The 55,797-nt window shown below is 72.6% G+C and carries 41 protein-coding genes and 1 pseudogene (1 of these 42 only partly in view); 19 read left to right on the plus strand and 23 right to left on the minus strand.

The annotated features are described in order from the left end of the window. The 4 genes from ACLQ2R_RS23330 to purN form a co-directional block, all read right to left on the minus strand. On the minus strand, nucleotides 1–438 hold the 5' portion of the coding sequence (locus ACLQ2R_RS23330; RefSeq protein WP_425962552.1) for a bifunctional methylenetetrahydrofolate dehydrogenase/methenyltetrahydrofolate cyclohydrolase. The gene continues 423 nt to the left of window position 1, outside the view; 438 of the gene's 861 nt are visible here — the first part of the coding sequence; its start codon is at nucleotides 436–438; its stop codon lies off the left edge, out of view. Between the two features lie 134 nt (nucleotides 439–572). Further along, nucleotides 573–746 (minus strand): hypothetical protein, encoded by a 174-nt coding sequence (locus tag ACLQ2R_RS23335; protein WP_425962553.1) that lies wholly within the window; start codon nucleotides 744–746, stop codon nucleotides 573–575. A 427-nt stretch (nucleotides 747–1,173) separates the two neighbouring features. Beyond that, nucleotides 1,174–2,718 (minus strand): bifunctional phosphoribosylaminoimidazolecarboxamide formyltransferase/IMP cyclohydrolase, encoded by a 1,545-nt coding sequence (purH, locus tag ACLQ2R_RS23340; protein WP_425962554.1) that lies wholly within the window; start codon nucleotides 2,716–2,718, stop codon nucleotides 1,174–1,176. Nucleotides 2,719–2,764: 46 nt separating this feature from the next. Then, nucleotides 2,765–3,385: a phosphoribosylglycinamide formyltransferase gene (gene purN / locus ACLQ2R_RS23345; RefSeq protein ID WP_425962555.1), complete on the minus strand. Its 621-nt coding sequence runs from the start codon at nucleotides 3,383–3,385 to the stop codon at nucleotides 2,765–2,767. A gap of 79 nt (nucleotides 3,386–3,464) precedes the next feature. Between purN and ACLQ2R_RS23350 the strand changes: the two genes are divergently transcribed. Further along, nucleotides 3,465–3,875 (plus strand): hypothetical protein, encoded by a 411-nt coding sequence (locus tag ACLQ2R_RS23350; protein ID WP_425962556.1) that lies wholly within the window; start codon nucleotides 3,465–3,467, stop codon nucleotides 3,873–3,875. Between the two features lie 207 nt (nucleotides 3,876–4,082). On the opposite strand, the gene ACLQ2R_RS23355 is transcribed toward ACLQ2R_RS23350, so the two are convergent. The 4 genes from ACLQ2R_RS23355 to ACLQ2R_RS23370 form a co-directional block, all read right to left on the minus strand. Continuing rightward, the gene (locus ACLQ2R_RS23355; RefSeq protein WP_425962558.1) at nucleotides 4,083–5,741 is read right to left on the minus strand and encodes a DUF6350 family protein; all 1,659 of its coding nucleotides are present in this window, start codon (nucleotides 5,739–5,741) and stop codon (nucleotides 4,083–4,085) included. A 292-nt stretch (nucleotides 5,742–6,033) separates the two neighbouring features. Then, nucleotides 6,034–6,909: a succinate--CoA ligase subunit alpha gene (gene sucD, locus ACLQ2R_RS23360; RefSeq protein WP_386236328.1), complete on the minus strand. Its 876-nt coding sequence runs from the start codon at nucleotides 6,907–6,909 to the stop codon at nucleotides 6,034–6,036. After that, entirely contained in the window at nucleotides 6,909–8,090 is a 1,182-nt protein-coding gene (gene sucC / locus ACLQ2R_RS23365; protein ID WP_425962560.1) for an ADP-forming succinate--CoA ligase subunit beta, read from the minus strand. The genes sucD and sucC overlap by 1 nt, the downstream gene beginning before the upstream one ends. A 265-nt stretch (nucleotides 8,091–8,355) precedes the next feature. Beyond that, nucleotides 8,356–8,763: a cobalamin B12-binding domain-containing protein gene (locus tag ACLQ2R_RS23370; protein WP_362797981.1), complete on the minus strand. Its 408-nt coding sequence runs from the start codon at nucleotides 8,761–8,763 to the stop codon at nucleotides 8,356–8,358. Between the two features lie 316 nt (nucleotides 8,764–9,079). Here ACLQ2R_RS23370 and ACLQ2R_RS23375 point away from each other — a divergent pair, with 316 nt between their 5' ends. The 3 genes from ACLQ2R_RS23375 (at nucleotide 9,080) to ACLQ2R_RS23385 (ending at nucleotide 12,640) form a co-directional block, all read left to right on the plus strand. Then, the gene (locus ACLQ2R_RS23375) at nucleotides 9,080–10,078 is read left to right on the plus strand and encodes a hypothetical protein (protein ID WP_425962561.1); all 999 of its coding nucleotides are present in this window, start codon (nucleotides 9,080–9,082) and stop codon (nucleotides 10,076–10,078) included. A 218-nt stretch (nucleotides 10,079–10,296) separates the two neighbouring features. Beyond that, the gene (locus ACLQ2R_RS23380) at nucleotides 10,297–11,268 is read left to right on the plus strand and encodes a hypothetical protein (protein WP_425962562.1); all 972 of its coding nucleotides are present in this window, start codon (nucleotides 10,297–10,299) and stop codon (nucleotides 11,266–11,268) included. 430 nt (nucleotides 11,269–11,698) lie between these two features. Then, nucleotides 11,699–12,640, plus strand: coding sequence for a hypothetical protein (locus tag ACLQ2R_RS23385; RefSeq protein WP_425962564.1), 942 nt, complete (start codon nucleotides 11,699–11,701; stop codon nucleotides 12,638–12,640). Nucleotides 12,641–12,866: 226 nt separating this feature from the next. On the opposite strand, the gene pcrA is transcribed toward ACLQ2R_RS23385, so the two are convergent. Continuing rightward, nucleotides 12,867–15,128, minus strand: coding sequence for a DNA helicase PcrA (gene pcrA, locus ACLQ2R_RS23390; RefSeq protein WP_425962565.1), 2,262 nt, complete (start codon nucleotides 15,126–15,128; stop codon nucleotides 12,867–12,869). Nucleotides 15,129–15,246: 118 nt separating this feature from the next. On the opposite strand from pcrA, the gene ACLQ2R_RS23395 reads away from it, so the two are divergent. Then, complete coding sequence (locus ACLQ2R_RS23395; protein WP_425962567.1) at nucleotides 15,247–15,966, plus strand: PIG-L deacetylase family protein; 720 nt, start codon at nucleotides 15,247–15,249, stop codon at nucleotides 15,964–15,966. 124 nt (nucleotides 15,967–16,090) lie between these two features. On the opposite strand, the gene ACLQ2R_RS23400 is transcribed toward ACLQ2R_RS23395, so the two are convergent. From ACLQ2R_RS23400 to ACLQ2R_RS23425, 6 genes are all read right to left on the minus strand, one after another. Beyond that, the gene (locus ACLQ2R_RS23400) at nucleotides 16,091–16,969 is read right to left on the minus strand and encodes a CPBP family intramembrane glutamic endopeptidase (RefSeq protein WP_425962568.1); all 879 of its coding nucleotides are present in this window, start codon (nucleotides 16,967–16,969) and stop codon (nucleotides 16,091–16,093) included. A 126-nt stretch (nucleotides 16,970–17,095) separates the two neighbouring features. Beyond that, on the minus strand, nucleotides 17,096–17,347 hold the full coding sequence (locus ACLQ2R_RS23405; RefSeq protein WP_425962570.1) for a WhiB family transcriptional regulator: 252 nt from the start codon (nucleotides 17,345–17,347) through the stop codon (nucleotides 17,096–17,098). A 113-nt stretch (nucleotides 17,348–17,460) separates the two neighbouring features. Continuing rightward, complete coding sequence (locus tag ACLQ2R_RS23410) at nucleotides 17,461–18,312, minus strand: neutral zinc metallopeptidase (RefSeq protein WP_425962773.1); 852 nt, start codon at nucleotides 18,310–18,312, stop codon at nucleotides 17,461–17,463. A gap of 27 nt (nucleotides 18,313–18,339) precedes the next feature. After that, nucleotides 18,340–19,809, minus strand: coding sequence for a glutamate-cysteine ligase family protein (locus tag ACLQ2R_RS23415; protein WP_425962572.1), 1,470 nt, complete (start codon nucleotides 19,807–19,809; stop codon nucleotides 18,340–18,342). A gap of 68 nt (nucleotides 19,810–19,877) precedes the next feature. Next, on the minus strand, nucleotides 19,878–20,516 hold the full coding sequence (locus ACLQ2R_RS23420) for a response regulator (protein ID WP_425962574.1): 639 nt from the start codon (nucleotides 20,514–20,516) through the stop codon (nucleotides 19,878–19,880). A gap of 37 nt (nucleotides 20,517–20,553) precedes the next feature. Further along, the gene (locus ACLQ2R_RS23425) at nucleotides 20,554–21,771 is read right to left on the minus strand and encodes a PspC domain-containing protein (protein ID WP_425962576.1); all 1,218 of its coding nucleotides are present in this window, start codon (nucleotides 21,769–21,771) and stop codon (nucleotides 20,554–20,556) included. Nucleotides 21,772–21,912: 141 nt separating this feature from the next. On the opposite strand from ACLQ2R_RS23425, the gene ACLQ2R_RS23430 reads away from it, so the two are divergent. The 9 genes and pseudogenes from ACLQ2R_RS23430 to ACLQ2R_RS23470 all read left to right on the plus strand — a co-directional run bounded on the left by ACLQ2R_RS23430 (nucleotide 21,913) and on the right by ACLQ2R_RS23470 (nucleotide 34,652). Then, on the plus strand, nucleotides 21,913–23,739 hold the full coding sequence (locus tag ACLQ2R_RS23430; protein ID WP_425962578.1) for a PspC domain-containing protein: 1,827 nt from the start codon (nucleotides 21,913–21,915) through the stop codon (nucleotides 23,737–23,739). Further along, nucleotides 23,729–23,935 (plus strand): hypothetical protein, encoded by a 207-nt coding sequence (locus tag ACLQ2R_RS23435; RefSeq protein WP_425962580.1) that lies wholly within the window; start codon nucleotides 23,729–23,731, stop codon nucleotides 23,933–23,935. The genes ACLQ2R_RS23430 and ACLQ2R_RS23435 overlap by 11 nt, the downstream gene beginning before the upstream one ends. A gap of 124 nt (nucleotides 23,936–24,059) precedes the next feature. After that, nucleotides 24,060–24,524: pseudogene (locus ACLQ2R_RS23440) on the plus strand ((2Fe-2S)-binding protein); the annotation flags it as partial. A 137-nt stretch (nucleotides 24,525–24,661) separates the two neighbouring features. Continuing rightward, nucleotides 24,662–27,076 carry a xanthine dehydrogenase family protein molybdopterin-binding subunit gene (locus ACLQ2R_RS23445; protein ID WP_425962582.1) on the plus strand — a complete coding sequence of 805 codons (2,415 nt, stop codon included), beginning with the start codon at nucleotides 24,662–24,664 and terminating at the stop codon, nucleotides 27,074–27,076. Continuing rightward, a complete protein-coding gene (locus tag ACLQ2R_RS23450) occupies nucleotides 27,073–28,017 on the plus strand; it encodes an FAD binding domain-containing protein (RefSeq protein WP_425962584.1) in 945 nt (314 codons plus the stop codon). Before ACLQ2R_RS23445 ends, ACLQ2R_RS23450 begins: the two co-directional genes overlap by 4 nt. Nucleotides 28,018–28,370: 353 nt before the next feature. Beyond that, nucleotides 28,371–29,729, plus strand: a complete 1,359-nt coding sequence (locus ACLQ2R_RS23455; RefSeq protein WP_425962586.1) for an SRPBCC domain-containing protein — start codon at nucleotides 28,371–28,373, stop codon at nucleotides 29,727–29,729. 95 nt (nucleotides 29,730–29,824) lie between these two features. Then, entirely contained in the window at nucleotides 29,825–30,352 is a 528-nt protein-coding gene (locus tag ACLQ2R_RS23460; RefSeq protein WP_425962588.1) for an NUDIX domain-containing protein, read from the plus strand. A gap of 287 nt (nucleotides 30,353–30,639) precedes the next feature. Next, on the plus strand, nucleotides 30,640–33,534 hold the full coding sequence (locus ACLQ2R_RS23465; protein WP_425962590.1) for a bifunctional glycosyltransferase/CDP-glycerol:glycerophosphate glycerophosphotransferase: 2,895 nt from the start codon (nucleotides 30,640–30,642) through the stop codon (nucleotides 33,532–33,534). Then, nucleotides 33,531–34,652: a glycosyltransferase gene (locus ACLQ2R_RS23470; RefSeq protein WP_425962592.1), complete on the plus strand. Its 1,122-nt coding sequence runs from the start codon at nucleotides 33,531–33,533 to the stop codon at nucleotides 34,650–34,652. The genes ACLQ2R_RS23465 and ACLQ2R_RS23470 overlap by 4 nt, the downstream gene beginning before the upstream one ends. A gap of 60 nt (nucleotides 34,653–34,712) precedes the next feature. Here ACLQ2R_RS23470 and ACLQ2R_RS23475 read toward each other — a convergent pair whose 3' ends face one another. The 4 genes from ACLQ2R_RS23475 to ACLQ2R_RS23490 all read right to left on the minus strand — a co-directional run bounded on the left by ACLQ2R_RS23475 (nucleotide 34,713) and on the right by ACLQ2R_RS23490 (nucleotide 41,511). Next, complete coding sequence (locus ACLQ2R_RS23475) at nucleotides 34,713–35,756, minus strand: sulfotransferase family protein (RefSeq protein ID WP_425962594.1); 1,044 nt, start codon at nucleotides 35,754–35,756, stop codon at nucleotides 34,713–34,715. 2 nt (nucleotides 35,757–35,758) lie between these two features. Beyond that, complete coding sequence (locus tag ACLQ2R_RS23480; RefSeq protein WP_425962596.1) at nucleotides 35,759–36,769, minus strand: sulfotransferase family protein; 1,011 nt, start codon at nucleotides 36,767–36,769, stop codon at nucleotides 35,759–35,761. 26 nt (nucleotides 36,770–36,795) lie between these two features. Further along, nucleotides 36,796–37,776: a CDP-alcohol phosphatidyltransferase family protein gene (locus ACLQ2R_RS23485; RefSeq protein WP_425962598.1), complete on the minus strand. Its 981-nt coding sequence runs from the start codon at nucleotides 37,774–37,776 to the stop codon at nucleotides 36,796–36,798. Nucleotides 37,777–37,935: 159 nt separating this feature from the next. Then, nucleotides 37,936–41,511, minus strand: coding sequence for a CDP-glycerol glycerophosphotransferase family protein (locus ACLQ2R_RS23490; protein ID WP_425962600.1), 3,576 nt, complete (start codon nucleotides 41,509–41,511; stop codon nucleotides 37,936–37,938). Between the two features lie 488 nt (nucleotides 41,512–41,999). On the opposite strand from ACLQ2R_RS23490, the gene ACLQ2R_RS23495 reads away from it, so the two are divergent. The 3 genes from ACLQ2R_RS23495 (at nucleotide 42,000) to ACLQ2R_RS23505 (ending at nucleotide 47,888) form a co-directional block, all read left to right on the plus strand. Further along, on the plus strand, nucleotides 42,000–43,655 hold the full coding sequence (locus ACLQ2R_RS23495; RefSeq protein ID WP_425962602.1) for an NAD(P)/FAD-dependent oxidoreductase: 1,656 nt from the start codon (nucleotides 42,000–42,002) through the stop codon (nucleotides 43,653–43,655). Nucleotides 43,656–43,902: 247 nt separating this feature from the next. Beyond that, nucleotides 43,903–46,764: a CDP-glycerol:glycerophosphate glycerophosphotransferase gene (locus ACLQ2R_RS23500; protein ID WP_425962604.1), complete on the plus strand. Its 2,862-nt coding sequence runs from the start codon at nucleotides 43,903–43,905 to the stop codon at nucleotides 46,762–46,764. After that, the gene (locus tag ACLQ2R_RS23505; protein WP_425962606.1) at nucleotides 46,761–47,888 is read left to right on the plus strand and encodes a glycosyltransferase; all 1,128 of its coding nucleotides are present in this window, start codon (nucleotides 46,761–46,763) and stop codon (nucleotides 47,886–47,888) included. Before ACLQ2R_RS23500 ends, ACLQ2R_RS23505 begins: the two co-directional genes overlap by 4 nt. 46 nt (nucleotides 47,889–47,934) lie before the next feature. On the opposite strand, the gene ACLQ2R_RS23510 is transcribed toward ACLQ2R_RS23505, so the two are convergent. Further along, nucleotides 47,935–49,563, minus strand: coding sequence for a hypothetical protein (locus ACLQ2R_RS23510; RefSeq protein ID WP_425962608.1), 1,629 nt, complete (start codon nucleotides 49,561–49,563; stop codon nucleotides 47,935–47,937). Between the two features lie 259 nt (nucleotides 49,564–49,822). Here ACLQ2R_RS23510 and ACLQ2R_RS23515 point away from each other — a divergent pair, with 259 nt between their 5' ends. Then, nucleotides 49,823–50,665, plus strand: coding sequence for a polysaccharide deacetylase family protein (locus ACLQ2R_RS23515; RefSeq protein WP_425962610.1), 843 nt, complete (start codon nucleotides 49,823–49,825; stop codon nucleotides 50,663–50,665). Between the two features lie 34 nt (nucleotides 50,666–50,699). Here the strand turns inward: ACLQ2R_RS23515 and ACLQ2R_RS23520 are convergent, their stop codons facing one another. The 3 genes from ACLQ2R_RS23520 to ACLQ2R_RS23530 all read right to left on the minus strand — a co-directional run bounded on the left by ACLQ2R_RS23520 (nucleotide 50,700) and on the right by ACLQ2R_RS23530 (nucleotide 54,797). Next, nucleotides 50,700–52,061, minus strand: coding sequence for an acyltransferase family protein (locus ACLQ2R_RS23520; protein WP_425962612.1), 1,362 nt, complete (start codon nucleotides 52,059–52,061; stop codon nucleotides 50,700–50,702). 127 nt (nucleotides 52,062–52,188) lie between these two features. Then, entirely contained in the window at nucleotides 52,189–53,751 is a 1,563-nt protein-coding gene (guaA, locus tag ACLQ2R_RS23525) for a glutamine-hydrolyzing GMP synthase (protein ID WP_425962614.1), read from the minus strand. Nucleotides 53,752–53,963: 212 nt separating this feature from the next. Next, entirely contained in the window at nucleotides 53,964–54,797 is an 834-nt protein-coding gene (locus tag ACLQ2R_RS23530; RefSeq protein WP_425962616.1) for an SDR family NAD(P)-dependent oxidoreductase, read from the minus strand. Between the two features lie 141 nt (nucleotides 54,798–54,938). Between ACLQ2R_RS23530 and ACLQ2R_RS23535 the strand changes: the two genes are divergently transcribed. Further along, nucleotides 54,939–55,685 carry an SDR family NAD(P)-dependent oxidoreductase gene (locus tag ACLQ2R_RS23535; protein WP_425962618.1) on the plus strand — a complete coding sequence of 249 codons (747 nt, stop codon included), beginning with the start codon at nucleotides 54,939–54,941 and terminating at the stop codon, nucleotides 55,683–55,685. Nucleotides 55,686–55,797: the final 112 nt, after the last annotated feature.

The raw sequence follows: 55,797 nt of genomic DNA on the forward strand, positions 1-55,797 counted from the left end.
CACGATCCCGTACGGCGTGCAGGGCAGCGGCGCGTCGACCATGTGGACCAGGCGGCCCAGGTTGACCGGGTGGAGACCGTCGGCGTCCTTGGCCGGGTCCATCCGCTCGATCAGCGCCTGGGTGTCGAGATGGCGCGGCAGCGGGAGCTGCACGATGTAGCCGGTGCACTCCCGCGAGGCGTCGAGCTCGTCGACGACCGCCTCGACCTCGGCCTGGGTGGCGTCCTCGGGCAGGTCCCTGCGGATGGAGGAGATGCCGACCTCGGCACAGTCGCGGTGCTTGCCCGCCACGTAGATCTGGCTGCCCGGATCGGCCCCCACCAGCACGGTGCCCAGCCCCGGGACGACGCCCCGCTCCGCCAGCGCGGCCACCCGCACCGCGAGGTCCGCCTTGATCTTCGCCGCCGTGGCCTTGCCGTCGAGAATCCGCGCGCTCATGGGGGCCACCCTCTCACGGGATCGGCCGCGCTTCGCGTTCCGGGCCAGAGGGGCCCATGGGAGTCCCGGGCCCGACGGTGCCCCACGGGATCGGCCGTGCTCCGCCTCGGCGCGCTCGGCGACCCCGCGCGGGATCAGCCGCGCTCGGCTTCCCGGCGCTCGATGATCCTGCGGGTGAAGGGGATGAACTCCACGACCCGTCCGCCGAGGTAGGCCGCGCCGAGCGCGAGGATGATCATCATCCAGGGGCTTCCCCAGAGGCCGTGCATGATCACGAAGGCGTACAGGGCGTGGTCGAGCAACGGCATGGGGAAACTCCAGATTCGGACGAAAGAGGATGCTTCACCCTAACCGCGGTTCAAACCTTTTTCACCCGACTAATCCTGTCCGAACAGCCACTTTCCTATCCCCCGTGGACGACCGCACGTCCCGGCACACGGCCACCACGCCCTCCGCCCCCGCGCACGGCCCCACCGTCCCGCACAGGACCGTCGCGGTCCCGCGCACGACCCACCCGATCCGGGCACCACCGCCACGTTTCCGCGCACGACCGTCACGGTCCCGGACACGACCGCCACGTTTCCGCGCACGACCGTCACGGTCCCGGACACGACCGCCACGTTTCCGCGCACGACCGTCACCGTGCCGGGCACGACCGCCACGTTTCCACGACGACCCCCGCGATCCCGGTACGGCCGCCACGGTCACGTGACGACCGTAACCCGGGCCGGGCGGTCAGTGGAAGAAGTGGCGGGTGCCGGTGAAGTAGAGCGTCACCCCGGCGGCCTCCGCGGCGGCGACGACCTCCTCGTCCCGGATCGAGCCGCCCGGCTCCACGATCGCCCTCACCCCGGCGTCGATGAGGATCTGCGGTCCGTCCGCGAAGGGGAAGAACGCGTCGGAGGCCGCGGCGGCCCCCCGCGCGCGCTCGCCGGCCCGGGAGACCGCGAGCCGCGCCGAGTCGACCCGGTTGACCTGTCCCATGCCGACGCCGACGCTGGCGCCGTCCGAGGCGAGCAGGATCGCGTTGGACTTCGCCGAGCGGCACGCCCTCCAGGCGAAGGCCAGGTCGGCGAGGACCTCGGCGGAGGCGGCCGATCCCGCCTTCAGCTCCCAGGTGGACGGGTCGTCCCCGGGGGCGTCGACCCGGTCGGCGGCCTGCACCAGCAGCCCGCCGTCGATCCGGCGGAACTCCGAGGCGTTGGACGGCCCGCCCGGGCAGGCGAGCAGCCGGATGTTCTTCTTGGCGGTGAGCGTCGCCAGCGCCTCCTCGGTGAAGGAGGGGGCCACCACGACCTCGGTGAACACCTCGGCGATCTGCGCGGCCAGCTCCCCGGTCACCTCGGCGTTGACCGCGATCACGCCGCCGTACGCCGAGACCGGGTCGCAGGCGTGGGCCTTGCGGTGCGCCTCGGCCACGTCGGCGCCGATCGCGACGCCGCACGGGTTCTGGTGCTTGATGATCGCCACGGCCGGGCCGTCGAAGTCCCACGCGGCCCGCCAGGCCGCGTCGGCGTCCAGGTAGTTGTTGTAGGACATCTCCTTGCCGTGCAGCTGCTCGGCCGAGGCCAGGCCGTCCTTGCTGTCGGTGTAGAGGGCCGCGCCCTGGTGCGGGTTCTCGCCGTAGCGCAGCGACGAGCGCAGCTCCCAGGCGGCGCCCATGTAGCGCGGCCAGGCGCCCTCCTCGGCCGCGTAGACCTCGGCGAACCAGGAGGCCACCGCGGTGTCGTAGGCGGCGGTGTGGGCGTACGCGGCGGCTGCCAGGCGGCGGCGCTCGGTGAGGGTGAAGCCACCCGCGCCGAGGGCGGCCAGCACGTCGCCGTAGGAGGCCGGATCGACCACGACCGCCGCGGTGGCGTGGTTCTTGGCCCCGGCCCGGATCATCGCGGGACCGCCGATGTCGATCTGCTCGACGCACTCGGTGTCGGAGGCGCCGGAGGCCACGGTCTGCCGGAACGGGTAGAGGTTGACCACCACCAGCTCGAACGGCTCGATCTCCAGCTCCTCGAGCTGCTTGACGTGGGAGGGGTTGCCGCCGTCGGCGAGCAGGCCCGCGTGCACGCGGGGGTGCAGCGTCTTGACCCGGCCGTCGAGGCACTCGGGAAAGCCGGTCAGGGACTCGACAGGAGTGACCGGGACGCCGAAGGAGGCGATCGTGGCGGCGGTGCCCCCGGTGGAGACGATCTCCACCCCCGCGGCGTCGAGACCGCGGGCCAGTTCCTCCAGCCCGCTCTTGTCATAGACCGCGATCAACGCGCGCCGGATGGCGATGCGGGTCACTTCGTGCTCCTCCTGGTTGGTTCCGGTTCTGTCCGGGGGGTCCGGCTCATTCGCCGGCGCGTCCGAATCGGACGGTTCTGCCGGTCACGGTCCAGCCCTCGCGGGCCATCCGTCCGACGGTGTCGACGAGCAGGTGGCGCTCGACGGTCTTGATCCGCTCGTGCAGGCCGGCCTCGTCGTCGCCGTCCAGCACCGGCACGGCCTGCTGCGCGATGATCGGCCCGGTGTCGACGCCCTCGTCGGCGAGCATCACCGTGCAGCCGGTGAGACGCACCCCGTACGCGAGCGCGTCCCGCACGCCGTGCGCGCCCGGGAAGGAGGGCAGCAGCGCGGGGTGGGTGTTCAGGACCGGGAAGGCCCGCAGGGTGGGGGCACCGAGGATCTTCATGAAGCCCGCGCAGACCACCAGGTCGGGCCGGTGACCGGCGATGCGCCCGGCCAGGGCCACGTCCCACGCCTGCCGGTCGGGGTGATCGGCCACCCTCTCCACGAAGGTCGGCAACCCGGCCCGCTCGGCGCGGGCCAGTCCCTCGATCCCTTCGCGGTCGGCGCCCACCGCCACCACGCGGGCGCCGTAGGTATCGTCTGCCACGGCGTCCAGCAGGGCCTGTAGGTTGGTCCCAGAACCGGACACGAGGACCACAAGCCGAACGGCCTGGGATGACACCGACGCTCTCCATTCGGACGGGGACTCACGCCGCTGCAAGGGTATCGGCCTGTCCGTACGAACGATACAAGGAGGTCAGGTGACGCTACCGGTCCAGGTGCGGCCCGCCGAGAGTGCCGGTCGCAGGGCGTTGTGGCTCGCCGTCGCCGCGGTGGTGATGACGCTGGTGCTTCCGCTGGCGGGGGTCGTGATGGCGCTCTTCGCCCTGGTCGCCTCGATCCGCGCGATCCGGGCGCTGCGCACCGTGCCCAAGCCCGTCGGCATCGCCGTGGTGGGCGTCGTGCTGTCGACCGGCGCGCTGGTGGTGTCGCTCGCGATGGCCGCGATGCAGTTCTACTTCAGCGACGAGCTGACCGCCTACGCCGAGTGCGGCAGGGGCGCGGGCACGGTCGCGTCGCAGGACGCGTGCGTCGAGCAGCTCGAACGGGCCCTGGAGAAGAAGATGCCCTTCGTGCAGCCGGGCCAGATGCAGTTCCCCTTCCCGCCCTGAGGATCGTCCCGCCCTGAGGATCGTCCCGCGCGGCCCCGCGGGAGGCGTCCGGGACGACCTCGCGGGAACCGTCCGGGACGGCCGGGCTCCGCGCCCGGAGCGGCGTCCGGGACGTCCCGGACGCACGGCCGTCCCGGGTGTGCGGACCGGCCGGGTCGCGGTCCCGGGACCTGCCGGTCGTCCGGCGGTACCGGGGGCGGGGGTCGTTCAGTCGCGGTCCCAGGCGTAGGGGTCGACGTAGATGACGTGGCCGCCCTTGTCGTCGGTCTCGTCGACGATGTCGCGCCGGGGCGGGCGCGGAGGGTCGGGACGGCGGGGGGCCGGGCTCTCCGCGGCGGCGGAGGCGTGCTCGTCCTCCCAGTCGTCCCGGATGACCGGGATCGGCTGGGTGTCGCCCTCGGCGGCGTCCAGCCAGTGCCCGGGAAGCCTGCGCAGCTCCTCCGGCTCGGCGAGACCGGCCTTGCCCGCCACCGACCCGGCGGCCCGCGCGAGCTTGACGCCGGCCTTGCGGACCGGGGCGGTGGCCGTGCCGACCTTGGCCGCCGCCAGGGTCGCGGCCGTCCCGTGCCCCCGGAAGAGCAGCCACCAGTTGGCCAGCCCGGCCGCGATCCCGGCCGCGACGCCCACCTCCAGCGTCACCGAGAGCATCACCTCCCAGGCCGCCGGGCCCACCGTGGAGAGCCGCGCGCCGCCGAGCGAGCCGCCCGACAGCGCCGCCAGCAGGCCGGACGCCGCCCCGGTGACCACCCCGCAGGCCAGCCCCCACAGCGGCGCCCCCTCGTACGAGGAGGAGGGGGAGATCCGCACGACCAGCACGCCCGCCACGGCACCGGCCACGAACGGCACCGCGACCACCGCCATCACCCACGCCGGGGTCGGCCCGGCGTCCGGCAGCGCACCCAGGATCGGCAGGCTCGGCACCGTGCCGAGCTGCACCCCGGTCGGCGCGACGAGCGTGCCGGTGCCGACCGCGAAGCCGGGACCGGCGATGTAGGCCATCGCCCAGACGACGGCGTTGAACAGGTAGAGCGCCTGGACCAGCAGGAGCAGCAGCCCTCCCACGAACCCCGGGGCCAGGATGTCCGACAGCTCCCTGACCTGTCCGAAGTTGGCCACGGTGGCCCCGGCCACCAGGACGGCACCGGCCACGAGCATGATCGTCAGCGCGGCCGAGGTGCCCACCACGACCGAACGCAGCCGCTCGGGCAGCAGGCGCAGCATGGACCGCCAGGGCCCGATCGTCCTGGCGACGGCCACCGAGCCCGCGATGAAGGCCAGCACGAGATGGCTGATCAGCACGTCACCGAGGAAGGGCTGGGTGATCTCGTTCCTGGTGATCAGCGCGATGAGCCCGGCCAGCAGCGCGTACGGCGCCGCCAGCGAGATGCCCGCCTGGGCGACCAGGACCAGCTGGGCCCTGCGGCGCGCGTTGGACACCTCCCTGGGGGTGTTCTTGGGCAGCCGGGCCGGGAGGCGGAGCCGCAGGTCCGCGTCGCGGGCCATCCACATCCCGGCGCGGTACAGCAGGAAGGCGGGCAGGATCGTCAGGCCGAGCGGGAGCAGCCCCACCGAGCCGCCCGGGATCGCGAACCCCGCGTGGTGAGCGGCCAGCCACAGCTGGGACGCGGTGCGGAACACCCCCGGCAGGCCGGCCCCGAGCGCGCCGCGCGGGGCGGCGATCCAGCCGACCAGGGTGAGCGTGGTGAGCACCGCCAGTCCCGCGCCGAGCGTCCAGGCGGCGGCGAGCATCCCGGAGACGGGAAGCGGCCGGCGGACCTCGTCGTCGTCACCGGTGAGGCCGGGCAGGGGGATGCGGCTGAGGACGTTGCGGGGAGCCGTCCGTAGCTGATCGAAAAGGGCCGTCACAGTAGTCGATGGTCTCAGCATCTCCGGTGTGGAAGTGACTCCCGCGCCCCGCGTGTCGCGCACCGCCCCGCGGCGGGGTCGTGTGGTATCCGACCGCTCCCGGACTCACGGACTCACGGACTCACGGACTCACGGACCCCCGGACTCACGGACTCACGGACTCACGACCCCCGAACTCCCGAACTCCCGGACGGGGCCGGGACGGCCGAGGGCGCCCGGCGGGATGCCGGGCGCCCTCGGTGGTGCGTGGTCCTCGTACGCGCCACGGCGGGAGCGTGCCCGCCGGACGCGGTCAGAGGGCCTGGACGACCTCTCGCATCAGGCGGGCGGTCTCGCTCGGGGTCTTGCCGACGCGGACGCCGACCTTCTCCAGGGCGTCCTTCTTGGCCTGGGCCGTGCCGGCCGAGCCGGACACGATCGCGCCCGCGTGTCCCATGGTCTTGCCCTCGGGGGCGGTGAAGCCCGCCACGTAGGCGACGACCGGCTTGGTGACGTGCTGCTCGATGTAGGCCGCGGCCCGCTCCTCGGCGTCGCCGCCGATCTCGCCGATCATCACGATCGCATCGGTGGCCGGGTCGTCCTGGAACGCCTGCAGCGCGTCGATGTGGGTGGTGCCGATGACCGGGTCGCCGCCGATGCCCACCGCGCTGGAGAAGCCGATGTCGCGCAGCTCGTACATGAGCTGGTAGGTCAGCGTGCCCGACTTCGAGACCAGGCCGATACGGCCGGCGCTGGTGATGTCGGCCGGGATGATGCCCGCGTTGGAGGCGCCGGGCGAGGCGATGCCGGGGCAGTTCGGCCCGATGATCCGGGTCTTGCCGCCCTTGGCGACCGCGTAGGCCCAGAACTCGGTGGTGTCGTGGATCGGGACACCCTCGGTGATCACCACGCAGAGCGGGATCTCGGCGTCGATGGCCTCCCTGACGGCGTCCTTGGTGAACGCCGGGGGCACGAAGACGACCGACACGTCGGCGCCGGTCTCCTTGATCGCCTCGGCGACGGTGCCGAAGACGGGCAGGCCCTCGTGGACGGTGCCGGCCTTGCGGGCGTTGACCCCGCCGACGACGCGGGCACCGGAGGCGAGCATGCGCCGGGTGTGCTTGGTGCCCTCACCGCCGGTCATGCCCTGGACGATGATCTTGCTGTTCTCGGTCAGCCAGATGGCCATTACGCACCTACCGCGGCGAGTTCGGCGGCCCGCTTGGCCGCATCGTCCATCGTGTCAACCAGTTCGACGCCGGAGAGCTTGGCGTCGGAGAGAATCTGACGCCCGAGTTCGGCGTTGTTGCCGTCCAGCCGGACGACCAGCGGGCGGCTCACGCTCTCGCCACGGGTCTCCAGCAGCTTGAAGGCGGCGACGATGCCGTTGGCGACCGCGTCGCAGGCGGTGATCCCGCCGAAGACGTTGACGAAGATCGACTTCACGGCGGGGTCGGAGATGATGATCTCCAGGCCGGCCGCCATCACCTCGGCCGAGGCGCCGCCGCCGATGTCGAGGAAGTTGGCGGGCTTGGGCTTGCCCGGGAACGCCTCGCCCGCGTAGGCGACGACGTCGAGGGTCGACATGACCAGTCCCGCGCCGTTGCCGATGATGCCGACGGAGCCGTCCAGCTTGACGTAGTTGAGGTCCTTGGCCTTGGCCGCGGCCTCCAGGGGGTCCTCGGCGTCCTTGTCCTCGAAGGCCGCGTGGTCCGCCTGGCGGAAGACCGCGTTGTCGTCGAGGGTGACCTTGCCGTCGAGGGCCTTCACCTGGCCGTCGGCGGCCAGGATCATCGGGTTGACCTCGACGAGGGAGGCGTCCTCGTCGACGAAGGCGCACCAGAGCTTCTCGATGAGCTCGGCGGCACCGTCGAGCGCCACCTCCGGCAGGCCGCCGGCCTGGGCGATCTCACGGGCCTTGGCCCGGTCGACCCCGTCCAGCGGGGAGACGGGGACCTTCGCCACCTTCTCGGGCGTGCTGTGCGCGACCTCTTCGATGTCCATGCCGCCCGCTGCGGAGCAGATGGCGAGGAACGTGCGGTTGGCGCGGTCGAGCAGGAAGGAGAAGTAGTACTCCTCCGCGATCGCGCTGGCCTCCTCGATCAGGACCTTGTGGACCGTGTGGCCCTTGATGTCCATGCCGAGGATGTCGGTGGCCTTCCGCTCGGCGTCGGCCGCGTCGTCGGCGACCTTCACGCCGCCGGCCTTGCCTCGACCACCGGTCTTGACCTGGGCCTTGACGACGACACGGCCGGTCAGCTGCTCGGCTGCCGCCCGTGCCTCCTCCACGGTGTGCGCGACGACGCCGCGCGGCACCGGGATGCCGTACTCCGCGAAGAGCTCCTTCGCCTGATGTTCGAACAGGTCCACGAGGGTCCGTCCTTGCTTGTCCGGCTGGTGTACAGATGTGAGCGGGCCGGCTCCACGATCCAAGGGGGAGCCCGGCGGTTTTGCGCCAATGAAGCCTAGCCCGCCTGACGGCATGGCCAGGTAACCGGGTCCCTGATCACCCGGCCGAATGTTGTTCGTGACGCCGTGGCGGACCGTCGTACCGATGCGCCGGAGGTTCCCGCGACGCCTCGGCGGACCGGCGGTCCGGGGAGACCTCGGTGGATCGCCGGGGCCGTCGGGGCCGTCAGACCGGTGAGGGGATCGCGCTCCGGACCCAGTCGACGATCTCCTGCGTGGTGGCACCGGGGGTGAAGACCCGCGCGACGCCCATCTCCCGCAGCGCGGGCATGTCGGCCTCGGGGATGATCCCGCCGCCGAAGACCACGATGTCGGTCGCGTCGTTCTCCTTCAGCAGCTCCAGCACCTTGGCGAAGAGCGTCATGTGCGCGCCGGAGAGGATGGACATGCCGATCGCCGCGGCGTCCTCCTGGATCGCGGTGCGCACGACCTGCTCGGGCGTCTGGTGCAGGCCGGTGTAGACGACCTCCATCCCCGCGTCCCGCAGCGCGCGCGCCACGATCTTCACTCCCCTGTCGTGACCGTCCAGCCCCGGCTTGGCGATGACGACGCGGATCCTCTGCACGGCATCCATCCAGACCTCCTTGTCTGCGCTCCCCCGCGATGTGGGAGCTGTCGGCAGCGTAACCGGCCCCGTCCGGGCGTGGCCTCCCGGCCGCTTCGATTCTTCCCCGGCGCCCTTCCCCCGCCATCCCGGCTCTCCCCGGGGTCCCCTCTCCCGGGCACTCCGGTGGCGCTCCGGTGACGCTCGCGTGGCCTGCGACGGCGCGTGCGCGGGCGGGACGGCTCACGCGCGCGCAATCGGCGGGCGCGAGTTGTTGTCGCAGGCCATAGCCCGGGGACCGGGGGTTGACTAGCTTGGCGGATCTTGACTCCTGGGAGGGCATCCGATGAGACGGTGGGTCACTCTGCTCGCGGTCGTACTGGCCGGTTCGGTGCTGCCGGTGGCGGAGACGGCGGGCGCGGCCGCGGGCACGGCCACCGGCGCGGACGCGGCCGGGGCGCCGGGGAGGGCGGCCGGGACCGACACGGCGTTCACGGGGTTCACGGGGTTCACGGGGTTCACGGGGTTCACGGGGTTCCCGGCGACCGCCACGTCCCCGGCGGCGCCGGTGTCCCCGGTGACGGCGCTGAGGAGGCAGTTCGGCGAGCACGTGGGACTGCGGATCTCCGACCTCGGGCGGGTCTACCGGGCGGGCAGGCCGATGGTCACCGTCTGGCGCAGGGGCCGGGTCGAGTTCGACGCCACCGGCGTGTACGGCACCGACACCACCGGGCGGACGGAGATGGGCAGAGGGGTCGTGAAGGAGCTGGAGAACCGGCTGGGACAGCGGCTCGGCTCGACCCGGGTGATCTGCTTCCCGAACGAGGCGTACCTGTCCGGCCCCGGCTACGAGACGTGGCTGCCCGAGGGGAAGACCTGGCTCGGGCTGATCGGGCCGGCGAACATCAAGCAGACCGCGGCCCTGCCGCAGATCGTCGACATCTTCGAGCCGTCCACCCTGGGAACGCTGCTCTCGCACACCGCGGTGCGCAGGAAGCTGCGCTCCGGCACGTACCTGCAGGGCACCGTGACCCTGCGCACCCTCTACCGCGCCTCCCCCTCCCTGCGGGACAGGCTGGCGGGGCCGCCCAAGGGCAGGAACGCCGCGATCCCGGTCGGCTTCAGGCTCTGGCTGGACCGCTCGAACCTGGTCCGCCGGCTGAGCACCACCTGGAGGCAGCCGCTGCCGGGCGGCCCGCAGAAGTACACCACGACGCTGGTGGACACCCGCTACACCGGCTGGGGCTCCTCCGTCACGCTCGCCCCGCCGCCCCCGGAGGACACCGCCGACGCCGGACGGGTGGGCGCCGACATCCCCCCGCCCGCGGTCCTGCCGATCGGCTGAACGCCCGCCGCGCCGCTTTTCTCGCGTCACCTCCCGGATGAAATTCCTGTAACGGTTCAAGAGAAAGATCGGAACCTCATCGCTTACGGAAACAGGAAAACAACGTTCCGTGACCGATCGGAACCAAGAATGGCCGCCCCGCCCTTCTTGGTGACATCCGAACTTCAGGGAGGATTTCTGCACCGAATGTGCACGATTAATTCAATGGGCCCCTCCGCATGCGCTATCTTTTCGTGATCTCACACTGCGAGAGTGTGCTGATCCCTCGCCGTCAGGGCGCAGGGGACCATCAGGAGGATTTTCCCTTGAAGCGATACATCGCCGGGCTGGCGTGCGCCGCAACGGCCGTGCTGAGCGCCCCCGCGCTCGCGTCCACCGCGCACGCGCAGGCCGCCGATCCGATCACCGCGTTGAAGAGCCAGTTCAAGAGCGGGCGCGGCGTCACCTTTACCGACACCATCAAGACCCGTCGGCAGCAAAAGACCACGGTCCTCGGCAAGCGGATCGGTGAATTGCAGTTCGACACCTCCGGGGTGGTCGCGTCGGACTACACCACCAGCCTGCGCTTCAAGGAGGGTGACCTCGCATTCCTGACCGAGACGAGCGGCGGGGAAAAGACGCAGGCGGACAAGCAGTTCGAGAAGCTGCTGGCCGGTATGGCCGTGCCCGAGCGGGTCATCCGGATCAAGAAAAAGGCCTACATCTCGGGCGGGATGTTCAGCCAGTTCATGCCGGCGGACAAGTCCTGGCTGCAGTATCCCGGGGACACGCACGGCGCGACCGGCTCGCTGGGCCAGCTCGTCAACGTCGCCGAGCCCGCCACCCTGAAGGCCCTGCTCGCACACGCCACGGTGAAGAGGACCTCTACCTACACGGGGAAAATCACCTACGGTGAGCTCTACAAGATCTCGCCGTGGTTCCGGGCGGGAGCGGGAGTGGGAGCGAGGGCGACGCTGCCCCCCCACCTGCGCAAGGCGAAGATCGACTGGAAGCTGGTCCTGGACGGTCGCGGGCTCCCCGCCACCCTGACGGCCTCGTACGGAAGCGGGGCGACGATCCACACCGCCTACGGCAACTGGGGCGCCCCGGTCACGATCACCGCTCCGCCGGCCGACCAGATCGCCACCGTCAAGGAGCTGCAGGCGGGCTTCGAAGCCGTCGAGACCATCCCTCTGGTCAGCGGCAAGTGATCTTCCGGCACTGACGCGCCCTGCGGTACGCACGGTGCCCGCGCCCGGTGGGTCTCAGCGTCCGGCCGTCGCATGTCCCCCGGGCAGACGGCACCTGCCCGGGAAGCGATCCGTGAAGATCGCCAGGACGGCGCCCGCCCGGTCACCGGTTCTCGGCTCTGCATGGGCTTCACGGCCGGTCACGGGTGACCGGCCGCCGCTCCCCGGCCTCCACGAAGCATGAATGATCGGTTCCCGGATCCTCATGAGTCACGGATCACCGGTCGCCGGTTCCCGAGCCCCATCGGTCACAGGTGACCGATCCCCGGATTCCCTGCCGTTCGCCGGGTGCGTGATCTGTCGCCGATTCTTGATCCGTTGTTTCGCCGTATAGGCGAGAATCTTTTCCCTCCGCGACGACGCGCGGACCCCCAACGGGAGGACCCCCTCGATGAGGCGAACGCTCGCCGCCCTGACCGGCGCCACCCTGGTGGCCCTGACCGCTCCCCTGCTGGCCCTTCCCGCCGTGGCCGAGGCCGCGAGCGGACCGGCCGCCCTCACCCCGGCCTCCGCCTCGCGGACCTCGGCGGCCGACCCGGTCTCGGCGCTCACCCGGTGGTTCACACCCCACCGGGGCGTGCGGCTCGCCGAGAACACGAAGATCATCGGTGAGGGGAAGAAGTACCGGGCGATCTTCACCCGGCGGGCCGGGACGCTGGAGTTCGGCGCCAGGGGCCTCGTCGCCTCGGACCTCACCACCCGGTTCACCGTTCCCACGACAGGCGACGGGGGGATCGCCGGCCTGTTCTCCCCGTCCCGGACCGTCTCGGTGAAGGGCACGGCCTACACCTCGGGCGGCGTGTTCGCCGACTCACTGCCCGAGGGCAAGAAGTGGCTGCGTACGCCGGGCGACACGGGCTCCCTGGTCAGCGCCGTCCAGCAGATCATCAGCACCGTCGAGCCGGGTACGCTGCGGGCGACCCTGGCCCGCACCGCCGCCAGGCGCCCCGGGGGGACCTGGGACGGCACCAGGACCACGGTCCACTCGGGCACGATCACGCTGGGCGAGCTCTTCACGGTCTCCCCCGCGGTGCGCGCCATGCTCGGCACCAGGCCCACCGGCAGGTCCGCCACGCTCCCGGTGAGCTGGAAGATCTATCTCGGCTCCGACCTGCTGGTCCGCCGGGTCGTGTCGTCGTACACGGAGTCGACCAGGGGCCTGAACAGCACCGAGCTGACCTACGTCAACGACACCCGCTACACCGGCTGGGGCACCAAGGTCACGATCAAGGCGCCACCCACCGCCCAGGTGGCCGACTTCGACGAGCTCACCATCGGCGCCGACGAGGCCGGCAAGACCCAGGACCCGGTCCGGGAGTTCTTCGAGAACTGACCGGGCCGATCCGGCCCGCGCCACGGCTCCGGGGAGCGGCACCGGCCGCCCCCCGGACGCTCACGACGGGCACGCGCTTCCCGGACGCCCACGACAGGGACGCGCTTCCCTCAGGTCCACGACGGAGACGCGCTTCCCGGACACCCATGACGGGGACGCTCCCCGGACGCCCGTGAACCCGGGACCGGACCGGGACCGCTCGCGACGGGAACCGCCTCGCGGACGCTCAGAGCTTCTCCAGCGGCGCGTACGCCAGCAGCAGCGTCTTCTCCCCGCCGCCGCCGAAATCGATCTTGACCTTGGTCTTCTCGGCGACGCCGTCCACGGACACGACCGTGCCCAGGCCGAACGCGTCGTGGGTGACCCGGTCCCCGGGGGTGAGGTTGGGGATCGTCCTGCCGCCGGGCCTGCGCGCCGGGGCGGGCCGGGACTCGCGGCGGGTGGCGGCGCTCCAGGCGCTCTTCTCCGGGTCGCTGCGCCACTCCACCAGCTCGACCGGGATCTCCGCGACGAACCGGGAGGCCGGGTTGAACGCGGGCGAGCCCCAGGAACTGCGGACGGCCGCCCTGGAGAGGTAGAGGCGCCGTTCGGCCCGGGTGATGCCGACGTAGGCCAGGCGGCGTTCCTCCTCCAGCTCCTTGGGCTCGCCGAGCGAGCGGGTGTGCGGGAAGACGCCGTCCTCCATGCCGGTGAGGAACACCACCGGGAACTCCAGGCCCTTGGCGGTGTGCAGCGTCATCAGCGTCACCACCCCCTGGCCCCCGTCGGCCGCCGGGATCTGGTCGGCGTCGGCGACCAGCGAGACCTGCTCCAGGAACTCCACCAGCGTGCCCTCGGGGTTGGCCTCCTCGAACTCCGAGGCGACCGAGATCATCTCGTCGAGGTTCTCCAGGCGGCTCTCGTCCTGCGGGTCGGTGGAGGCGGCGAGCTCCAGGCGGTAGCCGGTGCTCACCAGCACCTCCTGGGCCAGCTCCGAGGGCGTCAGGTCGTCGGCCTTGACCATCAGCTCGTCCATCAGCGCGACGAATTCCTTGATCGCCTTGAGCGAGCGGGTGGCCATGCCCGGCGCGTCGTCCGCCCGGCGCAGCCCCTCCCAGTAGGGGATGCGCTCCCGGGTCGCGAACGCCTCGACCATGGCCTCGGCGCGCTCGCCGATGCCGCGCTTGGGCACGTTGAGGATGCGGCGCAGCGAGACCACGTCGTTGGGGTTGGACAGGAACCGCAGGTAGGCCAGCAGGTCACGGACCTCCTTGCGCTCGTAGAAGCGCACCCCGCCCACGACCTTGTACGGCAGGCCGGTCCGGATGAAGATCTCCTCGAACACCCGGGAGGCCGCGTTGGTCCGGTAGAACACCGCGACCTGGCCCGGCACCACGTCCTCGTCGTCGGTGAGCCTGTCGACCTCCTGGGCGACGAACATGGCCTCGTCGTGCTCGTTGTCGGCCACGTACCCGATGATCTTCGGCCCGGCGCCCTGGTCGGACCAGAGGTTCTTGGGCTTGCGGCTCTGGTTGCGCGAGATCACCGCGTTGGCGGCGGACAGGATCGTCTGGGTGGAGCGGTAGTTCTGCTCCAGCAGGATCGTCCTGGCCTCGGGGTAGTCGCGCTCGAACTCCAGGATGTTGCGGATCGTCGCGCCCCGGAAGGCGTAGATCGACTGGTCGGCGTCGCCCACCACGCACAGCTCGGCCGGGGGCAGGTCGCTCCCGCCCTCCCTGACCGGCTCCCCGTCGGCGGTGAGCGGCCCGGCCCGGCCGGTGAGCTCGCGGATCAGCGTGTACTGCGCGTGGTTGGTGTCCTGGTACTCGTCGACCATGATGTGGCGCCAGCGGCGCCGGTAGTGCTCGGCCACGTCGGGGAAGATCTGGAACAGCGTCACGGTCAGCATGATGAGGTCGTCGAAGTCCATCGCCCCGGCCTCGGTGAGCCGCTGCTGGTAGTTCCGGTACGCCTCGGCGAGCTTGCGCTCCAGGTGGGTGGAGGCCTGCGCGGACGCCGTCTCGTAGTCGATCAGCTCGTTCTTGAAGTTGCTGACCTGGGCGGAGAACGCCCGGGGCGGGTAGCGCTTGGGGTCGAGGTCCATCTCCCGGCAGACCATCGCCATCAGGCGCTGGGAGTCGGCCTGGTCGTAGATGGAGAAGCCGCTGGGGAAGCCCAGGCGCTTGGCCTCGCGGCGCAGGATCCGCACGCAGGCGCTGTGGAAGGTCATCACCCACATCGCCGCAGAACGGGGGCCGACGAGCCGGTCGACCCGGTCCTTCATCTCCCGCGCGGCCTTGTTGGTGAAGGTGATCGCCAGGATCTCCTGCGGGTGCGCGCCGCGTTCGCCCAGCAGGTAGGCGATGCGGTGGGTCAGCACCCGGGTCTTGCCCGACCCCGCGCCCGCGACGATGAGCAGGGGGCTGCCGTGGTGCACGACGGCCTCGCGCTGCTGGGGGTTGAGCCCGTCGAGCAACGGGTGGGTCACGGAGGAGGCTGGGATCGACACGCCCCCTAGGTTAGAGCGACCGGCCGACAACCGGGTCCGCCGGCCGCGAGGAATGCGGACGGACTCCCCGTCGGTTGTTGTGATCGAGTGGTACGCGAAAGCAAGGAAAGGCGTTCTCATGGTGTCCCAAGCCCAGATCGGTCGCGTGCTGGCGGTCACCGCGCACCCCGACGACGTCGACTTCGCCGCCGCGGGCACGATCGCGCAGTTCACCGACCGGGGCGTGGAGGTGGCCTACTGCGTGATCACCGACGGTGACGCCGGAGGTTTCGACCGGGAGCTGGACAACGGCGGCATGGCCGAGCTGCGCCGGGCCGAGCAGACCAACGCCGCCAAGGTCGTCGGAGTGACCGACCTGCGCTTCCTCGGATACCGGGACGGGAGCGTGGTGCAGAGCCTGGACCTGCGGCGCGACATCACCCGGGTCATCCGGCAGGTCAGACCGGACCTGGTGATCACCCACTGCCCGGAACGCAACCACCGGTTCATCGCCCCCAGCCATCCCGACCACCGCGCGGTCGGCGGCTGCGCGCTCGACGCCGTCTACCCCGACGCGCGCAACCCCTACGCCTTTCCCGAGCTCCTGCGCGACGAGGGGTTGGAGGCGTGGACCGTCGGCGAGGTCTGGCTGAACGGCAGCCCGGCGCCCGACCACCACGTGGACGTCACCGACACCTTCGACCGCAAGCTCGCCGCGCTGCGCTCGCACGTCAGCCAGGTCGGCCACCAGCACGACTTCGAGGAGTCCCTGCGGGGCCACTTCTCCCGGATCGCCGTCGAGGCGGGTTTCGGCTCGGGCCACTACATCGAGTCCTTCCAGCGGGTCGTCACCCTCTGACCTTCCCCGTCGCCCGGGTCCCTGTGACGCCGGGACGGATCGTTTCCTGCCTCACGGGGCCCGGACGCGGCGGAGGCGGGTCCTTCCTCGCGAGCGGTTCACCCGTGGCGCGGGAGGGGTCCTCTCACGAGCGGGTCTCCCGTGACGCGGAGGTCTTCCCCACTGGGGTCCTCTCCGGTGAGGTCCTCCCGGGTGGGGCCAGGCGGGCGAAGAGGTAGCCCAGGGAGTTGGTCGCCACGTGGAACATCGCGGGCGCGGCCAGACCGCCCCTCCTGCGCAGCTCGGTGAAGAGCACCCCGGCGAGCCCCGTCGCGACCACCGAACCGGCCACGACGCGCACCACGTGCCGGGCGGACGGGCCCGGCACGGTGGACCCGGTGGACCCGGTGGACCCGGTGGCGGTGGAACCGGTCGCGGGCCCGGCGGACGTCGTCGTGGAGGAGGGGGCGGGTTCGGCGGCCTCGCCGGAGGCCAGGCCGCTCAGGGCGGGGTTGGCGGCCATCATGTCGACGGCGGGCAGGACGTGCCAGAGCCCGAACAGGGCCGAGGAGACCGCGGTCGCCGCGGCGTGGCCGTGGGAGCGGGCGACCAGGGCGTGCACGACCCCGCGGAAGCCCACCTCCTCCAGCAGGACCGTGCCGACCGGCACCTGGAGCAGGGCCTCCTCGATCGCGCGGCCCCGGGAGAGCGACAGGGCCCGCTCGTCGCGGAAGAAGCGGCGGGTGGCCGGGATCGCGATGCCCGCGGCGTAGGAGACGGCCACCGCGGAGGCGAGCGCCCCGCCGATCCGCAGGCCGCGTGCCCGCTGGTGGAACCCCAGCTCGGCCCAGGAGAGCCCGGAACGGCGGGCCATCACGAGCAGCGCGCCGACGGCCGTGGCCGAGGTCAGCGGCGCCAGCCGGGGGGCCAGCCGGTTGTTGAGCACGTTGGCCGCCACCAGCACGGCCACCGCCCCGGCCTGGACGGCGGCTCCGGAGCCGCCGCGCGCCTGGTCGTGTTCCATGGTCAGACTCCTCGGGACATCGTCCCGCGTCCCGCGTGCCGGGTCGCGCCGGGAGCCGTGCGGCCCGGGACGCCTCATGGCCCGCCCGCGCCTCCCGGATCCGGTTCGAGGCTACGCGAGCGGCGTTCAGCTCGCGGCGGCCCGGCGCCGGTCGCCGGAAAAACGCAGCCCGCGGCGTTCCCTCACGGTCAGGCCGCCCCAGATCCCCTCCGGTTCGGCCGCCCGCACCGCGTAGGCCCGGCACTCCTGGAGCACCGGGCACCGCTCGCAGACCGCCTTCGCCCGCGCCTCGTGCTCGTCGGACTGCGCGGGCGGGAAGAACAGCTCGGGGTCGCTCGTACGGCAGGCGCCCCGCGCGGCCCAGCCGATCTCTCGCACCGTCCTCCTCATGTCATCACCCCCTGACGACTCGCCGGCCCTCAGACTAGGCGGGGCGCGACGCCGGGACGTCAGCCTTCGGAGGGATGGCCGGGTACGCACCAGGAGGTATCTCAGCAGGCGGAGGTCCCCCGGTCGTAGCCCTTGGCGAACATCGTCTGGCGTTGTTCGGCCGTGCCGTGGGCGTCCGGGCGCAGCCAGTCGTCGGTGGGGTCGCCCGCCGCGGCGAGGTTGACCAGGAGCTCGTCCTCGTCCCCTGGCTCGGTCTGCAGCGATCCCCCCTTGACCAGCGCCCCCAGGGTCCCCCCGGCGTAGCAGTCGGCCTGGAGCTCCCGCTCGACGTTCAGCCGGAAGGCGGTGTCCAGCTGTGCCTGCACGGCGTGCCCGAACTCGTGCGGGATGATCACGTACACCGAGCCGTCGCCCATCCGCCGGTAGAGCTCGCGCATCCAGTTCTCGTCGTAGGCGATGAAGTGGCCGGCCGGGCAGTAGAAGGCGTTGTTCGGCACGGCCCGCTCCTCGCCGCAGGAGGGGCCGTCGTCCCCCCGGTAGGCGATGAAGTCGGTGATCGGCCGGTAGGTCAGGCCGGACGCGGCGAAGGTCCGGCTCCAGTACGCCTCGGTGGACTCCCTGGCCAGCTCGACGTCCGAGGCGAACGTCTCCCCCCGCGCCTCGGACGAGGCACTGCTCCCGCCGCCCCCGGCGCCGCCGTCGTTCCCGGCCGGATCGCCCTGCCCGCCCGGACCTGCGACCACGACCCCGCAGGCGGTGAGGGCCGCCGTCACGAGCACCAGGACAAGGAGGAACACTCTTCTCATACCTCCATCGTGACCGAATCCGTCCCCCCGCGCGCAGGGGGACCCCCGCCGGAACGGAGCCCCGGGGACCCGGCTTCCCGGTGCCAGGGCGCTCAGGAGGTCACGGCGCCGCAGGGATGACGGCGTCTCGGAGGGGACGGGCCTCAGGGGACGACGTCTCGGAGGGGACGGGTCTCAGAGGGACGGCCAGGTGTGGACGGGCTCGTTGGTGTGCATGTACTCGATGTAGCGCAGCGTCATCCGGCGCAGCGCCTCGTGCCGCTCGATGCCCCCGAGCGCGTCCACGGCGGCGATCTGCCAGCTCGCCCCGGTCGTGCCGGTCAGGCAGCGCTGCTCGACGATCCCCAGCAGCCGGTCCCTGGCCCCGGGGTCGACGCCCCACAGGTCGAGCCCCTCGTGGGCGAGCGGCAGCAGGCGGCGCAGGATCAGCTCGGAGGCGGTCACCTCGCCGAGTCCCGGCCAGTAGAGCCGGGCCTCCAGGCCGTGCCGGGCCGCGGCGTGCAGGTTGTCCTGGGCCGCGGCGAACGACATGCGGGTCCAGATCGGGCGCTCGGCGTACGGCAGGACGCGCATGAGCCCGTAGTAGAACGCGGCGTTGGCGGCGACGTCCGCCACCGAGGGCCCGGCGGGCAGCACCCGGTTCTCCACCCGCAGGTGCGGGGTGCCGTCCACGACCGCGTAGACCGGCCGGTTCCACCGGTAGACGGTGCCGTTGTGCAGGGTCAGCTCGCCGAGCGCGGGGATGTTACCCCGGCTCAGTTCCTCGCGCGGGTCCTCCTCGTCGCAGAGCGGCAGCAGCGCGGGGAAGTAGCGGGCGTTCTCCTCGAAGAGGTCGAAGACCGAGGTGATCCACCGCTCGCCGAACCACACCCTGGGCCGTACGCCCTGGGCCTTCAGCTCCACCGGGCGGGTGTCGGTGGCCTGCTCGAACAGCGGGATCCTGGTCTCCTGCCAGAGCCTGCGGCCGAACAGGAACGGGGAGTTGGCCGCCAGCGCCACCTGGGGTCCCGCGATGGCCTGGGCGGCGTTCCAGTTGGCGGCGAACGCCTCGGGGCTGACCTGGAGGTGCAGCTGGACGCTGGTGCAGGCCGCCTCGGGGGTGATGCTGTCGGCGTAGGTCTCCAGGAACTCGTCGCCCTCGATCGACAGGTGCAGGTCCTCGCCCCTGGCGGCGAAGATCTGCTCGTTGAGCAGCTTGTAGCGGGGGTTGGACGAGAGCGTGCCCTCGTGGACGTCACCCTCGCGCAGCGTGGGCAGGATGCCGACCATGACCATGTGCCCGCCGACGGTGTTGGCCCGCTCCTCGGCGTGGTTGAGGCGGTCCCTGATCACCTGCTCCAGCCGGGCGGCGCCGTCGCCCTCCAGGGACTGGGGCAGCACGTTGATCTCCACGTTGAACTGGCCCAGCTCGGTGGCCCAGTCGGGCTCGGCGATGGCCCGGAGCACCTCGCCGTTGCGCATGGTGGCCTCGCCGCGGTCGTCCACCAGGTTGAGTTCGATCTCCAGCCCGGCCTTGGGCCGGTCGAACTCGAACCTGGACTCGCGGAGCATCTGCGCGAAGACGTCGAGGCATCGGCGCACCTTGTCCCGGTAGCGCCGCCTGTCCTCGCGGCTGAACACCATCGACGGTACATCACGTCCCATACTTCGCAGAGTCGCACATAAGTCACTGCTCGTACAGGAGATCCCGCGCGATTCGGCGGGAGGAATCCTCAGACCAGGCGCCGCGCCGTGGCCCAGCGGGAGAGCTCGTGGCGGTTGGAGAGCTGGAGCTTGCGCAGTACGGACGAGACGTGGGTCTCCACGGTCTTGACCGAGATGAAGAGCTCCTTGGCGATCTCCTTGTACGCGTACCCCCTGGCGATCAGGCGCAGGACCTCGCGCTCGCGCTGGGTCAGCGAGTCGAGCTCGGGGTCGATCGCCGGGGCCTCGCTGGAGGAGAACGCGTCCAGCACGAACCCGGCCAGCCTCGGCGAGAAGACCGCGTCGCCGTCGGCCACCCGGCGGATGGCGTCGGTGAGCTCGCGCCCGCTGATGTTCTTGGTCACGTACCCCCGGGCGCCGCCGCGGATCACGCCGATGACGTCCTCGGCCGCGTCGGAGACCGACAGGGCCAGGAAGCGGACCGTGGAACCGGACCCCAGGACCTTGCGCAGCACCTCCTGGCCGCCGCCCCCGGGCATGTGCACGTCCAGCAGGACCACGTCAGGGCCGAGCTCGGCGATCGCCCTGACCGCGGACTCCACGTCCTCGGCCTCCCCGATCACCTCGATGGAGTCGCCCAGCTCGGCGCGCACGCCCGAGCGGAACAGGCGGTGGTCGTCGACGATCAGTACCTTCACCGGGCTCATCGCGTCCTCCGTAGCCGTGTCATGACTCGCCGCTCGTTCACGCCTTCTCCAGTTTCATGCTCAGCATCACTTCCGTACCCTCGCCGGGCTCGGTACGCACCCGGGCGCTGCCCCCGTGGCGTTCCATCCTGCCGATGATCGACTGGCGGATACCCATACGATCCTCGGGGACGTCGTCCATGTCGAACCCGGCCCCCCGGTCCCTGACGAAGACGACGACCTCGTCCGGCTCCGTCTCGGCGTAGACGGAGACGACCTCGGCCCCGGAGTACTTGGCGGCGTTCACCATGGCCTGCCTGGCGGCCTGCATCATCGCGGACAGCTCGGGGGTCAGCGGGCCGTCGCCCACGCAGACGACCTCGATCGGCACCCCGTGGGCGTCCTCCTCCTCGGCCGCGACCCGCCGCACGGCCGCCGCCACCGAGGCGTCGGCGTCCTGCTGGGGCTGGTACAGCCAGTTGCGCAGCTCCCGCTCCTGGGCGCGGGCCAGCCGCATCACCTCGCGCGGGTCCTGGGCCCTGCGCTGGATCAGCGTCAGCGTGTGCAGCACCGAGTCGTGCACGTGCGCGGCGACCTCGGCGCGCTCCTCCTGGCGGATGCGCTCGCGGCGCTCGCGCTGCAGCTCCTTCCACAGGGCGGCCAGCCAGGGGGTCGCGATCAGCGCGACGCCGCCCACCACCACCAGCGTGAACACGATGCCCGGACGCGCCTTGTTGAGCTCGTCGTTGGCCACCAGGAAGCCGACCGCGCCGATCACCACGAGCACCAGCCCGAGGAACGTGCGGACCCGGTTCTGGCGGACCTGCCCGACCGTGTGGCTCATCCAGCGCTGCCGCCGGTCGGGATCGGCCTGCTGCCACAGGATCAGCGAGCCGATGCCGCCGACCGCGAGCGGCCAGGCGCCGAGCCCCGCCCCCGAGGTCCCGGTGAGCCAGCTCAGCGCGACGAGCGCCAGCCCGATCGCGCCGTACGCGGCGAGCTGGCTCCAGTCCCTGGCGGGCTCCTTGCCCTCGTGGGGTTCGCGCGAGGTGAACATCCACAGGACGGCGTAGGCCACGGCGCCGAAGCCGTCCACGACGGTGAGCAGCACGAAGGCCAGCCGCAGCACGACCGGGTCGAGCCGGAGCTGGGCGGCGGCCCCCTGGGCCACCCCGGCCACCAGCCGCCCCCGCACCGGCCTCACCAGGCGGGGCAGGGGCGCCGCGTCCTTGGACGTCACGGGCGCCGTGTCGAGAAGTGTCTGTCGGTCAGCCATATCGTCAGCATCGTCACACGAACCAGCGTGCCACGCATCAGGCGTTCCCCTGAAGCGACCCTGAGGCGACGGCCTCCCCTCCGGGGCGACTCAGGGGTGTCCCGGATGCGGGGGGAAGCCGGAAAGGCCACGATGGGGAGCATGAACGACACCGGCCGCGCCCAGGATCAGACGAGTGGCGTGCCCGGCCCCGAGCCCGCCCTTCCCGAGCGGGACAGGGGTCTGGGGCGCAGCGACCAGGGCCGCATGCTCACCGGCGTCTGCGCCGGTCTGGGGCGGTACGCCGGGGTCGACCCGGTGCTGTTCCGGGTGGGCTTCGCGGTGCTGTTGCTCGGCTCGGGGATCGGCGTCATCCTCTACATCGCGGCCTTCCTGCTGATGCGCGAGACCGACGGCGGCCCCGGCCACCTGGAGCAGTGGACCCGCCGCGACTTCGACGGCGAGACCGTCCTGACCCTGCTGACCGGTGTCTTCGTCCTCGGCCTGGTGATCAACGTCTCCTCGGACGGCGTGGGCACCGGGACGATCGTGGTCGGCACCGTCCTCGCCATCGCCCTGATGGCCGCCCACGCCCGGGGGGTGGACCTGCTGGCCGTGGCCCGTTCGCTGCCCGACCGGCTGCGGCGCCGCCGGGAGCCGCACCCGGCCGATCCCTGGCAGCCCCCGGCGGCCTCGCCGATGCCGCCGGTCGCGGCGACCTCCCCCTTCCCGCCGGGACCGTCCGGACAGCCAGGACAGCCCGGACCGGTTCCCGCGGCCTCGCCGGTCCCACCGACCACGCAGAGCCCGTGGGCCTCGCAGGGTCCGTCGGCCTCGCACGCTCCTCCGGCCTCGCAGGTTCCCTCTGCTTCGTCGGCCTCGCAGGCCTCGTGGACGGAGACGGGCGGCCGCTCCCGTCCCTTCGCGGAAGACGACCACGTCACCCGCGCCACCTCGGCCACCGGGTACGCGCCGGGGAACGTGCCCGGGGACACGACGGAGGACCCCGCCGGGCACGCCGGGCACGCCGGGCACACGGCCGGGTACGAGACCGGGAACACCGCCGTGAACGCGGCCCACGCCGCCGGGCCGGAAGGCGGGACGGAAAGCGGGACGGCCACCGAGCCCTCCGCCCCGAACCCCCCGGACGAGTACGCCCCCCGCCCGGACGCGTACGGCCCGGGGCCCGACCGGCCGTACGGAGACGTCCCGCCGTCCCCGTACCGGGTCGCGGTCCCGTCGTTCGACTCCTCGGGCGAGCCCTTCTCCCCGTACGGGCCCTACCGGCCCCTGGACCCCCGCAGGCGGGAGGGGCTCCACTCCCCCTACGCCCCGTCCGGGTACGGCGGAGCGGTGGAGGCGCCGCCCAGAACCGCCCGGCCCCGGTCGTTCGTCGGGGCCGTCACCATCATCCTGGCCATGATCGTTGGAGGCGTCACCGTGGCGATCCAGTCCACCTCGGGATCGGTCGACATGACGATCGCCGGGGGTGCCGCGCTCGCCGTCATCGGCACCGGCCTGCTGGTCGCCACCTGGTTCGGCCGGGGGGCAGGGCTGGTCGTGATCGGCACCGTGCTGTCGCTCGCCCTGGTCGCGGGCTCCCTGCTGGCCGGGATGCCGAAGAAGTTCGGCGACTACCACTGGGAACCCGCCACCCTGTCGGAGGTGGCCGGCGGCTACGAGGTGGGCGTGGGCGAGGGCGTCCTGGACCTGAGCGAGCTGACGCTGCCGCCGGGCTCGCGGACCGTCCTGGACGCGTCGGTCACGGTCGGGGAGATCAGCGTGGTCCTCCCGGCGACGGCCAGGGTCGAGGTGAACGGCTCCACCAGGTTCGGCGACGTCAAGATCGACCATACGGTGGAGGGCGGCGCCGACATCCGGTACAGCAAGGTCCTGGAGCCGGAGGTGACCCCGAGGGGAGACGTGGCGACCATCGTGCTGAACGTCAAGGCCGGCATCGGGGACGTGGAGGTGCGCCGTGCGGCCTGACCTGGAGCGTCCCGCGCGCCGTCGCGTCCACCGCACCGACTGGATGGCGCTGCTCAGCGGCATGCTGTTCGTCTCGGCCGGGATCGTGTTCGTGAGCGACCCGTCCGTCGAACCGCTGATCATGCTCGCGATCCTGGTCGGCGGCCTGGGCATGGCCGGTCTGGTCGCCATCCTGGCGAAGGTGATCCGGCGCTGACCGAACCCGGCCGGCCGGAGCGGCGCGTCCGGGCACGGAGGGGTTGACCGGCCACAACAGAGGCGTACGTTCACTTCTGTCGGCTTCCACAGCTCCATGCCCACCGGATGCACCGGGAGGACGTATGCCTCGAACATCCCTCACCGTCGACGGGGTCCGCTACGAGGAGGAGGTCGAACCGCGTCTCCTCCTCGTCCACCTGCTGAGAGACAGGCTGGGCAGGACCGGTACGCCCGTCGGCTGCGACACGAGCAACTGCGGCGCCTGCACGGTGCTGCTCGACGGGGTGAGCGTGAAGAGCTGCTCCGTCCTCGCCGTACAGGCCGACGGGAGCGACGTCGTCACCGTCGAGGGCCTGGCGGAGGGCACCGAGTGGCACCCCATGCAGCGCGCCTTCCACGAGGAGCACGCCCTGCAGTGCGGGTACTGCACCCCCGGCATGATCATGGCCGCGATCGACCTGCTCAGGGACGACCCCGACCCGTCTGAGGAGGCCGTCCGCGCGGGGCTGGAGGGCAACCTGTGCCGGTGCACGGGCTACACCAACATCGTCCGCGCGGTACGGCGCGGCGCCCGGGAGATGTCACGGCCTCGGACCGACCAGGAGACGGCCGGGTCCGAGAGGTCGGAGGGGTCCGCGACGCCGGGGCACGAGGCGGACCGGCACGGGACGGCGGCGGGGGAGACGGCGGGGCGGGAGACGGCCGGGGGGCAGGTGCGGACGCCATGACCGAGCAGCTCGACGCGGGCATGGTCGCCGAGAGGATCGCCGAGAGCGACCAGGTCGGCACCCCGTCCTCCACCCACGAGGTCGGCAGGGCGCGCAGGCGCAAGGAGGACGCCCGGCTGGTCACCGGCCGCACCACCTGGACCGACAACATCCAGCTCCCCGGCATGATGTACGTGGCCTTCCTGCGCAGCCCGATGGCCCACGCCAGGATCACCCGGGTCGACACCTCGGCCGCGCGCGACCGGCCGGGCGTGGTCGCCGTCTACAGCGGCCGGGACCTCGCCGACGAGCAGGGCAGCCTCCCGTGTGCCTGGCCGGTCAGCGAGGACGTGCTGATCCCCCACCACCCGCCCATGGCGGTCGACGAGGTCCGCTACGTCGGCGAGGCGGTGGCCTGCGTGGTCGCCACCGACCGCTACCGGGCCGCCGACGCCCTGGAGGCCATCGAGATCGACTACGAGCCGCTGGAGGCCGTGCTCGACCTGACCGAGGCCCTCACCGAGGGCAGCCCGAAGGTCCACGAGGGCGCGTCCGCGGGGAACCGGGCGTTCACCTGGAAGTTCTCCGGCGGCGACATCGAGGAGGCCTTCCGCGACGCCCCGGTGGTGATCGAGCGCACCTACGTGCAGCAGCGGCTCATCCCCACGGCCATGGAGCCCCGCGCGGTGGTGGCCACCACCGACGGCGACTCCTTCACGCTCTACTCGGCGACCCAGATCCCGCACATCCTCCGCGTCATGCTCGCGCTGACCACCGGCATCCCCGAGCACAGGCTGCGGGTGATCGCCCCCGACGTGGGCGGCGGCTTCGGCTCCAAGCTCCAGGTCACCGCCGAGGAGGTGCTCGCCCTGCTGCTGACCCGGCGGCTGGGCAGGCCGGTGAAGTGGACCGAGTCCCGCTCCGAGGGCAACCTGACCGCCCACCACGGCCGCGACCAGCTCCAGCGGATCAGGGTCGCCGCCGACCGGGACGGGCGGGTGCGGGGCGTCCAGGTGAACCTGCTGGCCGACATGGGCGCCTATCTGATGCTGGTCACGCCGGGCGTGCCGCTGCTCGGCGCGTTCATGTACAACGGCATCTACAAGATGGACGCCTACGACTTCACCTGCACCGGCGTCTTCACCACCAAGGTGCCGACCGACGCCTACCGGGGCGCGGGGCGGCCGGAGGCGACGTTCGCGATCGAACGGGCGATGGACGAGCTCGCCCACGAGCTGGGCGTGGACCCGGTCGAGCTGCGCCGCCGCAACTGGATCACCCACGAGGAGTTCCCGTACACCACGGTCTGCGGCCTGACCTACGACTCGGGCAACTACGAGGCCGCGACCGAGCGGGCCCTGGCCCTGCTCGGGTACGACAAGCTCAGGGCCGAGCAGGCCGACCGGCGTGACCGGCGTGACCCGGTGCAGCTCGGCATCGGCGTCTCCACGTTCACCGAGATGTGCGGGCTGGCCCCCTCGCGGGTGCTGGGCAGCCTCAGCTACGGAGCGGGAGGCTGGGAGCACGCCTCGGTGAGGATGCTCCCCACCGGCAAGGTCGAGGTCGTCACCGGCTCCTCGCCGCACGGCCAGGGGCACGAGACCGCGTGGAGCCAGATCGTGGCCGACGCGCTGGGCGTGCCGTTCGAGGACGTCTCGGTCCTGCACGGCGACACGGCCGTCTCCCACAAGGGCATGGACACCTACGGCTCCCGTTCCCTGGTGGTGGGCGGCGTCGCCGTGCTGGCCGCCTGCGAGAAGGTCAAGGACCGGGCCAGACTGCTCGCCGCGCACATGCTGGAGGCCTCCGCCGACGACATCGAGTTCGCCGACGGCACGTTCACGGTCCGCGGCACCGGGGTGGGGAAGACCATCCAGGAGCTGGCGCTGGCCACCTTCGCCGCGCACGACCTGCCCGACGGGTTCGAGCCGGTGCTGGACGCCGACGCGACCTTCGACCCGGACAACTTCTCCTTCCCGCACGGCACCCACCTGTGCGCGGCCGAGGTGGACACCGAGACGGGCGCGGTGCGCGTCCGGGCCTACGTGGCCGTCGACGACGTGGGATCGGTGGTGAACCCGCTGATCGTCGAGGGGCAGGTGCACGGCGGCATCGCCCAGGGCGTCGCCCAGGCGTTGTTCGAGGAGGCGGTCCACGACGCCGAGGGCAACCTGCTCACCACGACGATGGCCGACTACCTCGTCCCGGCCGCGTCCGACCTTCCGGCCTTCGTCACCGACCGCACGGAGACCCCGTCGACGACCAACCCGCTGGGCGTCAAGGGCGTCGGCGAGGCCGGGACGATCGCCTCCACGCCCGCGGTCGTCAACGCGATCGTCGACGCGCTGCGTCCCTTCGGCGTGAACGACGTGCGGATGCCCTGCACCCCCGAGCGCGTCTGGCGCGCCGTCACCGAGGGAGGCGACCGATGATCCCCGCGTCGTTCGACTACGTCAGGCCCGAGTCGCTGGAGGAGGCCTGCCGGGTGCTCGGCGAGGCCGCGGACTCCGGCGACGACGTCAAGGTGCTGGCCGGGGGGCAGTCGCTGCTGCCGCTGCTGCGGCTCCGGCTGGCCTACCCGTCCACGCTGGTGGACCTCGGGCGGCTGCCGGGGTTGCGCGGCATCGAGGACCGGGGCGACCACGTGTTCGTCGGCGCGCTCACCACCCACGACGAGGTGCTGCGCTCCGCGGTGATCAGGGAGCGCGCGCCGCTGCTCGCCCTGGCCACGGCCACGGTCGCCGATCCCGCCGTACGGCACCGCGGCACGCTCGGCGGCTCCCTGGCCCACGCCGACCCCGCCGGGGACCTGCCCGCGGTGGCGCTGGCGCTCGGCTGCGTCCTCGTCGCCCGCTTCGGCGACGGCGAACGGGAGATCCCTGCGGCGGACTTCTTCGTCGACTACCTGGAGACCGCGCTCGGGCCCGGCGAGGTGCTGACCGGCGTCAGGGTGCCCGTCCTCGGCCCGGGGTGGGGGTTCCACTACGAGAAGTTCCACCGGACCGCGCAGGCGTGGGCGATCGTCGGCGTCGCCGCGGCCGTACGGCGGAGCGACGGGATCGTGGAGGAGGCCAGGATCGGGCTGACCAACATGGGTCCCGCGCCGGTGCGGGCCAGGGGGGTGGAGGAGGCGCTGCGCGGCGTGGAGGTCGTGTCCCCCGGCTCCGGCCCGGGCTCCGGCTCCGGTCCCGGTGGCGGTCCCGGTGGCGGTCCCGGTGGCGGGGTCGGTGGCGGGGTCGATCCGGTCGCGGAGGCGTGCGCGCGGGCGGACGAGGGTACCTCGCCCCCCACCGACCTGCACGCCAGGCCCGACTACCGCCGTCACCTCGCCCGGGTGCTGACCCGCCGGGCGGTCAGGAGCGCGATCGGCTGAGCTTCGGCCGCTCAGGTCAGGGGCGTGATCGGCCGGGTCCCGGCCGATCGGGTCCCGGTGGATCGGGGTGGGTCCCGGTCGGGTCGGGGCGGGTGCGGGCCGGATCGGGGTGATCCGCCGATCCTGTCCGGATCACCGGGCGCCGAGGCATCGACCACGTCCAGATGGGCAGTACCAGAGATACGGGCGCCGACCGGGCTGGACCGTTACGGGCCAGTCAGGTCCGATATAGAGGCATAAATACAATCATGGGTTGCGTTGGGTCATTCGTCCGCTTCTTTGGCGGTGTACTGGAATACGACCCCGTGTAGTCGTAGTGTCGCGACAGCGGCCGATCGACAAGGAGTGGATCGATGGCGATGCGATTCGAGCACGAGTTCACGGTCCCGGTGCCGGTCGAGCAGGCCTGGCCGGTCCTGCTCGACGTCGAGCGCGTCGCGCCCTGCCTGCCCGGCGCCACCGTCGACAAGGTCGAGGGGGACGCCTTCACCGGCAAGCTGAAGGTGAAGGTCGGGCCGATCACGGTCACCTACCAGGGCCGGGCCTCGTACGAGAAGGTGAACGAGGACGCCCGCTCCATGACCCTCGTCGCCTCCGGCAAGGAGGCCAGGGGGTCGGGCACCGCCGGGGCCACGGTCGTCGCCCGGCTGCACCCCGAGGGCCGCACCACCCGCGTCACCGTCGAGACCTCCTTCACCGTGACCGGCCGCCCCGCCCAGTTCGGCCGGGGTGTGATGACCGAGGTCGGCGGGAAGCTGATCGACAGGTTCGCGGCCAACCTCTCCCGGCTTCTGGGCGAGAGCCCCCGCGTGGAGACCGCCGCCGAGACGACGCCGGAGACGGGCGGCGTGGGCGGCTGGAGCGCTCCTTCGACACCGGAAGCGACACCGGAAGCGACACCGGAAGCGACACCGGGGCCGGCGTCCGCCGGACAGCCGGACACGACACCGACCGCCCCGGAAGACCCGACCGGCCCGGCATCCACGACGTCCGCGACATCCGCGACATCCGCGACATCCGCGAAGCCCGGCGACGACTCGAAGGGCCCGAAGAGCTCGACACCTCCGAAGACCTCGGAGACCTCGGAGACCTCGGAGACACCGGAGGCACCGGCCGCCCCCGAGACCGCGACGACCTCGCCCCCCGGCCCGGCGGGCTCCACCGCCCCCGGCGACTCCCCCGTCGTCGGGTCCGTCCCGGCCGGTGCCACCGCCCCCGGCGACCCCTCTCCCGCCGGGTCCGTCCCGGCGGGCGTCACGGGCTCCGGTCACGAGGACCCGCCCGCGGGATTCCCCGGCCCGGCGGGCGCCACGGCCCCCGCCTCGGAGGGCACCGGCGACCCGGGCGACGCGGACGTCACGACCCCCGCCTCACAGGACACCGCCCCCGTACCCTCCGGGCTGGGCGGCCCGGACGGACCCGAGGGGACGAACGCGCCGGCGGCGACGCCCGCCTCCGGCACGGGCGGGACCACGAGGCACCTCAGCGCGGTGCCGACCCCTCCGGACCTGGTCCTCGACGAGGAGTCCGACACGCGCCGGAGCCACCCCGCGGGCACCTCGCGCACCTCGCTCAGCCCCGACGAGGAGGCCCTGAACCTCCTGGAGGTGGCGGGCCTGCCGCTCCTCAAGCGCGTCGCCCCGGTGGTCGCGGCCCTGGCACTCCTCATCCTGCTCACCTGGCTGATCCGCCGGACCCTGAACCGGCGCTGAACCGGCCCCGAACCGGCCTCGAACAGACCCCGAACCGGTGCTGGGCCGGTACCGAACCACCCCGTGTTCCCGGCGCCCTCCGTTACGGTCGGTCCATGAGCGTCGAGGACTACTTCCGCGGCCTTGCCCGCCATCCCACGGCGGCCGGGTTGTTCGTCACGGACGAGGCCGGCCGGGTCCTTCTCGTCCGGCCGACGTACAAGGAAGGGTGGGAGTTCCCCGGGGGAACGGTCGAGGAGGACGAGACGCCGTGGGAGGCCGCCGCGAGGGAGGCCGTCGAGGAGCTCGGGCCGGTCCTCTCGCCCCCGGTCGCCGTGCTGTTGTGCGCGGACTGGACCCGCCCTCGTGACGGGCGGCCCGGCGGGTTCCGGATGCTCTTCGACGGCGGGGTCCTCGACGAGCGGGAACTCGCAGCGATCCGGCTGCCGCCGGAGGAACTCAGCGAGTGGCGGACGGTGGACCCGGCGGACGCGGACGCCTTCCTGCCCCCGGAGCGGGCACACCGGCTGCGGGCCTGCGTGTCGGCCCGCCGTACGGGGCGGACCGCGTACCTCCAGGACGGTCTCCCGCTCACGGAGGCCACGCCGCCTACCCCTCCCGGCTCCTCGACGGACAGCCCCTGAAAGGCCGAAGAGGATCTTCCGTACGGCTCACGCGCCGCTCCCCGGGCTCGGAAGACGTGTTCGGCGGAGTTCACACCGGGTGGCTGTATGAACACTTGGCATGTAAGTGTTCACATGCAGGGGAGGTTTGAACGCCTGTGCCCGGACCGGGATCGACGGACGTGGCGAGCGGCTCGGGAGCCGGGCCGGGAGTCGGCTCGCCCGGACAGTGCCACACAACGCCAAAAACAGTGTCATCACTGCACAAGAGGGACGAGTAATCACTTTTCTCGGGAATACCTCAGAATGTGATCAATATCCCTGAATGCAGCGTTGTGGTCATCACCTACAACGACGCCACCCGGCTGCCCAGGGCCGTACGATCCGTGCTCCGGCAGTCGTTGCGCGGTGTCGAGGTGATCGTCGTCGACGACGCCAGCACCGACGGCACCGAGCCCGTGGCCCGCGCGTTGCAGCGCGAGGACTCCCGGGTGCGCTACCTGCGCACCGAGGTCAACAGCGGCGGGTGCGGCACCCCCCGCAACAGGGGCGTGGCCTCCGCGCGGGCGCCGTACGTGATGTTCCTCGACAGCGACGACGAGCTGACCCGGCACGCCTGCAAGAGCCTGCTGCTGGAGATCGAGCGGACCGGCGCCGACTTCGTCACCGGGCAGATCTCCCGGCTGTACGAGCGGACCGGCAAGACCGCCCGCTACTACCCCGCCCTGTTCGCCCGGCGCAGGACCGTCGAGGGGATCGCCCAGGAGCCCGAGATGTTCCTGGACTCCTTCAGCACCAACAAGCTCTACCGGGCCGAGCTGCTGCACCGGGTGCCGTTCCCCGAGGACATCCACTACGAGGACCACGTCTTCAGCACCGCCCTGTACTGCGCGGCGCGGCGGTTCGCCGTGGTCCCCTGGGTGGTCTACCTCTGGCACCGGGCCACCGCCGGGGGCGAGACGCGGCCGTCGATCTCGCTGAGCCTGACCGAGATGGCCAACGTCCGCTCCCGGATCCAGGCGGCCCGGATGAGCGACGACATCCTGCGCGAGAACGGCCTCGGCCACCTGGTTCACGAGCGGCAGCGCCGCTTCGTCCGCCAGGACCTGCGGGTCTACCTCAACCCGCTGCCCGCCCGCGACCAGGCGTGGATCTCCGAGTTCGTCGCGGTGGTCCGCCCCTACCTGGCCGAGCTCGACCCGGTGGTGTTCGAGACGATGGACCCGCTCATGCGGGTCTGCTGCAGCTTCGTCACCGACGGACGGCCCGACGAGCTGCTGGTCGCCGCCCGGTCGCTGAACGGGCCCAAGGCGCCGCCGCGCGCCGCCCTGCGGCGGGACGGGCACACCTACTGGGGCACGGAGGCCGACCCGAGGCGGGAGATCACCCCGCTCCGGCTGGCCGAGCTGCCCTACACCGCCTCCCGGCTGCGCCACGAGGCGGTCGTCACCGGCGAGGGCACGGTGATCAGGCTGTCGATCAGGACCTACGACCCGTTCGGCGTCCTGGACGCCACCCCCGGCTGGACCGCGTTCCTGCGGTTCAGGGACCACCGGGTACGGCTGACGCCGCGCGCGCAGCCCGGCGGCGAGCTCCTGAGCGAGGCGGCGGTCGACCTCGCCGGTCTCCGGCACGGCCGCCTGGGGTTCGACGGCCGCTACGACCCGGTGGTCGAGATCGTCCGTCCCGACGGGAGGGTCACCTCCGACCGGCTGCTCGTCGACCCCTCGGCCGAGCCGTTCCGGGCCACGGTCCCCCACCACGACGTCACCGTCAGGGCCGAGGGCGCCGCCGCCGTCCTGCGGGTGGTCTGGCGCCGCCGGGGACCGCTGCGGCGGCTCCCGCGGCTGCGGCGGGCCGCCGGCCGGCTGCTGCGCAGGATCGGCACGCCCGAGGTGAAGCTCCGCGTCTACAAGGGGCTGATCTCGGTGCTGCCACCGCGCGGGAACCTGGTCCTGTTCGAGGCCGACGTCGGCGCCGGCTACACCGGCAACCCCCGCTACGTGTACGAGGAGCTCGCGCGGCGGGACACGCCGCTGAAGGCGGTCTGGTCGGTGGCCAGGAACCGGCGGAACTTCCCGCCCGGCACCCGGCTGGTGCGCCGGATGAGCTGGCGCCACGTCTGGACCATGGCCAGGGCCGGCCACTGGGTCGACAGCCACGGCATGCCGCTGGCCTACCCCAAGCCGTCCGGCACCCGCTACCTGCAGACCTGGCACGGGCAGGGCATCAAGTCGGTCGGCTTCGACGCGCCCGACCTGCGTGCCGACTTCGACGGTCCCAGGACGACCTGGCGGGCGGCGGTGGAACGCTGGGACGCGCTGGTCTCGCCCAGCGCCGAGTTCGAGCGGGTCTTCGTGCCCTCCAACGGCTACCTGGGGCCGCTGCTGCGCCACGGCTCGCCCCGGTGCGACGTGCTCGTGCACGGCGACCCCGCGGCGGCCGGACGGGCGCGGGAACGCCTGGAGATCCCGCCCGGCTCCAAAGTGCTGCTGTACGCCCCCACCTACCGCGACCGGGCCAAGGGCTCGGGCCGGTCGGTCCGGGCGGACCTGACCGCGATGGCCGAGGCCCTGGCCGGGGAGTGGACGATGGTGCTGCGCACCCACCCGGTCGAGCGGTTCCGGGTGCCCGAGCACCTGCGCCACTTCGTCCGTTCGGCGGGGTCGTACCCGGAGGTCAACGACCTGATGCTGCTCTCGGACGCGCTGCTGACCGACTACTCGTCGCTGATGTGCGACTACGCGGTCACCGGGAGGCCGATGCTGTTCCTCGTCGACGACTGGGACGAGTACCGCCGGATGGAGCGCGGGGTCTACCACGACCTGCCGGCCATCGCCCCGGGCCCCTGCCTGACCACGACCGGGGAGCTGATCGAGGTCCTGCGGGACCTGGAGGGCGTGTCCGCGTCGTTCGCCGACCGCTACCGGGCGTTCCAGGAGCTGTGGTGCGCCGACGAGAGGGGGCACGCCGCGGCGAGGGTGGTGGACGACTTCTTCGGCCCCTTCCCCGCACGCGGGCAGGGACGGGGCGTCCGGCCCGCGCCGAGGAGGGCACGCCGGGAGACCGCCGGGCCGGTTCCCGTACCGGAACCGCCGGCCGGGGCCGGACGGGAACGACCTGCTGCGAACGCCGCGGGCACGGCGGGCCGGCCCGGGTGGCGGCGGCCGGTGAGGCTCCCGATGCCGGGATGGTTCCGGTGAACCGGGACACGCGAGGTGGTGGGAGCGGCGGGGGTGCCGTCGTGTTCGCCTGCCTGGACGCCGACACCCTGGGCGGCGTGCAGCGGGTCACCCACACCGTGGCCCAGGGACTGGCCGAGCGGGGCCGCGAGGTGCACGTGATCGGGCTGCACCGGGCCGAGAGCCCGTTCCGGTACGTGGAACGGCCGCGCTACACCGCTCACGTGATCCACCGCGCGCCGGTGGGGCGGCTCTCGGGGCCGGCCACCCGGCACGAGCAGCGGACCCTGGAACGGCTGCTGCGCGACGTGGGGCCGGGGTTCGCCGTGCTGGCCTCGCCCAGCGTGGTCACCCGGATCGGGCGGCTGCTGCCCGAGCGGCTGCTGCCGATCGGCCAGTACCACGGGTCGTACGAGCACGCGCGGGGGTCGTGGCACCTGCGCTCGGTCCGCGGCAACTACGGCACCCTGGAGAAGGCGGTCTTCCTCACCGAGGAGGACGCCTGGCTGTTCTCCGAGCACGCGCTGCTGCCCAACACCTGGTCCATCCCGAACCCGCTGCCGGCCTGGCCGTCGCGGACCGCGGACCTGAGCGCCCGCCGGGTGCTCGGGATCGGCAGGCTGGGGGGCGTGAAGCGGTTCGACCGGCTGATCTCCGCCTTCGCGCGGGCACGCGGGCGGGTGGACGAGGGCTGGGAGCTGCACCTGATCGGCGAGGGCCCCGAGCTGGAACGGCTCCGCTCGCACGCCGCGGCGTGCGAGGTGAGCGACGGGGTGGTGTTCCGCGGCCCGGTGCCGGCGGCCCTGATGGGACGGGAGTACCTGGGCGGTTCGGTGCTGGCCCTGTCCAGCGACCACGAGGGGCTGCCGCTGGTGGTCGGCGAGGCCGCCTCCCACGGGGTGCCCGCGGTGGCGTTCGACGTGTCGGGCGGGCTCAGGTCGCTCATCCGCGACGGGGAGACCGGGCTGCTGGTGCCCCCGACCGACGTCGGCGCGCTGGCGGACGCGCTGGCCGGGCTGATGACCTCGGCCGAAAGGCGGCGGCGGCTGGGCGCCGCCGCCCGCGCGCACGTCGAGGCGTTCCGGCCGGACCGGGTGCTGGACCGGTGGGAGACCCTGTTCGACGAGGTCACCCGCTGACCGCCGCCGGGCCGTCCGGGGAGGCCGGTCCCCGGTCGTCCCCGGCGCCGCTCGGCGAGGTCAGCCGCTGACCGTCGCAGGTTCGGTGCGTGGCATCGGCACCCCGGCCAGCACGATCTGAGCCGCGGTGAGCCGCGCCGCCAGCGGGTTCGGCTCGCGGAGCCGGATCAGCCGGTCGAACGTGACCCGCTTGACCCGGGCCAGCTTCCGCTTGGCCGCGGTCCTCTCGTAGCCGACGATCCGCGACGTCTCCGCCTTCGGCGCGCCGGTGAGCTCGTAGCCGTAGGTCTCCAGGCGGTCGGCGAGCACGCTCTCGCAGAGCGAGATCTCGCCGGCGTCGAGCCGCTCGCGCCAGGAGCCGGCCCGGGCGGTGGTCACCTCGCGGTGGGTGAGCGCGTGCCAGGTCTTGCGCGCGGGCACGGCGACGTCGGCCATCGCGGCCGGGTCGCACATGGCCGGGTCGAACTCCTCCCCGAGGAACTCGCACAGTCTGCGCAGGTGGGCCTCGGGGTCGGCGGTGAGGTCCTCGTAGCGCACCTCGTGGTAGCTGCCGCCGGGGAGCTTCGGCGCGCCGTGCCGGGCGAAGTCGATCGCCTCGGCCCACGCGGAGACCGCGCTGTTGAGGCTCCCGTTGTACCAGGGCATCTCCTTCAGCGACGCCACGCAGTCGCGGCCGTCCCTGATCAGGTGCACGAACTGGGCGTCGGGGAAGAGCCGCAGCAGCACGTCGGTGTACTGGAAGTAGGAGGGCCGCTTGTCGCCCCAGCGGGGCTTGCCGTGCCCCGCCGCGTAGGCGCGCAGCACGGCGCCCAGCGCCGAGCCCAGGGTCGGCGGCCCCGCCACGATCTGCCCGAGCACCTCGTCGCGGTCCAGGTTCAGCTCGTGGAAACGGGTCTGGGGCCGGTCGACCACCCACTCGGCCAGCTCGCGCCTGTGCTCGGCGTCCTCCAGGTCCCCGAACCGGAGCCTGCGCTGGTACGCGGAGACCATGAAGCGGGTCTCCGGCGGGATCGCGACGCGCGGGTGGGCGTGCAGCATGAGCTGCAGCATCGTCGTCCCCGAGCGGGGACAGCCCAGGATGAAGATCGGGCGGTCGGGCTTCATGATCAGACCTTCGCCAGCTCGCCGAGCTGCCGGCTGGTGAGCCGCGCCGCCACCGGGCTCGGCTCGCGCAGCCGGTTGACGCGGTCGCGCAGCTCCTTGCGCCTGCGCGCCCAGCGTCGCTTGGAGGCGGCCTTCTCGCACGCCTCGACGTGGGCCTTGCCCGCCTTGGGCGCGCCGCTGAGCTCGTAGCCGTTGGCGGTCAGCCGTTCGGCCAGGACGGTCTCGCACACCGAGATCTCCCAGGGCTCCAGCCGGGCCTTCCACGAGCCCGCCCTGGAGGTGGTGACGTCGCCGTGGGTGTTGCTGTGCCAGACCTTGTGCTGCGGGATCGCCACCCTGGCCACGTGGTACGGCTCGGTCATCGCCGGGTCGTAGTCCTCGCCGAGGAAGTCGCACAGTTTGCTCAGCTCGGCCTCCGGGGAGGCCGTCAGGTCCTCGTAGCGCAGCTCGTGGTAGCTGTCGGCGGGGAGCCTCTTGGCGTGCCGGCGCCCGAAGTCGATCGCCTCGCTCCAGTTGACCACCGCGTGGAAGACGTCCTTGGTGTACCAGGGCATCTCCTTCAGCGACGCCACGCAGTCGCGGCCGTCCCTGATCAGGTGCACGAACTGGGCGTCGGGGAAGAGCCGCATCAGCAGGTCGACGTGGTGGTAGTAGCTGGGCCGCTTGTCGCCCCAGCGGCTCTTGTCGTACCGCTCGGCGTAGGAGCGGAAGGTGATGCCCATCGCGGACCCCAGCGTCGGCGGGCCGGCGACGATGTCCTCGATCAGCTTCTCCCCGTCGAGCTTGAGCTCCTTGAACTTGGTGTCCTTGTCGCCCACGATCCACCGGCCGACCCTGCGCCGGTTGCGCTCCTCGCGCAGGTCGCCGAAGGAGAACCTGCGGTAGTAACCGGGCACCACGAACCGGGTCTCCGGCGGCACCGCGATGCGCGGATGCGAGTGCAGCATGAGCTGCAACATGGTGGTGCCGGAACGCGGACAACCGATCACGAAGATCGGGCGGTCGGACTGCATGACAACGAACCCCCGTAACGCTTTGGTCAAACAGATACGCGCGGCGCCTTCTCCACGAGCGGCACGACGGGCGCCACCCGGGCGAAGAGCCACATTCGGTAGATCAAGAAGACCTCGTTCAGCAGGAGCAGCGCTCCCGCGCCGACCGCGACGGGCACCAGCGCGGCCGTGCCGATCAGCGGGGCGACCACGAACACCGCGGCGTGGAACTCGATGCCGCTGATCAGGTGGGTGCGCACCCGGTGGCGGGCCAGCAGGCGCCCGACCCGGCGGGGCAGCCTGGGCCGCCTGCCCGCCCGCGGCACCGGCGGCGCCTGCGGCGTCACGGGCTCGCGCGGGACGATCGGTTCGCGCGGCGTGAGCGGCTCGCGCGGGGTGATCGGTTCACGGGGCATGACGGGCTCGCGCGGGGTGACGGGCTCGCGGAGCATGACGACCTCGGCGTCCCCCCCGCGCCCGGTGTGCCCGCCACGGCCACCGGTCCCCGCCTCGACGGAGGAGACGGCCGCCAGGTGGCCGAGCCGGTTCTCCCTGACCGTCTCGCGCACCCGCTTCATCTGCGGCGCGTTCACGTAGCGGAACAGGTCGAGCACCGCCACCCCGGCGCCCATCAGGACGTAGGAGACGTCACCGGTGACGGCGTACTGCCCGGAGGCGAGACCGGCGGCGCAGCAGACCACCCTGATCCGGTCGCCCACGTAGTCGAGCCAGAGGCCGAACGCGGTGCCGGTCCCCTTCAGGCGGGCTATCTTCCCGTCCATGCAGTCGACCGCGAAGCTCACGTAGAACAGCACGGCCCCCGCGGCCAGCCGGCCACCCGCGAAACAGATCGCCGAGCACATGCCGAGGATCAGGGAGAGGCGGGTGAGACCGTTCGGGGTGACGGACGTGTGGTTGGCGACGAGCAGGGTGAGCCTGCACGCCACCGGGTCGACCAGGAAAACGGTCCACCAGGAGTCTTTTCGTTTCCGGGTCGCGTGAACGTCGTCCAACGAATAGGCCCTCATACGTTCCAGCATGGCCACGCCATGTCTCCTGTCGTCTACGCTCTGTAACTACTAGAAGATCTCCATGCCAGTTCTTGACCGGCCCCCGCCAGATCGATCGGCCGCTTTGAAGGCGCGAAAGGCCGGGGAGAGGGCTCCCCGGCCTTCGGAACCGCGCCGCTAGCGGAACACCCGGTCCACGGCCCGCGCGGCCGCGTGACCGTCCTCCAGCGGGCAGAACCTGGCGGTGAACGCCTCGTACGCCCTGCGGTACTTGGCGTGGACGTCGTCGGCGTCGCGCACGGCCGCGATCAGCTCCTCGGTGGTGCGCGTCAGCGGGCCGGGAGCCTCGGCCTCGAAGTCGATGTAGAAGCCGCGTACCTCGTCGCGGTAGCGCTCCAGGTCGTAGGTGTGGAACAGCAGCGGCCGGCCCGTCACCGCGAAGTCGAACATCGCCGACGAGTAGTCCGTGACCAGCATGTCCGCGACCAGGTAGAGCTCCTGGACGTCGGGGTACACCGAGACGTCGCGGACGAAGTCGGCGCCGGCGCGCGGCACCCGGTCGGTCACGGTCGGGTGCCTGCGCAGCAGGAACACGTACTCCCCGCCCAGCTCGTCGGCCATCCGCTGCAGGTCCAGGTGCAGGTCGAGCCGGTAGCGTCCCCGGCTGTAGAACTTGTCGTCCCGCCAGGTCGGGGTGTACAGGACGACCTTCCTGCCCTCGGGCAGACCGAGCCGGTCGCGGACCCGCGCCGCCCGCTCGGCGACCTTCCCGGGCCCGCCGCGGATCAGCAGGTCGTCGCGGGGGGAGCCGATCTCCAGGATCTCCCCCTCGAAGCGCAGGGCGCTGTCCAGGATCGAGCTGCACCAGGGACCCGGCGAGATCAGGTGGCTCCACTGGGCGACGGTCCTGGCCAGCCGCTCGTGGTGGTCGGGCCTGGCGAACGGCACCTTCTCCACGTCGAAGCCGACGCGCTTGAGCGGCGTGCCCCGCCAGGTCTGCAGCACGGTCTGCCCGGGCCTGCGCTCGAACCAGGTGGGCAGGTCGCTGTTGGTGACGACGTAGCGGCAGCGGGCCAGCGCCTCGTAGAACTCGCGCCCGTAGCGGCGGACCGGCACCACCCCCTCGGGCACCTCCACCTGCCCGTCGCGGACGAGCCACATGAACTCCAGGTCCGAGCCGCGCCCGCGCAGTTCCTCGTAGATCGCCCTGGGGTTGTCGGAGAACTGCCTGCCGCCGAAGCTGTCGAACAGGACGGCGGGCCGGAGCGGTTCCGCGCGGCGCGCGGGGTAGAAGTCCTCGCGCAGCAGCCGCTGCTGCTTGGGCCTGCCCGAGGCGCGCAGGTCGTCGCCGACGGTGAACACGGCCTCGGCCATGACGTCGGTCTCGAAGGTGAACGTCCGGGTGGCCGAGATGTGCTCCAGCGGCGCGGACGGGCGGAACTCCACCCGCATGTCGCCGAGGGCCGTACGGACCGAGAAGCCGTGCGTGCCCGCGGGCAGCGGCAGCCACCCGGCGAGCGTTTCGCTCCCCTCGGGCGTCACCGTGACCGTGCCGTCGACCAGCGGGAACAACCGCTCGGTGAACCGGCTGCGGGAGGTGACGACCAGCCAGGCCGGGCCGTCGATCGGCCGCATCGGCGCCCCGGTCAGCCGCAGGTGCCCGTGTTCGTCCCACTCCACCCGCTCCACGTAGAAGGTGGGCCGCTGCTCGCGCAGCACGAACCCGCCCCGCTGCGACCGGTCCAGCACCACGTCGCGCCCGCGGAGCCGGTACAGGCCGCGCTCCACGGCGGCGTCGACGATCAGCGGCCGGGCCGGGCCGCCGGCGGGGACGACGTCGAAGTGCCACTCGGCGCCGGGGTGCAGCGCGCTCATCTCCAGGCTCGCCGGGTCGAGGGCGGGCCAGCGTTCCGAGAGCACGTCGTCCAGCGCGATCACCGCCTCGAAGTCGTCGCCGACGACGGTCATCGGGTAGCGCCGCTCGCGGCCCCCCTGGGGCCGGGTCAGCCGGAGCACCGGCCCGGACACCGGCCCGGGCACAGACGCGGACACCGATCCGGGCACCGGCGCGGCCCCCGGGCCGGTGCCCGGATCGGCGACGGAGCCGTTGCCCGAGCCTTCGGCGAAGCCTTTGCGCGGACCGTCGGTGGAGCCGGTGCTCGCGCCGGTGCCGAGGCCGGGCCCGCACCGGCCGGTGATCCGCAGCAGACCCTCGGCCACCCGGTGCCCGGTGACCCGCCCGCCCGGCCGTTCCACCCGGAGGCGGAACTCCTCCCCGGCCGTCCACTCCGTCCAGGCGACGGTCCCGGAGTCGCGCTCGGAGAACTCCAGCCGCCGCGCGGCCGGGCTCGGCTGCCCCAGCGCCCCCTGCCTCAGCAGGCCCCGGGAGAGCACGCGCAGCTCGATCCGCCAGGTCGAACCGGCCGGGAGCCGGTCCGGGTCGATCGACAGCCGGAAGCCGCACCAGTCCTTGCGCCTGCGCGGGCCGGTGTCCACCAGCGACAGGCTCCGCCGGGCCGTCACCGGGAGCCGCACCCTGCGCCCCGGCCCCTCGGGGACCAGCCAGGCGAAGACGTGCTGCTGCATCCGCCTGCGGGTCCGCAGGTAGCGCACCGACACCCGGCCGTCGACGACCAGGGCGTCGCCCTTCCAGTCCATGGTGTCCACCCGCTGGCGCAGGTCCAGCTCCTCGCGCATCCGGGTGAGGGATCGCGGAACCTGCACGGGGCTGTTGAGGTGGTAGCCGCGCACCCCGCCGCCGACGACGCGGGCGGTCGGCTTGACGGTCCTGTCCCACTCCAGCACCTGGACGAGCTCCTCCAGGCGGCGCTCGCGGACCAGGGCCCACTTCACCCGCCGCTGCGCCGGGACGAGCGAGAGGACCTTCGGCCCCGCCTGCTCCAGGTAGGCGCACGCCAGGTCCAGGAAGCGGTTCCGGAACGCCTCGTCGGCCTGGTCGAAGACCTGCAGGAAGTTCGGCAGGTCGCCGTCGAGGACCATCCGGTCCCATGCCGCCAGGTGCGCGGTCCTGCCGGTGCCGGCCAGGAAGCTCCGCACCGAGCCGACCGCGGCGAACCGGTCCTCGATCCCCTTGACGTGTCCCCGGTTCTGGGTGATCGAGACGTTCTCCCCCTCGCGCTCGCGCCAGAGGTAGACCGGGGTGGCGATCACGTCCACCGCCGCGGCCAGGAAGTGCGCGGGCAGGGAGACCGCGATGTCCTCCCACAGGACCCCCTCGGGGAAGCTCATGCCGTGCTCGTCCCAGAAGGAGCGGCGCCAGAGCTTGTTGGTGACCAGCCGGTCCTTGAGCAGGGCCTGGTCGCCGGTCACATGGGTCCGCCGGGCCGAGCCGGTGAAGATCGCCTTGTGCATGGGCGACTGGCGCACCCCCTGGCCGCTGAAACGGAGCACGTTGCCGGTCGCGAGATCGGACCCGCTGCCGGTCAGGCTGCACACCATCGTCTCGACGGCCGTCAGCGGGAGCATGTCGTCGCTGTCGACGAACGCGAGGAACTCGCCCGTCGCGTGCCGCACCCCGGTGTTGCGCGCGGTGCCCAGCCCGGCGTTCTCCTGCCGGACCAACCGGAACCGCGCGTCGCGCGCGGCGAAGGCCCCGGCGATCTCCGCGCTGGAGTCCGGGGAGCCGTCGTCCACCATGACGACCTCGATGTCGGCCCAGGTCTGCGCGACCAACGACTCCAGGCACGCCTCAAGGTACGGTTCCACGTCGTAGATGGGCACGATGATGCTCACTGGGGCCACGGTCGGTCCTCCGGTAGTCGAAAGCTCACGGTCCGGTCCATCGGCTCGAACACCGGAGACGGCACGCGGGTGAAGATCCACTCATCGTGGACGACGTCCCCGGCGGGGGGACGGGGGCCGGACGGCCGCCCGGGAGCGGCGGCGGAGGCCCGCCCACCCTCCGGCATCACCCGGCGGCCCCGAGCCCGAGGCGGACGTCACGTCAGAAGCATGGACGCGCGGCGGGAGCGGACGAACCCGAAACGGGACGGCCATGAACGGAGCTGACCGAGTCTTGACCGTCCCCGGCCCCCGGCCGGACGGACCACGGCGCCGGCCCCCCCGTGGCGCGGCAACGCCTTCCCCACGGCACGGTCAAGGCTGGGAATGCACACGTCCTGGTAAGTCGTAATGACCCCCCGATCCCCCCGGGGCGTCCGACACGATCGGTGACCGAGACGGGCGGGATCACAGCGAACGGCATTCGCGGGGGGAAACGCATGGAGTCAACGGTCGTCGTGGGGGCGGGGCCCGCCGGGCTCACCGCGGCCTACGAGCTGGTCCGGCGAGGACGCCCGTGCGAGGTCTTCGAGGCCGACCGGGTGGTCGGCGGCATCAGCCGTACCGAGGAACGCGACGGCTGGCGCTTCGACATCGGCGGCCACCGGTTCTTCACCAAGGTGCCCAGGGTGGAGGAGCTCTGGCACGAGCTTCTCGACGAGCGGGACTTCCCGCTCCGGCCGAGGATGAGCCGCATCCACTACCGGGGCCGTTTCTACGACTACCCGCTCAAGGCGTCCAACGCCCTGGTCAACCTCGGCCTCGTCGAGGCCGTGCGGTGCGTCGGCTCCTACGTCCTGGCCCGCGTCCGGCCGCCCGCCGACCGCTCCACCTTCGAGGGCTGGGTCACGGCCAGGTTCGGCCGGAGGCTGTACGGGATCTTCTTCAAGACCTACACCGAGAAGGTCTGGGGCGTACCGGCCGACACCATCCAGGCCGACTGGGCCGCGCAGCGGATCAGGGACCTCTCGCTGGGCAGGGCCGTCGCCGACGCGCTGACGCCCGGCCGCAGGCGCAGGGAGATCACCAGCCTCATCGAGGAGTTCCGCTACCCCCGGCTGGGGCCGGGCATGATGTGGGAGAGCTGCGCCGAGCGGGTCCGCGAGCGGGGCGGTGCCGTGCACCTGGGCACCCGGGTCGAGCGCATCCGCCGCCACGGCGACCGGCTGGCCGTCACCGTCCGCTCGGAGGACTCTCGCGACGCGACCGGCACCCGCGGCCCGGACGGCGTCCACGACGCGACCGGCACCCGCGGCCCGGACGTGCTCCACAGGCCGGACGTGCTCCACGGCCCGGGGGACACCGTCCGTGAGGTGCTCTGCGACGACCTGATCTCCTCGATGCCGCTCGGCGCCCTGATCCGCGCGTTCGGGCCCGACGTGCCCGACGTCGTCGCCGAGGCCGCCGCGGGGCTGAGGTACCGCGACTTCCTCACCGTCGCGCTGGTCGTCCCCGAGCGGTTCTCCTTCCCCGACAACTGGATCTACATCCACTCCCCCGAGGTACGCCTAGGCCGGGTGCAGAACTACGGCTCCTGGTCGGCGGACCTGGTGCGGGCCGGACGGACCTGCCTGGGCCTGGAGTACTTCGTCACCGAGGGCGACGACCTGTGGCGGATGCCCGACGACGACCTCGTCGCGTTCGGCACCCGGGAACTGGAGCGCCTCGGCCTGGTCACCCCCGGCTCGGTCGAGCGGGGATACGTGGTGCGGATGCCGAAGGCCTACCCGGTCTACGACGCCGGCCACGCCCGCAACGTGGAGGTGATCAGGAAGTACCTCGACGTGGAGTGGCCGCGGGTCCACCCCGTCGGCCGCAACGGCATGCACCGGTACAACAACCAGGACCACTCCATGCTCACCGCGATGCTGACCGTGGAGAACGTCGCCGAGGGCGCCCGGCACGACGTGTGGACGGTCAACGTCGACGCCGACTACCACGAGGAGTCCGCGACCCGCACCTCCGGCCGGACCTCCGGCAAGGACTCCGGCGGGCGCTCCGGCCGGAACTCCGGAGGGAGCGCCGGTGGAGGACCCGCCGGGGGCTCCGGCCGTGACGCCCCCGTCCTGCGGGAGGTCTCCACCGCCCGCCGATGACCCGCTGACCGGACGGGGCCGTGACCGCCCCGTCCGCCCCGCAGCCGCCGGCATCACCCGTTCCCGCCGGTTTCCACCTTTTTCATCCGGACCGCCCGGGACCACCCGGGGTCACCCCCGATGTGACCCCGGCCCCCCGGGCGGACCGGCCGTCCCGTCACGCCCCGCCCGGCTCCCGCCCACCTGTCGCCACCTGGGAGCCGGACGGATCAAGGCTCTCCTCCCAGCCTCTCTGGAGTCGCACACCATGACACAGCGTTCCACGGTCCCCGACGTCAGCGTGATCGTCATCACCTACGACGACGCGCCCCGGTTACCCCGGGCCGTACGGTCCGTTCTCGGCCAGACGCTCAAGAACCTCGAAGTGATCGTCGTGGACGACTGTTCCGGCGACGACACCCCGGCGGTGGCCAAAGCGCTCGCCGAACAGGACGGCCGGGTCCGCTACGTGCGGCTCCCGGCCAACAGCGGCGGCTGCGGGGCGCCCCGCAACGCCGGGATGGACGCCGCCCGCGCGCCCTTCCTGATGTTCCTCGACAGCGACGACGAGCTGCCCAGGCACGCCTGCAAGAGCCTGCTGCTGGAGGCCGAGCGGACCGACGCCGACTTCGTCATGGGCGCCGTGGAGCGCGTCGACGAGGCGACCGGCGCCGTCACCCTCTGGTACCCGCAGCTCTTCGAGGAGCGGCGGACCGTGGAGGGCATCCGCGCCGAGCCCGAGCTGCTCTTCAACTGCCTGGCCACCGACAAGCTGTACCGGCGCGCCTTCCTCGACGGCATCGGCATCCGGTTCCACGAGGACATCCACCACGAGGACATCGTCTGGTCCACGGAGCTGTTCTGCCGGAGCAAGCTGTTCGCGCTGGTGCCGTGGCCGGTCTACCGCTGGCTGCTCGCGGCCACCCCGGCGACCCGGTCGATCTCCTCCCGGCGCCACGAGCTGGAGAACGTGCGCCAGCGCGTCACGGCCGCCGAGCTGAGCGACCGCGTGCTGGCCGACACCCGCTCCCTGGACCTCAAGCAGGACAAGGACTACCGCTTCCTCTCCCACGACCTCCGCCTCTACCTGGGCGACCTGCCGATGCGCGCCCCCCGGTGGATCGACGAGTTCGCCGACCTCGTCATCCCGTACGTGGACACGCTGGAGCCGGCCGCGATCCGGCGGCTGAGCCGGGCCGAGCGGGTGTGCGTCCAGCTCCTCCGCGAGCGGCGCGGCGCCGAGGCGGCGCTCGCCGCCGTCGAGCTGGGCGGCGGGTCGTCGATCCCGCCCCGCCAGGTCGCCGGGCACGGCGGGCGGGTGTTCTGGGGCGCGACGCCCCCCGCGGACGAGCAGGGCCGGAGCGAGCTGGACGTCACCGAGCTGCACCTGGCCGAGCAGCCGTTCGCCGGCGCGCTGCTCCGGCACGAGCTCGTCGACCTGCAGGCGTCCAGGGACCGGGTGGACCTGACGGTGCGGACCTACGATCCCGGCCGGGTGCTGGAGGGCCGGACGACGTCCGCGTGGCTGCGCATCGGCGGCAGGCGGAAGACGATCGCCTCGATCCCCTTCGAGCCGGTACCCGCCACGACGGCACCGGAACGCCCCGGCGTCCCGGACGGACCCGGCGCGCTGAACGGACCTGTCGGCCTGGACGGATCCGGCGTCCCGGACGGGACCGACGGGGCGCCCCGCGTCCTGGAGGGGAGGGTGTCGATCTCCCTGCCCGACCTGGTCTGGCCGGACGGTGTCGTACGGCCGCAGGCGGTCGCGGTCGCGCTGCACGAGGGCGAGCACCGCAACGTCAGGCACCTGCTGGCCTCCCCCGGCCTGTCGTTCACCTCCGTGGGCGCGGTCGGCCAGGGACGGCTGGTCCTGGAGGCGTCCCCCGACGTCCCGTTCCGCCTCACCGCCCGCAGGCTCGGCCCGGTGCGGGCAAGGCGGTTCCCGAAGGCGTCCGAGCTCTGGCGCGGCCTGCTCGCCGACCTCGCCACCCCCCGCAACCTGGGCCGTTTCTACCGGTTCCTCAGCGCGGTCGTGCCGGTGAACCGGAACCTGGTGCTGTTCGAGTCGGCCGAGGGGAGCGACTACACCGGCAACCCGCGCTACATCCACGAGGAGCTGGGACGGCGGGCCACCGAGCTCCGGACGGTCTGGTCGCACGCGGGCGTTCCCGAGCGCTTCCCCGAGGACGTCGACCTCGTCCGGCGCGACACCTTCCGCTACGCCTGGACGCTGGCCCGCGCCGGGTACTGGGTGGACAGCCACAACCTGCCCTACTGCTACCGCAAGCGCGCGGGCACCCGCTACCTGCAGACCTGGCACGGACAGGTGTTCAAGAAGATGGGCCTTGAGGAGCCCCGGCACCGGGCACAGCCCGCCCTGGCCAGGAGATACGCCGAGGCCGTGGCGCGCTGGGACGTGCTGCTCACGCCGGGCCGCGACTTCCGGCGCGACTTCGCCGAGGCCAGCGGGTTCGACGGCGAGCTGCTCCACGCGGGCTACCCGCGCAACGACGTGCTGGTACGGCACGCCGAGCCCGCGCAGCGCGAGCGGGCGCGGCGGGTCCGGGAGTTCTTCGAGATCCCCGCGGGCAAAAGGGTCGTCCTGTACGCGCCCACCTACCGCGACGGCGGGCGTTTCAGCGGCGACTCGATCCGGCTGGACCTGCCCGCCCTCGCCGGGACGCTCCCGCCGGACTGGGTGATCCTGGTCAGGGCGCACCGCTACGACCGTTTCACGGTGCCGGACCCGCTCGGTTTCCTCGTCCGCGACGCCTCGGCGTACCCCGAGGTCAACGACCTGATGCTGGCCTCGGACGTGCTGGTGACGGACTACTCCTCGATCATGTTCGACTACGCCTGCCTGGGCAGGCCGATCCTCTACTACGTCGACGACCACGAGCGCTACGCCTCGGCCCAGCGGGGGGTCTGCTTCGACCTGGCCGACGTCGCGCCGGGGCCGCTGCTCCGCGACACCGGCGAGCTGGCCGGCGCGCTGGCCCGGCTGGACGAGATCGCCGAGACGTACGCCGAGCGTTACGCGCGGTTCCGCGAGCGCTGGTGCGGCCTCGACGACGGGCAGGCCGCCGCCGGGGTCGTGGACGCGTTCTTCGGGGAGGCCCTGCGATGAGAGCCCGCGACGTCTTCTTCCTGAGCACCGACGCCGACTCGATGGGCGGCTCCCAGCGGGTCATCCACACCCTGGCCCAGGGCCTGGGTGCGCGCGGGCACCGGGTGACGCTGATCGGCATCAACCCGTCCAGGCAGCCGCAGACCTACGTCACCGACCCCCTCTACCGGCACGTCACGCTGTACGACACGCCCGCCCCCGAGGTGGCCCCCCGCTCGCTCCCGTGGCGCAGGGGCAGGCCGCGGCGTCCCCCGAGGGAGATGGCGGCCGCCAGGGAGCGGCTGCTGCGGCTGACCGGCCAGGTCCGCCGCGGCTACCTGGTCGTCGCCTCCCCCTGGGCCGCCCACTGGATCGCCGACCTGCCCCTGCCGCACATCGCCAAGGTCGGCCAGTACCACCAGTCGTACGCCGAGGCGGTGGACTCCCCGAACCTCAGGCTGATCAAGAAGCACTACGCCCACTTCGACAAGGCGCTCTTCCTCTGCGACGACTACGCCGCGGCCTTCGCCGGGCACCGGCTCGCCAACTGCGGGACCATGCTGAACCCGGTCGGCATCTTCCCCGAGCGCGCGGCCCCGCTGCGCAACCCGCGGATCGTCTCGGCGGGACGGCTGGTCCGGGTGAAGCGGATCGACCTGCTGATCGACGCCTTCGCCGCCGCGTCCCCCGCCGTCGCCGAGCGGTGGGAGCTGCACATCATCGGCGACGGGCCGCTCCGGGCGGCGCTGGAGGCGCAGGCGTGGCAGACCGGCCTCGGCGACAGGATCGTCTTCAGGGGACAGGTCGCCGACGTCGAGTCCGCGTACCTCGACGCCTCCATCGTCACGCTGAGCAGCGACTTCGAGGGGTGGGGGCTGGTCCTGGCCGAGGGCGCCGCCTGCGGCCTGCCCGCCGTGGCCAGTGACGCCTCGGCGGGCGTGCGGACCCTGGTCCGGGACGGCGACAACGGCGTGCTGGCCGAGCCCGGCAACACCGGGAGCTTCGCCGGCGCGCTGGAACGCCTCATGTCCGACGCCGAGCTGCGCCGCGCGATGGGCGCCAGGGGCAGGGAACGGATGGGCGAGTACCGGCTGCCCCGGGTGCTGGACCGGTGGGAGGCGCTCTTCGACGAGATCGACCGCTGAAGGACCGCGCGGGTCCCCCGCACCCGGCTGACCCGGACGCCCCGGGTCAGCGGCGGGCCACCAAGGCCCGCGCCTCCCACGCCAGCAGCGGGACCAGCACGATCCCGACGAGGATCGGCGTCACCATGAACCGGAAGTCCGGGGCGGTGTTGGTGAGGATCACGCCGAGCTGCTGGCCCGCGACCACCGCCGCCCCGGCGAGCGCTGCCCCGCTCCCGGTGCGCCGCCGGGCCAGCGCGGCCGCCGCGTAGCAGAGGTAGCACCACAGGGGCGCCCGCCAGAGCAGCCACTCGAACTGCCTGACCGTGGAGGCGTCCAGCGCGATCAGCCCGGCGGTCCGCAGGACCGGGAGGAACGGCCGCTGCCGCATCACCGAGTCCACACCGGTGCCCTCCCAGGCGGCGGGCAGGCGCGGGTCGTGCGGTGAGAAGCGGTAGAGCTCGCCGCCGGGTTCGCCCGCGGTCGAGTCGATCTGCCAGGCCAGGGCGGCGCGGCAGACGCGGGTGCCCAGCATCAGGCCGGGCGCGCGGACCAGCAGCCCCCGCCAGAGCCGCAGGACGTCGGAGATGCGCCGCTCGGCCTCGGTGTGGCCGAACGCGGGGTCGAAGAAGATCCGCGCCATGGTCTGGCAGGTCGCGCCCCGCCGCCACGCCTCGGGCGGGGCGATCGCCTCCAGCAGGGCCCGTTCCTCACGGCCGAAGAGCTCGGGGCGTTCCCCGTACGCCACGGCGAGGTCACCGAAGACCGTCTGGTAGGCGAACGTGCGGGACGGCGGCGCGATCCCCAGCGCCGGATAACCGGCACCCAGCAGCAGCGCCGGCACCGTCACCGAGACGGCCGCCACCACGGCCAGCCACCGGCGGACCGCGGGCAGCAGCAGCGCCAGCAGGACGGCGGCGATCAGCGCGACCAGGAAACCGTTGTGGCGGAAGAGGCCCAGCCCGACCAGTTCGGCACCGAGGGCCACGAGACGCCGGTCCCGGATCGTTCCCCTCCCGGTCCGTGCGGGCCTGCGCCGCCGCCGCGATCCACCCCGCCGCCGCGCGGGCACTACCCCGGACGCGGTCCCGGACACCCCGGACACCCCGGACGCGGTGCCGGCCCCGCGTCCGGTCCCGCGGCCGGACGCGGCTCGAAGCACGGACCCGGACGCGGGTCCGGGCGTCGTTCGGGACGCGGGTCCGGAGGCGAGCCTGATCGCGGTGCCCGCGGCCAGCACCGCGCAGATCGTGAACGGCACGTCCTTCCAGATCGCCACGGTGAACGCGCCGAGCGGCGGCGACAGCGTGGCGCATCCGACCGCGACGAGCAGCCACCGCCCCGGCGGTCCCAGGGCCGTGAGCGCGCCCGCCAGGTGGGCCAGCGCGGCGGCCATCCCGGCCGTCTGCAGCAGGGTGACCGCGGACACGTCCCCGGTCAGCCGCAGGCAGAGCCCGAGCAGCGCGTCGTAGGCGACCGACTGCCCGGCCACCCAGGGACCCGTCGTGACGTGCTCGACGTAGGTGACGGAGTCGGGGCTCATCAGCCCGGGGTGAAAGGCGAGCCACCAGCCGAGCAGCACGAGCTGGCCGGTCGCGTAACAGGCGAGCGCGAACCGCCGGCCGGGGTCCGGGGAACCGGGGCTCTCCGGCCGCCGCTCCGCGGCCGTGCTCGGCTCCACCGTACTGATCGTCATGGTCTTCCCAGCGGGTTCCGACAGCGGGCGGGTGCCCATCATCGGGCACCCGCCCGGAACGCCCGCGCCGACTATACGCAGCCGTGACCAGGGGAATCACCAAGCTTGCGACACGCCCGCGACAGCGCCCGCCCGGGCGTCCCGGCTCCCGTCGAGGCGGGGTTTCACAGAACATCGTGACTCTTCCGCCCCGGAAGGCCTCAGCCGTCTCGATAGGATGACCGTTCGACCGACGTCGATATGACCCGGAGCTCCCCTCATGAAGTCTCCTGCCCGAATGGTGCTGGCCGCGTCCTGCGCGCTGGCCATGATCTCCGTACCGACCACCGCGTGGAGCGCGGACAAGCCGGAAACGAAGCCCAAGGCCACGGCGACGGGCAAGGCCAAGCCCGCCCCCAAGCCCGTCCCCGTGGACTGCGCGAAGGTCAAGTGCATCGCGCTGACCTTCGACGACGGTCCCGGCAAGTACGCCGACAAGCTGCTCGACACCTTCAAGAAGTACAAGTCCAAGACGACGTTCTTCCTTGAGGGCCAGTACGTGAAGTCCCGGCCCGCGTTCGCCAAGCGGATGGTCGTCGAGGGCCACGAGATCGGCAACCACAGCTACACCCACCCGCACCTGCGGGAACTGTCCGAGGACAGGATCCGCGAGGAGCTGACCTCGACCCAGGACATCGTCAAGAAGGTGACCGGCAAGTACCCGACGACGATCCGCCCGCCCTACGGCGAGCTCGACGAGCGGGTCGCGGCGGTCGCCAGGCAGATGGGCATGCCGATCATCCTGTGGAACGGCGGCTCGCGGGACTGGGCGACCAGGAACGAGAAGGCCATCTACGACGAGGTGCTCAAGAACGCCAAGCGTGACGGCGTCATCCTGATGCACGACTGGGTCGAGCAGACCGTCAAGGTGATGCCGAAGCTGCTGGCCGCGCTGCAGAAGCAGGGCTACCACGTGGTGTCGGTCTCCTCGCTGCGCGGCGCCAAGGCCACCGTGGCCGGGGACGTCTACCCGGTCGGCTCCGAGAAGGACAAGGACCTGAGCTCGGACTCGCCCACCGGCGACCCGGACGCCTACGCGCAGTCGCCGGAGGACAGTTTCTGATCCGCGTCCCCCGAGGACGGCTCCCGAGCCCCCGTCACCCGAGGACGGCTCCCGGGTCCCGTCCTCCCGGCACGGCTCCCGGGTCCCGTCCTCCCAGGGCGGTCCCCCGGTCCCGTCCTCCGGGAGCGGCTCCCGGCTCCCCTCCCCCGAGGACCGCTCCCGAGCCCCCGTCACCCGAGGACGGCGGCTCGGGGGCGGCACCCCCCGCGCCTCCCGCACGCCCCGCGCGGGCCAGCCGCCTGCCAAGACGCTGCATGGGAAGCTCCACGTAGCGGTAGGTCAGCAGGCTCAGGCCGAGCACCGCCAGCACGAAGACGGCGCTGAGCGAGAGCTGCACCGCCGGCCCCGCCGCCCGCACGTCCCCCACGACGGCGTGGAAGATCCGCAGCAGCGGGTGGTGCAGCAGGTAGACCGAGTAGCTCACCAGGCCCAGCCAGACGAGGAACCGGGGCAGCCGGCGCTCGCGCAGGGCCATCCCCCCGGCGAACGTCGCCCCGGCCATCGCCATGGTGACGAGCCACGGCCCCGGCTGCACCCACCACCAGCCCGCCTGGGGCGCCCAGATCGGGGCGACGCCCACCAGGACGGCCGTCACGGCGACCGGGGCGAGCCCTCCCGCCCCCTCCTCCCAGCGGCGGATCGCGGTCCCGGCGAACATCACCGCGAGGATCACCGCCCCCAGCCACGGAACGAAGCCGGAGAAGAGCAGCAGCACCAGGGCCATCGCGCCCAGGACGTAGGCGGCGCTCCTGCGGAACCTGCCGCCGATCAGGCAGGCCAGGCCGGCGAGGAACACCGGCCCCGACACGTAGGCGGGCCAGGGCCCGTCCAGCAGCGGCCCGGTCAGCACCAGCCCGGCGACGACCGCGACCGTCCCGAATACCACCGCGATCGTCCCGCTGGCCCGGTGCGCCCCGCCGACGAACAGCGCGGTCACGACCAGGTAGAACACCATCTCGTACGAGAGCGTCCACATGGTGTCGGCCAGGCCGCCACGGTGCACCACGTCCAGCAGCATCGTGGCGTGCGCGGACACCGACGACAGGTCCCTGGGCACCTGCTCACGGACCGGCATCCAGATCGCCGCCACCAGCACCCCGGCCACGACCAGCAGGTAGATCGGGTAGAGCCGGAACACGCGGCTGATCCAGAAGGCCCGCACGTCGCCGCGCCGCTCCAGCGACACCGGGATGATGTAGCCGCTGACCAGGAAGAAGACCAGGACGCCGTACATGCCGAGGTTGAACCAGTACGGCCTCAGGGAGGGCATGAACCAGGGCAGCAGGTGCTCCAGCATGACGGCGACCGCGCCGAGGCCGCGCAGCGCGTCGAGCCACGCCAGGCGGGCGGCGGAGGCCGGGGCGGCGCCGGCACCGATCGAGGAGGTGGAGGACACCCGCCCCAACCTACCGCCCGGCACTTTGCGAAGCCTTGCCGTCCGCGACGCGCGGCCCCGCGGGGCCGTGGACGCGGCGGGACGCGGCGGGGCGCGGCCCGCGCCCACGGTCCCGCCTACCGGAGGGTCACTCCCACTCGATGGTGCCCGGCGGCTTGCTGGTCACGTCGAGCACCACCCGGTTGACCTCGCGGACCTCGTTGGTGATGCGGGTGGAGATGCGGGCGAGCACGTCGTACGGGACACGCGACCAGTCGGCGGTCATCGCGTCCTCGCTGGAGACCGGGCGGAGCACGATCGGGTGGCCGTAGGTGCGGCCGTCGCCCTGGACGCCCACCGAGCGGACGTCGGCGAGCAGCACGACCGGGCACTGCCAGATGTCCCGGTCGAGACCGGCGCGGGTGAGCTCCTCGCGGGCGATGGCGTCCGCCTCGCGGAGGATCTCCAGGCGCTCGCGGCTGACCGCGCCGACGATGCGGATGCCCAGGCCGGGGCCGGGGAACGGCTGGCGCCAGACCATCGCGGCGGGCAGGCCCAGCTCCTCGCCCGCCCGGCGGACCTCGTCCTTGAACAGCGCGCGCAGCGGCTCGACGAGCGAGAACCGCAGGTCGTCGGGGAGGCCGCCGACGTTGTGGTGGGACTTGATGTTGGCGGTGCCGGTGCCGCCGCCGGACTCGACCACGTCCGGGTAGAGGGTGCCCTGGACGAGGAAGTCGACGGGCCCGTCGGCCAGGATGGCGCGCTGCTCGTCCTCGAAGACCCTGATGAACTCACGGCCGATGATCTTGCGCTTCTCCTCGGGGTCGGTGACCCCGTCGAGCGCCTTCAGGAAGCGCTCCTGGGCGTCGGCCACCCGGAGCTTGACGCCGGTGACGGCCACGAAGTCGCGCTCGACCTGCTCGGCCTCGCCCTTGCGCAGCAGCCCGTGGTCGACGAAGACGCAGGTCAGACGGTCACCGATGGCCCGCTGCACCATGGCGGCGGCCACCGCGGAGTCGACGCCTCCCGACAGGCCGCAGATGGCGCGGCCCTCGGGGCCGATCTGGGCGCGGATCGCCTCGACCGCGTCCTCGACGATGTTGAGCATCGTCCAGGAGGGGCGGCAGCCCGCGGCGTCGAGGAAGCGCTTGAGCACGGCCTGGCCGTGCTCGGAGTGCAGCACCTCGGGGTGGAACTGGACGCCGTACAGGCCCAGCTCGGGGTGCTCGAAGGCGGCCACGGGCGTCTGGGCGGTCGCCGCGGTGACGGTGAACCCCTCGGGGGCGGCCGAGACGCTGTCGCCGTGGGACATCCAGACCGACTGGCTCCGGGGCAGCCCGGCGAAGAGCACGCCGTGCTCGCCCACGTCCAGGGCGGTGCCGCCGTACTCGGCCGTGCCGGTCCTGGCCACCTCGCCGCCGAGCTCCTGGGCCATGACCTGGAAGCCGTAGCAGATGCCGAACGTCGGCACGCCGGTGCCGAACAGGCCCGCGGGGGCGGCCGGGGCTCCCTCGGCGTACACCGACGACGGGCCGCCGGACAGGATGATGGCCTTGGGCTTCCTGGCCATCATCTCCTCCACCGGCATCGTCGAGGGGACGATCTCCGAGTAGACGTGGCATTCACGCACCCGTCGCGCGATCAGCTGCGCGTACTGCGCGCCGAAGTCCACGACCAGGACCGTGTCGAACTCAGACACCAAGACCCCCAAAAGGACCCCCGAAGGGAACAGAGCGGTCGCGCCAGTCTATCGGCGCCCGCCCGCCCGCCCGCTCACGGCTGGGAAAACGCCTGCTCACGGGCGGGAGAGCGCGCGTTCACGGGCGGAAGGGCACGCGTTCACGGAGGGGAGGGCACCGGCGCACGGGCGGGAGGGCACCGGCGCACGGGCGGGGAAACGCCTGATCACGGCCGGGGACACGCCTACTCGTGGACGGGAAAGCGGGGCAGCGCCCCCGACAGGAGGGCCTCGGTCTGTTCGCGCAGGCCCTCGGCGTAGCCGGGGTGGGTGAAGACCAGGAAACGCTCCTCGCGGATGGCCTCCACGGCCACGCGCGCCACCTCGGCCGGGTCGATGCCCCGCTCCAGGAGCCCGTCGATGATCTCCCTGGAGGCCGTCTCGTCCTCGGTGCGCCCGGCGGTCCGCAGGTTCTCCGGGCGGACCCGCTCGGAGCGGTTGATGCCGGTCCGCACCCCGCCGGGGCACAGCGCCGTCACCCGGAGCCTGGACCCCGCCATCGCGAGATCCTGGGCGAGGGACTGCGACGCCGCGAACGCCGCGTACTTCGAGACCGAGTAGCCCCCCGCGACCGGCGCGGCGAACAGTCCCGCGACCGAGACCGTGTTGACGATGTGCCCCTCGGTGTCCTGGTCGATCATGCGGGGCACGAAGGCCCGGATGCCGTGCAGCACCCCCCACAGGTTCACCCCGAGCAGCCAGGCGAAGTCCTCGGGCTCCCTGGTCCAGATCCGGCCGCCCTGGAAGACGCCCGCGTTGTTGCAGAGCACGTGCACGGCGCCCAGCTCGCCGAAGGTCCGGTCGGCCAGGTGCTCCACGGCCACCGGGTCGGAGACGTCGGTGACCTCGGTGAGCGTCTTCACCCCCTCCACCAGCGAGGCGGTCTCCGCGAGCGCCGAGGGGTCGACGTCGGCGAGCATCAGCGTCATGCCCTCCGCGGCCAGGCCCAGCGCGAGCGCCCGCCCGATCCCGCCGCCCGCCCCCGTGACGACCGCGACCTTGCCCGACAGTTCACGCATCGCGCCTCCTCCAGCCTGACGATGTCCAGCGATGTCCAGCCCGACGATCTCACGCCCGTGCCCCGCGGGCCGTGGCGTACCTAGCGACCGATTGGTCCCCAAGCTAACGTTGAAGGTCACCACCAGTCGAGGAGGAACCCCATGACCGGCACCGGAGTCGTCGTCACCGGCGGCGCGTCGGGGATCGGGCGGGCCTGCGCGCTGGCCCTGGCCGAGGCCGGGCGCCCGGTCGCGATCTGGGACGTGGACGGGCCAGGCGCCAAGGAGACCGCCTCGTTCGTCGCCATGAACGGGGTCACCACGGTCGCCGTGACCGTCGACGTCACCGACGCCTCGGCCTTCCCCGCCGCGATCGCCGCGAGCCGCGAGGCCCTGGGGTCGATCGGCGGCCTGGTGCACGCGGCCGGGATCGCCGCCCCCCTGGCCCTCGGCGACCTCACCGAGGCGGCCTGGGACGCGGTGCTCAACGTCAACCTGCGCGCGCACGCCCTGCTGGTCAAGGCCCTGCTGCCCGACCTGCGCGCCCAGGAGGGCGCCGCGGTCGTCGGCGTCTCCTCGATCGAGGGCCTGGTCGGGCAGGCGTTCATCCCGGCGTACTGCTCCTCCAAGGCCGGCCTGCTCGGCCTGACCCGCTCGATGGCCCACGAGCTGGTGCCGATCCGGGTGAACGCCGTCTGCCCCGGCTACATCGACACCCCGATGCTCGCCCGGGCCACCGGCGGCGACCCGGGCTACCTGGAGTCCTTCAGGACCAAGTCGCCCCTGCGCCGCCTGGGCCGCCCCGCCGAGGTCGCCGCGGCCGTACGGTTCCTGCTGAGCGACGAGGCGTCCTTCGTCACCGGGGCCCACCTGGTCGTCGACGGCGGGGCGACGGCCGTGGACCGCTGACCGCCGCCCGCCCGCTGCCGTCCGCCCACCGACCACCGCCCGCCCGCTGCCGTCCGCCCACCGACCACCGCCCGCCCGCTGCCGTCCGCCCACCGACCACCGCCCGCCCGCT

The sequence above is a fragment of the Streptosporangium sp. DT93 genome, from assembly GCF_049844535.1.
In the GTDB taxonomy this organism is placed as follows: Bacteria; Actinomycetota; Actinomycetes; order Streptosporangiales; family Streptosporangiaceae; genus Streptosporangium.

What these genes read in the sequence shown, in the direction of transcription:
- ACLQ2R_RS23335 (WP_425962553.1), bottom strand. Translation starts at nt 746, where the DNA reads ATGCCGTTGCTCGACCACGCCCTGTACGCCTTCGTGATCATGCACGGC.
- sucD (WP_386236328.1), bottom strand. Translation starts at nt 6,909, where the DNA reads ATGGCCATCTGGCTGACCGAGAACAGCAAGATCATCGTCCAGGGCATG.
- ACLQ2R_RS23370 (WP_362797981.1), bottom strand. Translation starts at nt 8,763, where the DNA reads ATGGATGCCGTGCAGAGGATCCGCGTCGTCATCGCCAAGCCGGGGCTG.
- ACLQ2R_RS23375 (WP_425962561.1), top strand. Translation starts at nt 9,080, where the DNA reads ATGAGACGGTGGGTCACTCTGCTCGCGGTCGTACTGGCCGGTTCGGTG.
- ACLQ2R_RS23380 (WP_425962562.1), top strand. Translation starts at nt 10,297, where the DNA reads ATGCGCTATCTTTTCGTGATCTCACACTGCGAGAGTGTGCTGATCCCT.
- ACLQ2R_RS23385 (WP_425962564.1), top strand. Translation starts at nt 11,699, where the DNA reads ATGAGGCGAACGCTCGCCGCCCTGACCGGCGCCACCCTGGTGGCCCTG.
- ACLQ2R_RS23395 (WP_425962567.1), top strand. Translation starts at nt 15,247, where the DNA reads ATGGTGTCCCAAGCCCAGATCGGTCGCGTGCTGGCGGTCACCGCGCAC.
- ACLQ2R_RS23400 (WP_425962568.1), bottom strand. Translation starts at nt 16,969, where the DNA reads ATGGAACACGACCAGGCGCGCGGCGGCTCCGGAGCCGCCGTCCAGGCC.
- ACLQ2R_RS23415 (WP_425962572.1), bottom strand. Translation starts at nt 19,809, where the DNA reads ATGGGACGTGATGTACCGTCGATGGTGTTCAGCCGCGAGGACAGGCGG.
- ACLQ2R_RS23420 (WP_425962574.1), bottom strand. Translation starts at nt 20,516, where the DNA reads ATGAGCCCGGTGAAGGTACTGATCGTCGACGACCACCGCCTGTTCCGC.
- ACLQ2R_RS23425 (WP_425962576.1), bottom strand. Translation starts at nt 21,771, where the DNA reads ATGGCTGACCGACAGACACTTCTCGACACGGCGCCCGTGACGTCCAAG.
- ACLQ2R_RS23430 (WP_425962578.1), top strand. Translation starts at nt 21,913, where the DNA reads ATGAACGACACCGGCCGCGCCCAGGATCAGACGAGTGGCGTGCCCGGC.
- ACLQ2R_RS23445 (WP_425962582.1), top strand. Translation starts at nt 24,662, where the DNA reads ATGACCGAGCAGCTCGACGCGGGCATGGTCGCCGAGAGGATCGCCGAG.
- ACLQ2R_RS23450 (WP_425962584.1), top strand. Translation starts at nt 27,073, where the DNA reads ATGATCCCCGCGTCGTTCGACTACGTCAGGCCCGAGTCGCTGGAGGAG.
- ACLQ2R_RS23455 (WP_425962586.1), top strand. Translation starts at nt 28,371, where the DNA reads ATGGCGATGCGATTCGAGCACGAGTTCACGGTCCCGGTGCCGGTCGAG.
- ACLQ2R_RS23460 (WP_425962588.1), top strand. Translation starts at nt 29,825, where the DNA reads ATGAGCGTCGAGGACTACTTCCGCGGCCTTGCCCGCCATCCCACGGCG.
- ACLQ2R_RS23475 (WP_425962594.1), bottom strand. Translation starts at nt 35,756, where the DNA reads ATGAAGCCCGACCGCCCGATCTTCATCCTGGGCTGTCCCCGCTCGGGG.
- ACLQ2R_RS23480 (WP_425962596.1), bottom strand. Translation starts at nt 36,769, where the DNA reads ATGCAGTCCGACCGCCCGATCTTCGTGATCGGTTGTCCGCGTTCCGGC.
- ACLQ2R_RS23485 (WP_425962598.1), bottom strand. Translation starts at nt 37,776, where the DNA reads ATGAGGGCCTATTCGTTGGACGACGTTCACGCGACCCGGAAACGAAAA.
- ACLQ2R_RS23495 (WP_425962602.1), top strand. Translation starts at nt 42,000, where the DNA reads ATGGAGTCAACGGTCGTCGTGGGGGCGGGGCCCGCCGGGCTCACCGCG.
- ACLQ2R_RS23500 (WP_425962604.1), top strand. Translation starts at nt 43,903, where the DNA reads ATGACACAGCGTTCCACGGTCCCCGACGTCAGCGTGATCGTCATCACC.
- ACLQ2R_RS23505 (WP_425962606.1), top strand. Translation starts at nt 46,761, where the DNA reads ATGAGAGCCCGCGACGTCTTCTTCCTGAGCACCGACGCCGACTCGATG.
- ACLQ2R_RS23510 (WP_425962608.1), bottom strand. Translation starts at nt 49,563, where the DNA reads ATGACGATCAGTACGGTGGAGCCGAGCACGGCCGCGGAGCGGCGGCCG.
- ACLQ2R_RS23515 (WP_425962610.1), top strand. Translation starts at nt 49,823, where the DNA reads ATGAAGTCTCCTGCCCGAATGGTGCTGGCCGCGTCCTGCGCGCTGGCC.
- ACLQ2R_RS23530 (WP_425962616.1), bottom strand. Translation starts at nt 54,797, where the DNA reads ATGCGTGAACTGTCGGGCAAGGTCGCGGTCGTCACGGGGGCGGGCGGC.
- ACLQ2R_RS23535 (WP_425962618.1), top strand. Translation starts at nt 54,939, where the DNA reads ATGACCGGCACCGGAGTCGTCGTCACCGGCGGCGCGTCGGGGATCGGG.